Source organism: Pseudomonas sp. FYR_7 (assembly GCF_043106155.1).
Lineage (GTDB): Bacteria > Pseudomonadota > Gammaproteobacteria > Pseudomonadales > Pseudomonadaceae > Aquipseudomonas > Aquipseudomonas parafulva_B.
The window spans coordinates 1-53,036 of record NZ_JBICMI010000021.1; the positions used below are offsets into that span (position 1 = coordinate 1).

The window sequence follows — 53,036 nt, forward strand, 5'->3', positions numbered from 1 at the left end:
CACCCACCATTGAGATCACCAATAATCGTGCGCGTATGCTTTGTTCTCCCCAGAGTGTTGTAATAAACTCTAAGCAAGCACTGCGCTGGAGCGCTGCGATCATGACGTCGTATTCTTTTGAACATGCAATGCGCAGGTCCATGGCCAGTGAGATAAAGCCTATAATGAAAGGGGAAGTGAGCAGAAACAACTTCAGTTTTATGTCAAGGTGGTCAATCATTCTGCAAAGCCTCGAAGATTACCTCTCCTACGTATTCGCCGAATTCCATTCCTTCTAGGCTTCCAGCCAATGCTCCAGCCCCTGTAACCACTATCCCACAGGCCCATGCCTTTGGGCCGGCCCACCAGCAAATCCCGGGGGCTAACCTGCTAGCTAGGTTCGCTCCCCCCCACCCACCACTCAAACCACCCGAAAAATTACCAGCCTCAGTAAAACGCATTCTTCTACACGCTTTCGTATTCCCCACCCGGCACGCATCGGCAATATTAATCGCTGATCCAATACCCCCGAGCGCAATACCCACTGCCCCTCCAGCCTTCAAATACTTGGCCATCCTTGTCAGCTTGTCCAAGTGAGTGGAATACCCCGGTATGTCCGTGGGCCCGCCTGCTTTGCTCCAGTGGTGCACCAGGCTTTTGGAAGAGATACCCAAGTCTCGGCGCAGTGTTGAGTAATCCCCAAGATTAAGCCGCTTATTGAGAAGGGTGGCCTTCAAACCGGCACTCAACTGATTGAACAGCTGCTGGCGCTGGGCGAAGAATTCCGGGTGGCGAAGGTGCCCGTGCTTGGCAAATTGCGCTTTGTGCAGGTCTTCGATTTTGCGCAAAAGGCTGGTGATCTCATCCAGTGACTTACCCGCCACTGTCTCGGCTACGCCCATGGCCAGACTGGTATCACCAAACAGCGCGGCTATCTCGGCCTGATGCTGCATCATGAAGCCGGCTTCCTCCTCTGTGAGGCCGGCCAATGCAGCGCGCGCCTGCTCCGCTGCACTCATAACCGACATCTCCTGCCGGGTACACATCGGGTACCTCGATTCTTCACCCACGACGAATATCTCGCCCGGTTTGAATCCGTTCCGGAAGGTTGGATTAAGCCGTTCCAATGCTGACCGAGACAGGTGCGCGTGGGGCGAACCGAGTTCTACCAGCACCTCTTCATACGACATGCTGCGCGGCACGATGTAGAAACCAGGTTCATTGCTGTGCTGAGCCGCTGAAGGCGCCGCGTCCCGGAACCGCTCCGGACTGATCGCCCTATTGCGTGCTTGAGGATGTCGCAGCGCGTCACTGACCGGTTCAGATGCAGGTGCCCTGAACGTTGCAGGTACTGCAGATCCGCCTGCAATTAAGCGGTTGCTGCCTGTAGGGCACCCACACTCCACCAATGCGCCGTCAAGGACCGTAGGTATGCCGTCCTGCTTCCAACGGGGCTCGCCCTCCACCAGCGTGCCAGGTTGCCCGCAGCGGGGGCAGGGCGTGGTCTTGTCGCCTTCCAGCAGCCAGTTGCGGCCATGGACGCGACCTCTGGATTGCCCGGCAATGCAAATGGCGCCGGTGGTGGTTTCATCGCTGTCCAGGCCTTGGTACCGACCCAGGATGCTGATGCGCATACTCATGGCTTGCCTGCTGTTCATGAAAGAACCCGCAACCTAGCAGGCGGTATCCACTTATGTGCGCTTGATTCAGCTTCTAGGAAGACTCCCACGGACTATTGGGAACCGGATTACAAGTTCTTGACGGCCTCACCTGTTCGGGCGTCGCACGAACACGCCGCTGGCAGCCCCGATAATGTAGGTCTCAAAAGCGCCGCTCATCACGCACCCCTGCCTTTAGTCAGGAATGCCCCTTTGTCCACCGACCAGACAGTGCTTCACTGGGTATCTCACGCCTGCCCGGATTCAGGAGCGCCTCCATGAACCTGCACCAGTACGCTGAAACCCACGAGGTTACCAACCAGCCGCCACCGCTGGACGGGGCCAACCTGTACCGCCTGGACCTGCCGCTACAGGAGTGGTCCAGGCGCTTTGGCGCCGACTGGGCGCAGTCGCGGATCGATGCGTACGGCGCGCTGGCCGGTGGGCCGTTGATGCAGGCAGGCTTTCTGGCCAATGCGCACAAGCCGGTGTTCAGCAGCCATGATCGATACGGCCATCGCATCGATCTGGTCGAATTTCACCCCGCTTATCACCAATTGATGCATACCGCCGTCGAGCATGGGCTGCCGTCGCTGCCCTGGGCCGAGCCGCGCCCGGGCGCCCATGTGGCCCGCGCGGCGATGACCTACCTGCACAGCCAGGCCGAGGCCGGGACGGGCTGCCCATTGACCATGACCTTCGCTGCGGTGCCGGCCCTGCGCCTGCAACCGGAGATCGCCCACTACTGGCTGCCCAAGGCGCTGTCGCGTGAATATGACCCGCGCAACATCGGCGACCGGCACAAGGCCGGCGTCACGTTGGGCATGGCCATGACAGAGAAGCAGGGCGGCACGGACGTGCGCGCCAATACCACCCGTGCTTACCCCGTGGGCGCGCCGGGGCCCGGCCAGGCCTACGAGCTGGTGGGTCACAAGTGGTTCTGCTCGGCGCCCATGTGCGATGCCTTCCTGGTCCTGGCCCAGACCGAGCGCGGCCTGAGCTGCTTCCTGCTGCCCCGCCACCGCCCGGACGATACCCGCAACCAGTTCTACATCCAGCGCCTGAAGGACAAGTTGGGCAATGTCTCCAACGCTTCCAGCGAAGTGGAGTTTCGCGGTGCGCTGGCCTGGATGATCGGTGAGGAGGGCCGAGGCGTGCCGACCATCATCGAAATGGTGGCCATGACCCGTTTCGACTGCATGGTCGGCTCCAGTGCCCTGATGCGTCAGGCGCTGACCCAGGCCCTGCACCACTGTGCGCATCGGCAGGTGGCGGGCCGCCTGTTGTCCGAGCAGCCGCTGATGCAGAACGTGCTCGCCGACCTGGCGCTGGAAAGCGAAGCGGCATTGGCCCTGAGCCTGCGCATGGGCCACGCCCTCGAACAGCTCGACGACCCCCAGCAGGCGCATTTCGCGCGCTTGGTCACGGCGGTGGGCAAGTACTGGATCTGCAAGCGTGCCCCGGCCATGATCAACGAAGCGGCCGAGTGCCTGGGCGGGGCAGGGTATGTGGAGGACAGCATCCTGCCGCGGCTTTACCGCGAGGCGCCCGTTAACTCGACCTGGGAGGGTTCGGGCAATGTGCAGTGCCTGGATGTGCTGCGCGCCTTGTCCAAGGAGCCGGGTGTGCTGGAGGCGTTGTTCGCCGAACTGGGGGACGGGCACGGCGACAAGCGCCTGGCCACCTGCATCATCAACCTGAAGGATACGTTTCTCGACACGGGCGATATCCAGTACCGGGCGCGACAACTGACCGAGGCCATCGCCTTGGCCTTGCAGGCCAAGTTGCTGCTGGAGGCTGGTCATTCTGCGGTCAGCGATGCGTTCATCGCCAGTCGCCTCACAGGGACGGGGCGCACTTATGGCACGTTGCCGCGCGGTGTGGACGTACAGGCCATGATGGCGCGGGCCATGGCCAGCTGACAGGCCGGCCCTGTACGCCCCAGCTGCGCCTCCCTGCATCATCAAGGGGATGAATTTACCCAAGAAGGCAGGCAAGATGGTTCGCATGCATGTCCAGACAGGAAGCACAGTGTGAGCCACGCGTTTGAAGTCGTTGATACTCCCGAACAGGCCGTCGATCGTCTGGCGGCCTTGCATGAGCAGGCCACCGGTGCCCTGAGCCAGGCCCTCAAGCGTTACCTCAAGGACCGCACCGAGCCCGACGCCCAGGAGCGTGACCTGTTCCGCTACCCGGCGCTGCGCCTGACCTACCACAGCAATGGCGAGGTCGCTGCCACCACGCGGGCCTATGCCAAGGTCCAGGTGGCTGGCACCTACAGCGTCACCATCACCCAGCCGGCTGCTTTTCGCGGCTACCTGCTGGAGCAACTGCGCCCGCTGATGCACGACTACACCGTCACGGTTGAAGTGGGGGTCAGCGAGCAGCCCATCCCGTATCCGTACGTGGTGGACCAGGGCGACGAGCTGGCCGGCAGCGGCATCACCGCCGCGCAGCTGGCGCGGGTGTTCCCCAGCACCGACCTGTCCTCGGCCACCGACAACATCGCCGATGGGCTCTACGACTGGGACAGCACCGATACCTTGCCCCTGGCCCTGTTCGATGCCGCGCGCGTGGACTTCTCGCTGCGGCGCCTGGTGCACTACACCGGCAGCGACTGGCGCCATGTGCAGCCCTGGATCCTGCTGACCAACTACCACCGTTACGTGGACCAGTTCATCAGCCATGGCCTTGAGCAGTTGCGCGATGATCCGCGTTTCGTGCGCATGGTGCTGCCGGGCAACGTCGTGATCGAAAAGAGCATGGACCACGGCGAGGCCCAGGCGCTGGTCGCCGGTGTGGTCTGGCACCGCTACCAGATGCCGGCCTACCACCTGATTGCAGGGGACGGCGACGGCATCACGCTGGTCAACATCGGCGTCGGCCCGTCCAACGCCAAGAACATCACCGATCACCTTGCAGTGCTGCGCCCGCATTGCTGGCTGATGATCGGGCACTGCGGCGGGCTGCGCCAGTCGCAGACCATTGGCGACTACGTGCTGGCCCACGCCTACATGCGCCGCGACGGCATCCTCGACCGCGTGGTGCCGCCGAACATTCCAATCCCGGCGCTGGCGGAGGTGCAACTGGCCCTGCAGGAAGCCGCCGCCCAGGTGACCGGCGAGCGGGGCGAGCAGCTCAAGAAGCGCCTGCGCACCGGTACCGTGCTGACCTACGACGACCGCAACTGGGAGCTGCGCTGGGCTCAGGAACGGCCCTTGATCAACTTGTCCCGCGCCGTTGCCGTGGACATGGAAAGCGGCACCATCGCAGCCCAGGGCTATCGCCTGCGGGTGCCGTACGGCACCTTGCTGTGCGTGTCCGACAAACCGCTGCACAGCGAGATCAAGCTGCCGGGCTCGGCCAACGCGTTCTACAACCGCGCGGTCAGCCAGCACCTGAAGATCGGTATTGCGGCGCTGGATCTGTTGCGTACCGAGCTCAATTCGCTGCACTCGCGTAAACTGCGCAGCTTCGACGAGCCGCCGTTCCGCTGAGGATCCATGTCACTGCCACCCCGTTCCAAGCCGCGCCGCCCCCAGGGGCGGCCTGCGCCTGGCGCTCATCGCCAGCCCAAGGCGCCACCCGCCGAGCCGCGGTTGATCCTGTTCAACAAACCCTTTGACGTGCTGACGCAGTTCAGCGACGGCGAGGGGCGGGCCACGCTCAAGGATTTCATCGACATCCCGGGCGTCTACCCCGCCGGCCGGCTGGACCGGGACAGTGAAGGCCTGCTGCTGTTGACCAATGACGGCGCCCTGCAGGCGCGTATTGCCGACCCCAAACACAAACTACCCAAGACCTACTGGGTGCAGGTCGAGGGCGAGCCCACCGAGGAGCAGCTGCGCCAGCTGCGCGAAGGCGTGCAGCTCAATGACGGGCCAACGCTGCCCGCCGAGGCCCGCAGCCTGGAAGAGCCCACGCTGTGGCCGCGCAACCCGCCGGTACGCTTTCGTAAAAGCGTCCCGACCCGTTGGCTTGAATTGGTGATTCGCGAGGGCCGCAATCGCCAGGTACGGCGCATGACCGCCGCTGTGGGCCTGCCCACCTTGCGCCTGGTGCGCGTGCGCATTGGCGATTGGGCACTCGATGGGCTGGAGCAGGGCTGCTGGCGCGAGGTGGCGCCGACCCTGCGGCGCTAGGCGTCATGGCCGGCGCGGACGTGAAGACCGCGCCGGCTACACCCCCTCGATGAACCCCACCACCACGCTCTTGATGATGAACGCCAGCACACCCAGGCCGAGCACGAAGAACAGGATCAGGGTGCCGAACCGCCCCGCCTGGGACTTTTTCGCCAGGTCCCAGACGATGAAGCCCATGAAGCCGATCAAGGCGGTCACCAGGATGATCATCATCCACTCTTCGAATACGGCAGGATCCATTGCAGTGCTCCAGGCGGGTTGAGGGGGCAAGTATACGCGTGAGGTGGCAACCGATCAGCGAAGGTGGGTCAATGGAAGCTCGGTGCTGGCCAATACCTGGTTGAGCACGAAGCTTGAACGCACGCTGGTGACGCCCTCGATGCGCGTGAGGCTACCGAGCAGCAGCTTCTGGTAATGGTCCATGTCGGGCACGACGACCTTGAGCTGGTAGTCGGCGTCCATCCCGGTGACCAGGCTGCACTCCAGCACCTGGGGCAGATTGCGAATGGTGGCCTCGAAGGTTTCGAAGCGCTCGGGGGTGTGCCGGTCCATACCGATGAGCACGTAGGCGGTCAGGCTCAAACCCAGCTTCTTGCGATCGAGCAAGGCCACCTGGCGGGAAATGTAGCCATCGTCTTCGAGTTGCTTGACGCGGCGCGAGCAGGGTGAGGGTGAAAGGCCGATGCGTTCGGCCAGCTCCTGGTTGGAGATGCGCGCGTCACGCTGCAATTCAGCCAGAATGCTCAGGTCGTATCGGTCCAGCTTGCTCATGAATCATGCCTTTTCTGTTCGGATTGCGGCGAATTATCAATCCAGGGTTAAAAATTGCGCAAGTGCTATTTATCTGAGCAATCTTCGCAATCCCGTGCCGGTGCGCGCCCGGTATCTTTATCACCAGAATCACTGCCCGGACATCAGTCCACGGCGATGCGCCCCAGACGGGCGCTCGCGGCCAAGCCATCCAACAGGATGGGCCAGGCCCCCGGGCTACGCACCTTCCAGAAGACGGTGTGAGGTGAGCCGGGGCCACAAGCGCCGAGCACGGACGACAATTGCTGAAGGGAGGCCCACATGGCCTCCCTTTTTTCATGGCTGAAATTTAATGGGCGGCGCGGTGGGGCGCGGTAGACTGGCGCAGTCAGCCGTTTTCCCGTCGAGAGGACTACCATGAAGTCGCACATCTGGCAGTGGGCAGGTGTTGGTTTGCTGGGCATGGGCATCAGCGTGGCAGCCCTGGCGGCCGGGCCCAACGACGGCCCCGGTGCGTTGCCTCCCGCCGCCACAGGGCCAGGTGTCGAGGCAGGGCCTGCGCCTGGGCGTGCGCTCAATTCACGGGACGAAGTCGGGCAGACGCAGCCCCCACGGCCAGGGTTCTACCAGGATATTCCCCGCCGCCCCGGTGATGGCCCGCGGTGGCAGGGCCGCCCTGGTGGCCACGGTGAAGGCTGGGGCCCCGGCCCGCACTACCGGCCTGGCCAGACCGTGGACCGGTTCCCTGACCGCTTCTGGAAGGTGCCCTACCAAGGGCAGGACTATTTCTACTCGGGCGGGTACTGGTATCGCCCCTGGGAACGGGGTTACCAGGTCGTGGTGCCGCCCCCAGGTGCGCGAGTCAGCTACCTGCCGCCCTATGCGCACAAGTTCCGCGTGGACGGTGCGATGATGTACCTGGTCGCCGACACCTACTATCGGTACCTGGAAAACAGTCGCGAGTACGTGGTGGTCAATCCCCCAGAACCTGCGCCAGCAGCGGCGCCGGGGTATGACGTGGTGGCTTATCCGCGTTATGGGCAAGGGCAGGAACAGCAGGATCAGGATCGCTACCAGTGCCACCGCTGGGCGGTCAGCCAGTCGGGGTTCGATCCTGCCATGGCTGCCTATGCGCCGGCGCCTGCGGTTGCAAGTACCTACCAACGGGCGCTTGGCGCGTGCTTGTCCGGGCGGGGCTACAGCATCAACTGAAGGGCTACACCGGGTCGGCGTGCACCATTACATCGGCTTTGGGGTACTGATCGCGGATCACCTCCGAGGCCTGCACGCACAGGCCATGGGCGTGATGCAGCGGCAGTTGCCCAGGCAGCTCGATGTGCAACTGCACGAACCACTGGTTGCCCGATACCCGGGTGCGCAGGTCGTGCACGCCCAGCACGCCATCGATAGCCAGCACGCGGTTGGCCATGTCCTCACCGACATTCACGGGCAGCTCCTTGTCCATGAGAATCGCCGTGCTTTCGCGTGCGATCTGCAGGGCGCTCCACAGGATGTACAACGCGATGCCCAACCCGAACAGCGCATCGAGTTGCGGCCAGCCGAAGCGCGCCAGCAGCAATGCCAGCAAGATGCTGCCGTTGAGCAACAGGTCGGAGCGGTAGTGCAGGGAATCGGCGCGTACCGCCGTGGAGCCTGTGGCGCGGATGACCTTGCGTTGCAGGGCCAGCAGCGCGACGGTCAGCACCAACGACAACAGCATTACCCCGATACCGATGGCGGTATCGCCCAACGGCTGCGGGTTGCGCAGACGCTCCAACGCCTGCAAGGCGATCAGCACGGCACTGCCGCCGATGAACAGCGCCTGGGCGATACCGGCCAGGGCTTCAGCCTTGCCGTGCCCGAAGCGGTGGTCGTCATCGGCCGGGCGCAGGGCGTAGTGCACGGCCAGCAGGTTGAGGAAGGACGCCACGGCGTCCAGTGCCGAATCGGTCAACCCGGCCAGCAGGCTCACCGAGCCGCTCAACCACCAGGCCAGCGCCTTGCTGACCACCAGGATGCTGGCCACCGCCAGGGAGGCGCGCGTGGCCAGGCGGAGCAACCGTTTGTGTTCGGCCGAGGTAGTCATGTCAGGCGGTTGTCCTTGGCATCAGGCGGCAGGCACCAGCCCTAGGCTGGCCAGTTGTTCAGCACTGCCGCGGTGCTGGATCAGGCGTGGGTCGTCCAGCGGCAGGCGTTGCCCCAGTTCGCTCTCCAGAATGGCCTGCAGCTTGAGGTTGTCCACGGTGCCATCGGCATTGACGGCGTCTTTCAGCTTGGCAGGGTCCACCTGCGCGGTTTGCCCTGGCGGGTAGTAGATGGCGCCGGTGGCGAAGTCGATACCGAAGGCGATCAGCCCGGGGATGACGTAGAACAACAGGCCAACGGCGTCCAGCACGGCGATCGCCGGGTCGACCTTGCCGTCGATCTGGCCGCGACGGTCTGGATAGAAGATAGAGCCGCAAGCCGTCAGTTGCGTCAGCAAGGTGCCCACGAGGGCAGCACCGATCAGGCGGGAAGCAATGCGCATGTAAATCTCCAGGCGTGGCGTTCGGCAGGCCAGGCAAGGCGCCTGAACCCGCGCAGTTAAGACCATGATAGGACAACGTCGGTTCGCCGTTATACTCGCCTGCTTGTTCGAGGGCCACCATGATTTCATTACCTATAGACCTTGTACTGGCAGATCTGCGACAGGCCCTGGCCCGTCGCAATGAAGTGATCCTCGAAGCGCCCCCAGGTGCTGGCAAGACCACTCGGGTGCCCCTGGCGTTGTTGCATGAACCCTGGCTGGCCGGGCAAAAGATCCTGATGCTCGAACCTCGCCGACTGGCTGCACGGGCGGCGGCGGAGCGTTTGGCCAGTGAGCTGGGTGAGCAGGTGGGTGAGACGGTCGGCTACCGCATTCGCCTTGAAAGCAAGGCAGGGCCGCGTACGCAGATCGAAGTGGTCACCGAAGGCATCCTGGCTCGCCGGCTTCAGGATGACCCGGCGCTGGAGGGTGTGGGGGTGGTCATCTTCGATGAGTACCACCTGCGCAACCTCGATTCTGACCTGGCGCTGGCGCTGTGCCTGAGCGCCCGTGAGCTGCTGCGCGATGAACCCCCGCTCAAGCTGCTGCTGATGTCTGCAACACTGGAGGGTGCTCGGCTCTCGAAGGTGCTGAACGATGCACCTGTGGTCACCAGTGAAGGGCGGATGTATCCAGTCTCGACGGTATGGGGCAGCCCCTATCAGCCGGGCGAGCGAATCGATGCGCGCATCACGGACACGTGCCTGGCTGCCATCGATGAACAACCTGGCAGCCTTCTGGTTTTCCTGCCGGGGCAGGCAGAGATTCGGCGGGTGGCAGAGGACCTCAAGGCGCTGCTCGGCAGCCGTCCAGAGGTGATCGTGTGCCCACTGTACGGTGACCTCGACCTGCAGGCGCAGCGTGCGGCGATAGACCCCGCACCCAAGGGGTCGCGCAAGATCGTATTGGCCACGAACATCGCCGAGACCAGCCTGACCATCGAAGGGGTGAGGGTGGTGGTGGACAGCGGCCTTGAACGAGTGCCCAGGTTCGACCCCCGCAGCGGCATGACCCGACTCGACACACAGCGCATTTCCAAAGCCAGCGCTACCCAGCGTGCGGGGCGGGCTGGGCGCCTGGAGCCCGGCATCTGCTATCGGCTGTGGTCGCAGTCCCAACACGAACAGATGGCCGGCTACAGCACCCCTGAAATCCTGCAGGCAGACTTGGCAGCCTTGGCGCTCCAGTTGGCCCGATGGGGCATGAAGCCGCAAGAGATGACCTGGCTCGACCAGCCGCCAGCAGCACCCTTTGCTCAAGCCAGAGACTTGCTCAAGCGCCTGGGCGCACTCGACGATGCTGGGCAGCTCACCCCACACGGTGCGGCCATGAGCGCGCTGCCAGCCCACCCCCGGATCGCCCACATGCTCATCAAGGGCAATGCGATGGGCCTGGATGACCTGGCATGCAACATCGCGGCACTGCTGGGCGAAAAGGACATTCTGCGTGGGGCCGGTGCTGACCTTCACACCCGGCTGAGTGCCCTGTCAGGGGAGCAACATTCACGTCGCAGTGGCGGTTCTCTCCAGCGGGTGAAGCAGTCGGCTCGGCAGTACCGATCCCTACTGCGTGGGAAGGCCTCCAGCCCTGTCAGCGAGCCCGATCACCCACGGTGGGTAGGGTGCCTTCTGGCGTTTGCCTACCCTGACCGAATCGGCCAGCAGAGGCGTGCAAGTGCATCCGAATACCGTCTTTCCAACGGTCGTGCCGCGGTGTTCTCAGAGCCCGATGCGCTAACCAAGCATGAGTGGCTGGTGGTCGCCGACCTGGGTAGCCGGCAAGGGCAGCGCGAGGAGCGGATCTACCTGGCGAGTGACCTCGAGCCTGCTCTGTTCGATGACGAGCTGGCTGACCTTGTGAAGTCTGTCGATGAGGTTGACTGGGACGAAAGGGAAGGGGTGCTGAAGGCTGAGCGGCAGTTGAAGGTGGGGCAGCTGATCTTGTCGACGAAAGTGCTGCCGAGTCTTGATGAGCACACCCGTTCGCTTGCCCTGGTCAACCTGGTGAGGCGCAAGGGCATCGAGCTTCTGCCCTGGAACCCTGAACTGCGGCAGTGGCAGGCCCGGGTGGGCCTGTTGCGCCAGCTGGATATCGAGGGTCGGCAGGCACACAGCAAGTGGCCTGACCTGAGCGATGCCAACCTGCTGGACACGCTGGACCAGTGGCTCACGCCCTACCTGGGTAAAGTCACAAGGCTCAGCCACTTCAGCCAGCTGGACCTGCCCTCGATCATCAGAAACCTTCTGCCCTGGCCACTTCCACAGGAGCTGGACACCCAGGCACCCCAGGCGATCCAGGTGCCGTCCGGCTCGAATATCCGTATCGACTATTCACAGTATCCGCCCATCTTGGCCGTGCGGCTTCAGGAGCTGTTTGGCCTGGCAGAAACCCCTCGTATTGCTCAGGGCAGGCAGCCGCTGGTGCTGCACTTGCTGTCGCCGGCTCGCAGGCCTGTGCAGGTCACCCAGGATCTGGCGAACTTCTGGCGCAGCACTTACGTGGAGGTGAAGAAGGATCTGAAGGGGCGATACCCGAAGCACTACTGGCCTGAAGACCCATTGGTGGCCGAAGCCACGGCTCGTGCCAAGCCAAGAGGGACGTAGGGGCGTGGGCGATTCAACCACGCTCCCAGCCTTTTACGTTCACCTCTTTTGCAAGTCTGGCTTTGCGTCGGAATTAACCGGCCATATTTGAAGTGCGTAGGCTTTGCCCTCTGCGTTAGAGAGACGACTTCTAGCAGACAGCCTTTTGAGGTTAACTGCCCCACTCAAGCACGCCGAGGCCATCTCCCTATGTCAATTATTGACAACCTGATTGCGTTCACTTTCGCAGCAACACTGTTAACCCTGACCCCCGGCCTCGACACAACTCTGATATTGAGAACGGCTACTGTAGAAGGAAAGCAGCAGGCCTTTCGCGCCGCGCTAGGCATCAACACAGGTTGCTTGCTGTGGGGCGCCGCTGTGGCGTTTGGGCTAGGCGCACTGATTGCTGTATCAGCGTTGGCGTTCAACGTTTTGAAATACTGTGGCGCCGCCTATCTAGCCTGGCTTGGGCTGAATATGCTTCTACGTCCGCGTCAATCATTGTCGCCTGTCGAGGCGGCAGTAAAGCCAAGCCATAACTGGTTCTTGAAGGGAATGACGGGAAATATCCTGAATCCCAAGATTGGTATTTTCTACGTATCCTTCTTGCCCCAATTCATCCCCCAAGGTCAGCCATTGGTTGCTTGGACGTTCGGTTTGGTCAGCATTCACGTGGCCATTGGGCTGCTATGGTCGATTATTCTGATCGCCGCCACCCAGCCATTGGCCGGGCTACTGCGTCGTGAGAAGGTCGTTGCCTGGATGGATCGTGCAACAGGTATGATCTTCGTTCTTTTTGCGGCGCGTCTCGCCTTTAGCAAACGTTGATGCCCTTGAGTAAGGCGCGGTCTATTGCCCGCAGGCTTACCATAAGACCCTAGTCATCCAATCCCAACATACCCAAGCCCGCGGGGCATACCTCCAAGCCCCGCCAGCCACACTGCCCGCCCATCCTCAAGCTTCCTCGAAATGCATCTCTGGCGGCTGTTGGCGCAACCCACGAGTGATGACCAGCAGGTACAGACACCCCATGGCCAGCCAGGCCAAACCAAGGTAGATGGCCATGTGGTCCAGGCTTGCCATCAGCCACAGGTCCGCCACCAGCCCAATCAAGGGGAAGGCCAGGTACACCGTTGCAGCCTTGAGCCCGCGCTCGCCCTGGGCGATCCAGTAGTGAAAGATCACCGACAGGTTGACCAGGCTGAAGGCCAGGAAAGCGCCGAAGTTGATGAACGAGGTGGAGGTCGTCACGTCCATGCGTAAGGCCAGCAGCGCGACCATGCCACACAGGACGATGCTGATGACCGGTGTGCCGAACCGTGCACTCAGTCGCCCGAACCAACGCTTGGGCAATACGCCGTCGCGGCCCATGGCGAACAGCAGGCGCGAGGCGCTGGCTTGTGCCGAAAGCCCTGAGGTGAATTGCCCCACGATCAGGCCGATCAGGAAGAAACTGACGAAAATGTCCCCACCAATGGCCTTCGCGATTTCGTAGGCAGCCGAGTCCGGGTTGCTGAAGGTCGCACCAGGGTGGGCGAGTTGGACGAAGTAGCTGGCCACGATGAAGATGAAGCCGCCCAGCAGGGTGATCAGCAGGATGGCGCGAGGGATGGTCTTGCGCGGTTCATGGGTTTCTTCGGTCAAGGTGCTGACCGCATCGAAGCCCAGGAACGAATAACAGGCGATTGCGGCGCCACTCATGATCAAAGGCAGTTGGAAACCGTCCTGATGAAAGGGTGCCAGCGACCACAACGGCTGGTTCAGCTCGCCGGTGGCGTAGTGCACGGCCAGGCCCACGAAGGCTGCTAGTACCAGGAACTGCAGCAGCATCAGTACGCCATTGACGGTCTTGGCCAGTTGCAGGCCGATGATGTTGATGGCCGTGGTGACGGCAATGAAGGCCAGCACCCACACTGGCTGCGGCACCGCCGGGAAGGCCGAATGCAGGTAGGCCGCGCCGATCAGCCAGATCGCCATGGGCAGGAACAGGTAGTCCAGCAGCACCGCCCAACCGGCCAGAAAACCCAGCTTGGGGCTGATGGACTTGCGCACGTAGGTGTAGGCCGAGCCGGCGACGGGGAAGGCCTTGGCCATCTTGCCGTAGCTCAGGGCGGTGAACAGCATGCCGATGGAGGCGGCCAGGTAAGCCGAGGGCACAGCGCCCTGGGTGGTGTCGGCAAGGATGCCGAAGGTGCCCAGCACAATGATGGGGGTCATGTAGGCGATGCCGAACAGCGTCACCGCACCCAGCGACAGGGTACGTTTCAAGTGGGCCATGGTGTTACTCCGGATTGTGTTTTTTATGGAGTTCAGTGTCAGGGCCCGGCCAGGGCCCTGGGCGCCAGCCGTGGCGCAAGGGTTCAGCCGGTGGTCAGGATCAGTTCTCGCAAGCCGCCTGGGTGCTCGACCTGCTGGCCTGGCAGCTCGAAACGGCGCTCGGCCAGGTAGCTGTAGTCCTGGCGCGCTTGCCCGATCAGCGCCATGTCGAGGTCCAACTGCAGCCGGCAGGCGCTGCGCCCTGCCTCGCACAATAGTTGGCCGTAAGGGTCGACCACCGCGCTGCCGCCTGCAAACACCAGGTTGCCATCGCCCTGACCGACGCGATTGACCATCACCGCATAGGCCTGGTTTTCCATGGCGCGAGCGCTGATAGCGGTGCGGTGCGTGGGGCCATACGGGTCCATGTTGCCGTTGGTCACCAGGATCAGCTCGGCCCCCAGCTGGCCCAGGGCGCGGGCGCTTTCGGGGAATTCGATGTCGAAGCAGATCAACAGCCCTACGCGCACCCCTTTGTACAGCGCCGTGGCGTAGCGATCGCCCGCCGTGAAGATGCCCTTGTCGGAGGCCCACAGGTGGGTCTTGCGGTACTTCAGCGCGACACCGTCCGGGGTGATCAGCACGGTGGTGTTGTAGAAGTGCCCGTCTTCGCCCGCTTCGGCAAGGCCGACCACGGCTGCCACGCCCTTGTCGGTCACCGCTTGGGCGACGGCGGCAAGCGTCGGGCCGGTCAGGGGCTCGGCGATGGCCGCGATGTTGTCCTGGGTTGGAAAGCCCATCAGCTGGGTTTCCGGGAACACGATCAGGTCCACATCCGCTGCGGCGCGGTGGATCGCCTCGAGGGTGCGTTCCAGGTTGTAGGCGGTGTCGCCGTCGCGACCGTCCAGCTGGACGAGTTCTACTTTCATTGCAACTCCTGACTGCGCAGCCAAACGGCTGCCAGGTGATCGACGCGGCGTGAAACCAGCGCACTGCACCGGCTGAGATAACGTGCCTGCCACTTGCTGTGGCGGACGGTGATTGCCCGAGTATGCCGCTGCCATCGGCGGCGGGGTAATTACGCCCTTGAGGTAACCCATAGGGGTTAGCCCTGTACACATTCCTTCGGTACTGGCCAGCGCTGCGCCGAAAACAGCGCCGCAATGCCCATGCACTCCAGTACACTTTGCCTGCTCAGTTGTATTCACCCTGACCTGCATCTCACCTTTTGGTACAGAGCCCGGACATGAACCTCACACTTCAGGACATTGCCTGGCATCGGTCGGTCGGCCAGGTGATCGATGCGCTGGACCACCCCGGTTTCTGGCTGCGCCTGGTGCGGTTGCTGGAGCAATACGTGGCGTTCGACAGTTGGGTCGCGTTTCTTTTCAGCGAGCATCGCCCGCTGGTGTATGCCGAATCCCCCGGCAGTGATGGCGGGCTGGACCCGTTATTTCAGGATTACCTCAAGGGCCTTTACCTGCTGGACCCGTTCTACATCTCCAGCCGGGAGACGCCGGCAAGCGGCCTGGTGCAGCTGGCCGACGTGGCCCCTGAATGCTTCGAGCGCACCGACTATTACCAGCGTTATTTCCGCCTCAACGTGGTGGCCGACGAGGTGCAGTACAACGTGGCCCTGGATGCCGGGCGCACGCTGTGCCTGTCGCTGGGTAGCCGCTCACGCTTTGCGGGCGAGCAGATTGCGCTGCTGCACCTTCTGCAACCCTGGGTGCTGGCCACCATGCGCCAGCGCTTTCGGTTCGAGCACGATGTCGACGAAGTCACCCCGGCGCCTGCGTGGCAGAACCACCTGGCCGAGGGCTTCGGCCACCTGGAAACGCCGCTCACCGCCCGCGAACTGGAGGTGGGCCGCATGCTGCTCAGCGGCTGTTCCAGCAAGGAGATTGGCCGCAAACTCGCCATCTCCTCGGAAACCGTGCGGGTCCATCGCAAGCACATCTACCGCAAGCTGGGCATCAAGTCCCAGTCAGAGCTGTTCGCCTTGTTTCTCAAGGCCCAGCGCTAGCAGCCGGTAGCTGGGTTCACGTGCGCTGCTCAACCTCGAGCAGCATGAACAGCCGGTACATGACCACCGTGCCGAACAATTGCAGGAAGCCTGCCAGGCTGTCCACGAGCAGTTGCACGCCAGGAGATGGGTCGGGGATGGCCATCAGGATCAGGCCTTCGATCAGCCAGATCGACGCCAGCACGGCCAGCAGGCACACCAGAATGCGCATGAAATGGCCAGTGGTCATGCGGGCGCTTTCGCGCATCGCCTGCACCACGGGCAAGCCGCGCAGCACCAGCAGGTATTCACCGAACACCAGGTTGACCATGATCCACACCCCTGGGAACACGAACAAGGCCATGCCGGCCATGATCAGCAACGAGCTGATCAGCACCAGCAGCGTCAGCGCCGGCCAGAGCTGCACCGCACGGGCAAACAGGTCGCGCTTGGCGATGGCCTGGCCATTGCTGCGGGTATCGAGGTACAGGATCAGTGCTGCGCTGTACAGCGGGTAGCACAGCACGTAGATCAGCATGCCGTAGGCCGGCGAGGCCTGCTCGCCCAGCTGGCGATACAGCACCTGGGTCAGCACGGCTTCGAGCACCACCAGCGGCAGGCACAGTTGGGCAATACCGGCCAGGTGGCGGGTGAAGAAGTGGAGGGAGTCGCGCAAAACGCTCAGCGGATTCATGGGCTCAACATCGCATGGCAGTTGAAACAGGGGGTCTAACTCTAGCCCAAAGCGACCCTTGATCCGTTACTTGCTGAAAAAAGTTTCACCCCGCCGGTGATTGAATCAGCCGCGTCGACGCCCCATCTTTGAGCCTGTCCGTAGTCCCGCTACCCACGAGGTCGCCCCATGAATACCGAAGAACAATCCCTGATCGATGGCCTGTTCAGCCGCATCAAGCAGGCCGAAGACCCAAGCCAGCCACGTGATGCGCAGGCCCAGGCCTGCATCGAGGCGCATGTGCGCCAGCAGCCGGCGGCCCCTTACTACATGGCCCAGGCGATCCTGGTGCAGGAAGCGGCCATCAAGCGCCTGGACGAACAAAACAAACAGCTCGAAGCGGAACTCAAGCAGGCACGCGCCCAGGCCGAAGCTGCGCAGGCCGGCGCCTCGCAGAACACAGGCGGCGGCGGTTTTCTGTCCAGCCTCTTCGGCGCTGGCGGGCGTAGCTCGGCGCCGACACCTGCTTCTCAGCCCCAGCGTTCGGTCGCACCGTCCGCACCCGCCAGTGGCGGCTGGCGCGAACCCGCGGCACCTGGCTTCTCGCAGCCGCCGGCCCAGCAGTCGGGCTTTGGCGCAGCGCCCGCGCGCGGCGGCGCCAGCAGCTTCCTGGGCGGCGCCATGCAGACGGCTGCCGGTGTAGCCGGTGGTGTCTTGCTGGCCCAGGGCATCAGCAGCCTGTTCAACCACAATTCCCAGCCCGAAGAGGTGGTCGAAGTGATCAAGGAAGCGCCTGCGCAGGCCAGTGACAGTGGCGGCTGGAACGACCAGAGCGAGCAGCAGCACGTGGCCGACAACAGCGGCTGGGGCAGCGACCAGGGCGGTTACAGTGACGCCGATTACGGCGGTGATGACGGGGGATTATTCTCCGACGACGATTCCTACGTCTGACGGCTCTGGCATACTGCTGGCCTTCGCGGGGCGCTGAACCCGCCCCCGATCCGGCCAGACGAGGTGCCAAGGTGAAAAAGATCGCGCTGTTCGCCGACGTGCAGAACCTCTATTACACCGTGCGCCAAGCCCACGGTTGCCATTTCAACTACACCGCCTTGTGGAACCAGGTCAGCCGCGAAGGCGAGATCGTCGAGGCGGTGGCCTATGCCATCGATCGGGGCGACAGCAAGCAGCAGCAGTTTCAGCAGATACTGCGCAACCTGGGTTTCGATGTGCGCCTCAAGCCCTTCATCCAGCGCAGCGATGGCTCGGCCAAGGGCGATTGGGATGTCGGCATCACCCTGGATGTGATCGATGCGGCCAGCCGCGTGGACCAGGTGGTATTGGCATCGGGTGATGGGGATTTCGACCTGCTGCTAGACCGCGTGATCCAGCGCCACGGCACCGAAGCGGTGGTCTATGGCGTGCCTGGGCTGACGGCGATGTCGCTGATCCGCGCCGCCACCCGCTATGTGCCCATCGAGGGCCCGTTGTTGCTCAAACACTAAGGTTTTTATGGAACGTATCGCTGTCATCGACTTTGAAACCACCGGCATTTCCCCAGGCACCGGTTGCCGCGCCACCGAGGTGGCCGTGGTGATGCTCGAGCGCGGGCAAATCGTCGAGCGCTATCAGAGCCTGATGAACGCGGGGGTGTCGGTGCCTGCTTTCGTGTCGGGCTTGACCGGCATCACCACCGCCATGGTGCGCAAGGCACCCCCGGTGGAGCAGGTGATGAACGAGGTGGCCGAGTTCGTGGGGGCAACGCCGCTGCTGGCCCACAACGCCGCTTTCGACCAGAGGTTCTGGGACTTCGAGCTGGGCCGCATCGGCCGCAGCCGCAGCCAGCCCTTCGCCTGCTCGCTGTTGCTGTCCCGGCGCCTGCTGCCGGCAGCCCCCAACCACAAGCTGGGCACACTGACCCACTGGGCCGGGCTGCCCAACACTGGCACGGCCCACCGGGCCATGGCCGACGCGGAAATGGCCGCCAACCTGGTCCAGCACCTGGCCGGCGTACTGCGCCAGGACCATGGGGTGCAGCAGCCTTCCCACGAATTGTTCTGCCGTCTGCAGAAGACCCCCGCCGCCAAAGTCCGCGACGCACTGGCAACCTACCGCTGACGCTGGCAGCGCCTGTCATCGCACGCCCGCGGCTGCAAGTGTGCTGCTTATCCAGCGCCCCACTGTAGGGTTGCCGCTGCGCTTCACGCCGTTAGACTGCGTCACCCGCAAAAGGATTTTCGACTCGACCATGTCCAGCACCCGCCGCTTCCCGCTTCTGCTAATCGGGGCCTTCGTGGCCCTGTATTTCGTATGGGGTTCAACCTACCTGTTTATCCGCATCGGTGTGGAAAGCTGGCCGCCCATGCTCATGGCCGGGGTGCGCTTTCTGATTGCCGGGGGGCTGTTGTACGGCTTCATGCGCTGGCGAGGGGCGCCATCGCCGTCCTGGCCGCAGTGGCGGGCAGCGGGGCTGGTGGGCTTTTTGCTGCTCAGCTGTGGCAACGGGGGCGTGACCATCGCCGAACATGCGGGCGTGGCGTCCGGCGTGGCAGCGCTGGCGGTGGCGACCGTGCCCTTGTTCACCCTGGTGTTTGGGCTGATGTTCGGTTACCGCAACTCGGCGCTCGAATGGGCGGGCATCGTCTTGGGCCTGACTGGCATCGGTCTGCTCAACCTGGGCTCCAACCTGCAGGCGAGCCCGCTTGGCGCGGCGCTGCTGATCTTCGCCGCCGCCTCGTGGGCGTTCGGGTCGGTGTGGAGCAAGCGCCTGCCCATGCCACCGGGCCCCATGGCCAGCGCTGCACAGATGCTGGTCGGCGGCACGGCATTGCTGCTGGGCAGCCTGCTGTCGGGCGAACGCATGACGCAGATGCCCACCGTTGCCGGCTGGGGCGCGCTGGCCTACCTCGTGTTCTTCGGCTCGATCCTGGCGTTCAGCGCCTACATGTACCTGCTCAAGCACGTTCGCCCGGCGGCCGCCACCAGCTATGCCTACGTCAACCCGGCCGTGGCGGTGCTGTTGGGCATCGTGTTCGCCGGCGAGCAGATCGGTGCCGAGGAGTGCGTTGCCATGGCCGTGATCATCGGCGCGGTGGTCCTGATCGGCCTGCCGCAGTGGCGCAAGGCGCGACCCGTCGCGTAGCCGCTCGACCGGGAAACCTGCAAGTGCACAGGGGGGATGCGGTAGACTTGCCGGCTTCGCTGAACCCCTGATGGTATTGCCATGAATTTCGCCAAACTCGGCCTGATCGAACCCTTGCTGCGCACCCTTGAGCAGCGCGATTACACCACCCCGACCCCGGTACAGGCCCAGGCCATCCCCGCCGTGCTGGCCGGCCGCGACCTGATGGCCGCCGCCCAGACCGGCACCGGCAAGACCGCAGGTTTTGCCCTGCCCGTGTTGCAACGCCTGGCGCTCGAAGGCGAGAAGGTCGCGGCCAACTCGATTCGTGCCCTGGTCCTGGTGCCCACCCGTGAACTGGCCGAGCAGGTACATACCAACGTGCGCGAATACGCCGAGCACCTGCCGCTGAGTACCTATGCAGTGTATGGCGGGGTGAGCATCAACCCGCAGATGATGCGCCTGCGCCGCGGTGTGGACCTGCTGGTGGCGACCCCGGGCCGGCTGCTGGACCTGTATCGCCAGAACGCGATCAAGTTCAACCAGGTGCAGATTCTGGTGCTCGATGAAGCCGACCGCATGCTCGACCTGGGGTTTGCCGAGGAGCTGCAATCGGTCTATGCCGCGCTGCCCCGCAAACGCCAGACGCTGTTGTTCTCGGCGACGTTCTCGGACCAGATCCGCATGCTCGCAGGGCTCGCGCTCAACGACCCGCTCAGCATCGAAGTCAGCCCGCGCAATGCCACGGCCGCGAGCGTCAAGCAATGGCTGGTGACGGTGGACAAGAAGCGCAAGGTCGACCTGTTCTGCCACCTGTTGCGCAAGCAGCGCTGGAAACAGGTGCTGGTCTTCGCCAAGACCCGCAACGGTGTCGATCAGCTGGTCGAGCGTTTGCTGGCCGAAGGGGTCAAGGCCGACGGCATCCATGGCGACCGCCCGCAAGCGACCCGGCAACGGGCGCTGGACAGCTTCAAGGCACGCGAAGTGCAGGTGCTGGTGGCCACCGACGTGGCTGCGCGCGGGCTGGATATTGACGACCTGCCGCTGGTGGTCAACCTGGACCTGCCGATCGTGGCCGAAGACTACGTGCACCGTATCGGTCGCACCGGCCGTGCGGGCAACACGGGCGAGGCGATTTCGCTGGTGTGCGCCGACGAGGTGCAATTGTTGGCGGCCATCGAGGTACTGACCCGCCAGACGCTGGCGCGTCATGAAGAGCCTGATTTCATTCCTGATCACCGGGTACCGCTGACCGATGCCAGTGGTCAAGTGATGAAAAAGCCCAAGAAACCGAAGAAGCCCAAGGAAAACAGTGCCAAGCGCGGGCTGGGGCGGTGGATGGACAGTGACGAGGCAGGTACCGCGCCACCTGCGGTGAAGGCGGTGCGCAAGGTGCCTAGCTTCAATGGGGGGCCGCGCAAGCGCAAGCCTTGAGCGAGTTTGGACAGGTCTAGGGCAGGGCCCTGGTTGTTTGCGGGTGTCGTGCAGGGTTGCACAGCCGGCCCGGCGATTTGTCATACGGGGCTGAAACTCTGGGGCCACGCAGCGGCCCCCAACGGGCTTGAATACAGAACAGAAGACCTTCAGACCACAACGCAACCCCTCACCCCACCCAACCCCGCGATCAGCCCGGCGTCTTCCCCCGCCGCCCCACCCAAGCCGCCGCCGCCCGCCCGGCGCGCAGCCCGCTGGCGAAGCAGGCAGTCAGCAGGTACCCGCCTGTTGGCGCTTCCCAGTCCAGCATTTCGCCTGCACAGAACACCCCTGGCATGTGCTTTATCATCAGCCCCTCATCCAGGCTTTCGAAGCGGACCCCGCCGGCACTGCTGATCGCTTCGTCCAGGGGGCGAGTGCGCACCAGCGTGATCGGCAGGGCCTTGATCGCCCGAGCAAGGGAGGACGGGTCGGCGAAGGTTGCCGGGTCGGTCAGTTCACGCAGCAGCGCTGCCTTGACTCCGTCCAGGCCCAATTGCCCTTGCAAGTGCTTGGCCATGGACCGCGAGCCCCTCGGCCGTGCCAGCGCCTGGGCAATTTTGTCCACAGGCTTGTCCGGTAGCAGGTCCAGTACCAGCACACCGCTGCCACGCTGCTCGATGGCCGTGCGCACCTGCGCCGACCAGGCGTAGACCAGGCTGCCTTCCACACCCTGGGCGGTCAGGATGAATTCGCCTTTGCGCGGTGTGCTGCCGGGTACGCTCAACGCAATGTTCTTGACCGGCGCCCCTGCGAACTTGTCGGTGAGCACTGCGCTCCAGCCCGCCACCTCGAACCCGCAATTGCTCGGTCGTAGGGGTGAGATATCCACAGCCCGGTCAGCCAGGGTTGCTTGCCAGCGCCCATCAGACCCCAACCGCGCCCAACTGCCGCCACCCAGCGCCAGTACTACCACCGCAGGCCGGACCAGCCGCTCGCCCTGTGGATAAGCAATCCGCAGCGCGCCGTCCTCGCTCCAGCCCAGCCAGCGATGACGGTTGTGGATAACCACGCCGCTTTCACGCAGGCGCTTGAGCCACGCGCGTAAAAGCGGGGCGGCTTTCATGTCGGTGGGGAACACGCGGCCCGAGCTGCCTACGAACGTGGCAATGCCCAGCGCGTGAATCCACTGGCGCAAGGCGTTGGCATCAAAATCGCGCAGCAGCCCGTCAACCTCGCCCTGGCGCTCGGCATACCGCCCCGCAAAGGCAGGGTAGGGCTCGGAATGGGTGATGTTCATGCCACCCACGCCCGCCAGCAGAAACTTGCGACCTACTGAAGGCATGGCGTCGAACACTTCCACCGCAAGCCCGGCCTGTGCCAGGGCTTCAGCCGCCATCAGGCCGGCAGGGCCGCCCCCGATGACAGCGGCGACAGGAAGGGCGGGGTGACTTACTTCGGACATGATCGGCTGCAGGCTGTGGAAAAGACGCGCATTCTAACGCAGCACGCCTCCCACAAGCACTGATCAAAAAATGATCAAGATCGCGCAAACAGCGCCATCAAAGGGCTACAGCCTGTTTCGCTCAGGTTATCCACAAGCGGTTCCACAGTCATTGTGCACAACGCAAGACTTTGGCTGCCGTGTGATGAAGCACACCGTGACGCTTGGCCAGTGCTTTGCGGTCCTTACTGTAGCCGCCCCCGATCACACCCATGACCGGAATATCGCGCCCCAGGCACTGGCCGAGCACGCGCTCGTCACGTGCGGCCAGCCCTGCATCGGTGATTTGCAGATAACCCAGGGCATCGTCCTTGTGAACATCGACTCCGGCGTCGTACAGCACCAGGTCAGGCTGATAGAGCGGCAGCAGGTAATTGAGCGCCTCATCCACCACTTGCAGGTAAGCGTCGTCCCCCATGCCGCGTGGCAGAGGAATGTCCCAATCGCTTTGTGCCTTGCGGGCCGGGAAGTTCTGCTCGCAATGCAGGGAGACGGTAATGGCGTCGGGTGTGTCCTCAAGCATGCGCGCAGTCCCGTCCCCTTGATGGACATCGCAATCGAAAATCAGCACCCGATGCACGCGACCGGCTTCGAGCAGGTACCGGCTGATCACGGCCAGGTCATTGAAGATGCAGAAGCCGGCCGGGTGGTCGTAGTGGGCATGGTGCGTGCCCCCGGCCAGGTGGCAGGCCACCCCGTGTTGCAGGGCCATCTCGGCCGTCAACAACGACCCCCCGACCGCGCGCACGGTGCGCCGCGCCAGCGCTTCGCTCCACGGCAGGCCCAGGCGGCGCTGGTCCTCGCGCGACAGCTCGCCGTGCATGTAGCGCTCGATGTAATGGCGATCGTGGGCCAGCGCGAGAATGTCATTGGGGCAGATGTCGGGCCGCAGCAACGCCTGGTCAGTGGTCAACCCGCTGTCGATCAGGTGATCGTGCAGCAGACGAAACTTGTCCATCGGAAAACGATGGTCCGGCGGAAACTCAGGGCTGTAGTCTTCGTGGTAGATCAGCGGCAGCGACATGGGTTATCCACAGCAGGGAACAGCCTCGATCTTGCCATGAGTGGCCTACGGCTGTGGAAAACTTTGCTGTCGCTAACTAGAAGCCGGTGGCGGCCCATGCAGTGGGCACTTTCAACGTGCGGCACTGGCCAGCACGCGCTGCCATGCAGGCTCGTTCAAGCGCCCCAGAATGCGTGCCTTGCCGCTGTCGTCCACGGAAACGAACAGGGCGCTGGCATAACCGCTGTCCCGTTCGCCGCCGGCAACGTTCTGCTGACGAGCGAACTGATCGACGCAGCCGCTATGGGTTACCAGCACCAAGTTGTGTTCGGTGCGTTTGGCGGCCAGCGCCTGGGCCGGGAAGCTGCCGTCGCACTGCCCGATCCATTCCCGCGTGGCGACCGGCTGCCCCAGAATGAAATGCGCCGTCTGCTGGGTGCGCACCTTCGGGCTGCTTAACAGGTCGGCATCGGCCAGCCCAAGGTGCTTGAGACCTTCGCCCACGCGCCCGGCAGCCTGGCTACCGGCCACCGTGATGCCCGCTGGGTCGTCCAGGCAAGGGCCTGGTGCGCTGTCGCAGCGCTCGGCATGGCGGATCATGACGATCACCGCACCGTTGGCCCAGGCCTGGAGCAGGCCGCTTTTGCTGAGTTGTTGCTGGCTACCAAGGTCCACGATGGAGGTTCTCGTCATAAACCAGGAGGTCGATGCCGCCACGGCCAGGCTCAGGCTCAAGGCGACGGTCACGGCGCGGCGGGGCAGCCATCGCTTGCGCGGTGAATGCAAGGCGTAGGGCGGCAGGGTGTTGCTCGACAGCATGGGTGGCTCCGACAAGAAAACCGCGCGCTGGGCGCGGCAGGGATGGCGGCATTTTGCTAACCGACGTGTTGCCAGCCGGTGAAGCGCATGTGAAAAATGCATTCGGCTACCCGTCACCCGGTGCCCTGCCGTGGCTGCGCCTACGCTGTACACTGCATCACGCCAAAACGGAGCGAACCCCATGACCCCCATTCTGGAACTGGAAAGCGCGCGGCTGATCCTGCGCCAATGGCAGGACGAGGATCTGCGCGAGTTCGCTGCCCTGTGCGCCGACCCCCAGGTCATGCGGTATTTCCCCGCGCCGCTCACACGTCTGGAAGCGGCTGCCTTGATCGGCCGCATCCGCGGGCATTTTCATGAGTACGGGTTTGGCCTGTGGGCGCTTGAGCGCAAGGACAGTGGCGCGTTCATCGGCATGACGGGCCTGCTCAACGTCAATTTCGACGCGCCCTTCGCCCCGGCGGTCGAGATCGGCTGGCGCCTGGCACGCCGGCACTGGGGCCTGGGGTTTGCCAGCGAGGCGGCCTGGACGTGCTTGCGCTGTGCGTTCGCCCAGTTGCAGGTCGAAGAGGTGGTGTCCTTCACCAGTACCCTCAACCTGCCCTCGCAGAAGGTCATGCAAGCTATCGGCATGGAGCAGGACCTGGCAGGCAGCTTCGACCACCCGCGTGTCGCCCTCGGCCATCCACTGCGCCCGCATGTGCTGTACCGGATCGATCGCTCGCGGTGGGAGCAGACCTTGCGGGCCGAGTGAACCGCCAGGGGGGCCAGCGGTGTCAAACCCTGTATCATTTGCGCTATTGGACGGTGGGGCTCATGCAGGGGCCGCGCCGGTTGAATCGAGCGCCGGCCCACGGCGCCTTGTGAGCACGCCTTGCGTCTACGGAGAACCCCGATGAGTCATGTGTTGGACGACCTGGTCGACCTGTTGAGCCTCGAAGCCATTGAAGAAAACCTGTTCCGCGGCCGCAGCCAGGACCTGGGTTTTCGCCAGCTGTATGGCGGCCAGGTGCTGGGCCAGTCCTTGTCGGCCGCCAGCCAGACGGTAGAGGATGCCCGCCATGTGCACTCGCTGCACGGCTACTTCCTGCGCCCGGGCGATGCCAGCCTGCCGGTGGTGTATTCGGTGGACCGCGTGCGCGACGGTGGCAGTTTCAGTACCCGCCGCGTCACGGCGATTCAGAAGGGTAAGACGATCTTCACCTGCAGCGCGTCGTTCCAATACGACGAAGAAGGGTTCACCCACCAGGCGCAGATGCCCGATGTAGTCGGCCCTGAAAACCTGCCCACCGAAGTGGAACTGGCCAGCGCCATGGCCGATCAGCTGCCTGAGCGCATCCGCGACAAGGTGCTGTGCGCCAAGCCCATCGAGATTCGCCCGGTGACCGAACGTGATCCGTTCAACCCCAAGCCCGGCGACCCGGTGAAATACGCCTGGTTCCGCGCCGATGGCAACCTGCCGGCCGTCCCTGCGCTGCACAAGTACATCCTGGCCTACGCCTCTGATTTCGGGCTGTTGACCACCTCGATGCTGCCCCATGGCAAGTCGGTCTGGCAGCGCGACATGCAGATCGCAAGCCTGGACCACTCCTTGTGGTTCCACGGCAACCTGCGCGCCGATCAATGGCTGCTGTATGCCACCGACAGCCCTTGGGCAGGCAATGCCCGTGGCTTCTGCCGGGGCAGTATCTTCAACCAGGCCGGCCAGCTGGTGGCCTCGTCCAGCCAGGAAGGCCTGATTCGTCATCGCAAGGACTGGGTATGAACCTCGGCCAGGTGCGCCACTGGGTGTTCGACATGGACGGCACCCTGACCGTGGCCGCGCACGATTTTGCCGCTATCCGCGTGAAGCTGGGCATCCCGCCCAAGGACGACATCCTGGCGCACCTGGCGGCCTTGCCCGCCGACGAAGCCGCCGCCAAGCATGCCTGGCTGCTGGAGCACGAGCGTCATCTGGCGTTTGCCTCCAGAGCCGCCCAAGGGGCGGTGGAGTTGGTCCGTGAGCTGGCCAGCCGTGGTTGCCAGCTGGGCATCCTTACCCGCAATGCCCGCGAGCTGGCGCACATCACGCTCGAGGCCATTGGCCTTGCCGACTGTTTTCCGGTGGCGCACATTCTTGGGCGTGATGAAGCGCACCCCAAGCCCAGCCCCGATGGGCTGCTCAAGATCGCCGGTGCCTGGGGCGTCGCGCCGCAGGCGATGGTGATGGTCGGCGACCACCGCTTCGACCTGGACTGCGGGCGAGCCGCCGGTGCGGGCACGGTACTCGTGAACCAGCCGCACGACGCCTGGCCGGGCCTTGCCGATCGACATGCGCCCGACTGCCATGCTTTGAAGCGTATGCTGGGCTGAACCGACGCTCGCCGGCCACTTTCCTTTTTACAGATGGAGCACTCGACCATGAGCAGCAAGGCGATTTACGTTCAACCCGGCGGCGGCTACGACAAGGTCGAGGTCGGCACCTGTGAAGCCACTGCCCCAGGCGTGGGTGAAATCACCGTGCGCTTGCATGCCAGCTCCCTCAATTACCATGACTTTGCCGTGGTCAGCGGCATGTGGGGCCCGGCCGAACGGCGCATCCCGATGGCCGACGGTGCTGGCGAGGTGGTAGCCGTGGGCAGCGGTGTCAGCGACTTTAAGGTCGGTGACAGCGTGGTCAGCACCTTCTTCCCTGACTGGCTGGATGGGCAGGCTAATGTCGAGGGCTTTGCCCGGGTGCCGGGCGATGGCCTGGACGGTTATGCCCGTGGCCATGTGACCGCGCTGGCCACGGCGTTCACCCGCGCGCCCAAGGGCTTCAGCCACGCCGAGGCGGCGACCTTGACCACTGCCGGGCTGACGGCCTGGCGCGCGCTGATGAGCGACGATCACCTCAAGCCCGGTGATACGGTGCTGGTGCAGGGCACCGGCGGGGTTTCGATCTTCGCCCTGCAGTTCGCCAAGCTGGCCGGCGCGTCGGTGATCGCCACTTCTTCCAGCGATGCCAAGCTCGAGCGGCTCAAAGCCTTGGGCGCCGACCACGTGATCAACTACACGCGCACGCCGGCCTGGGGCGAAAAGGTGCGTGAGCTGACCGACAACCGTGGGGTGGACCATGTGATCGAAGTGGGCGGGCCTGCCACTTTGGAGCAGTCGATGATTGCGGCGCGCATCGGGGGCCATGTGTCGCTGATCGGTATTCTGACCGGTGTAGCGGGGCAACTGCCGCTGGTGCAGGCACTGGTGCGGCAGATCCGCTTGCAGGGTGTCCTGGTGGGCAGCCGTGCCCAGCAACAGGCCATGGTCCGGGCCATCGAGGCCAACGGCCTGCGCCCGGTGGTGGACAAGCACTTCGAACTCGAACAGATCGTCGAGGCGTTTCGCTATCAGGAAAGCAACCGCCATTTCGGCAAGATCTGCCTGACCTGGTAACGCCTTGGGGTAACGGGATGTAATGGCTGGCGAGCAGGCCAATACATTCGCGCACATCGGGCGCACAGGTGGCTGGCTAGAATGCCCGGCTCCGTTGCGACTGATTCTCTCTTCAAGAGGACGCCCCGATGTGCCTGTTCCCCCGTTTGCGGCAGCGCCTGCTGCCGGCCTTGTTGCTGTTGGCGTCCTGCCTCGGCTTTACCCATACCGCCCACGCCCTGCAAGTCACCGATGTGCTGGGGCGTACCGTCGAGCTTGACCACGCCCCGCAGAGGGTCGTGCTGGGCGAGGGGCGTTTGTTCTTCGCCCTGGCGCTGCTCGACCGGGACAACCCGTTCCAGCGCGTGGTGGGCTGGCAGAACGACATGCGCTTGCTGGACCCGCACACCTACGAGGTCTACGCCCAGCACTACCCGCAGATCGCCAAGCTGCCCTTGATCGGGCAGGCCTCCGAGCAGAGCGTGAGCGCCGAGCAGATCCTGTCGCTCAAGCCGGACCTGGCCATTTTCAGCATCGCCGGTGAAGGCCCGACCCAGCACAGCCCGGTGGCCGACTTGCTGGCCAAGGCCGGCGTGCCGGTGTTGTTCATCGATTTTCGCGTGCACCCCATGCGCAACACCCACGTCAGCATGCAGGCGCTTGGCACGCTGCTGGGCCGTGAACAGCAGGCGCAGCAGTACCTTGACCTGTACGACCGTCACCTGGAGCGGGTGAAAGCGGGCGTGGCCGGCATCAAGGACAGCGAGCGGCCCAAGGTGTTTCTGGAACTGCTGGCCGGGGTATGGCAAGCGCCCGGCCATACCACTGGCAAAAGCGGTTTGGGCAGTGTGGTCCAGGCGGTGGGTGGCCATAACATTGGCGCTGACGTGGTGCCCGGTGCGCTGGGCGATGTCAGCGTCGAGTACGTGCTGCAATCCGACCCCGACGTCTATATCGCCACCGGCAACCGCGCCCCTGGGGTGCTGCTGGGTGCCGGGGTGTCCGAAGAAACGGCCCGGGACAGTTTGGCGAAGATCACGGCCCGCCCGGAATTCGCCCCCTTGCGCCCCATCCAGGCCGGCCAGGCCCATGGCTTGTGGCATGACTTCTACAACTCGCCGTTCAACATCCTGGCAATTGAAGCGATGGCGCGCTGGGTGCATCCAGAGCGGTTCAAGGCCATTGACCCGCAAGCGACCATGGCCGAGATCAACCGCATGCTCAAGGTAGGGCTGGACGGTCAGTACTGGGTCGACGCCCAGTGACCGCACAGGCGCTGCCAGGCGTGCAGCAGGCCGCCTGGCATTACCGTCGGCTGCTGTGGCGGCGTACCGGGCTGGTGGCCGGGCTGGCCGTGCTGTTGCTGGTTTCGGTCTTGAGCGACCTGGCCAGCGGTGCATCGGGCATGAGCTTGGGGCGACTGGTGCAAGGCCTGTTCGACCCGACCACCCTCAGCGCCACGGAGCGGGTGATTATCTGGAACGTTCGCCTGCCGTACGCGCTGATGGCCGTGCTGGTGGGCACGGCACTGTCGCTGGCAGGGGCCGAGATGCAGGCGATCCTCGACAACCCGCTGGCCAGCCCCTTCACCTTGGGAGTGTCCTCGTCAGCGGCACTGGGGGCTTCGCTTGCCATCGCCTACCCGCTCAGCGTCGCCTGGATGACGGCGGGTGTGCAGGTGACGGTGATGGCCTTCGTCTTCGCCTGCCTGTCGGTGGTGCTGTTGCAGGCCATGTCGCGGCTTCGCGGGGCGGGCGTGGAGAGCCTGGTGCTGTTCGGCATCGCCCTAGTGTTCAGCTGCAATGCCCTGGTGTCGCTGTTGCAACTGCTGGCCACCGAGGACGTGCTGCAGCAACTGGTGTTCTGGACCATGGGCAGCCTGGCCCGGGCCGATTGGAACAAGCTCGGCATGCTGGCGCTGGTCGTGGCGCTGGTGTTGCCGTTTTCGCTGCGCGCAGCACCTGCGATGACGCTGCTGCGCATGGGCGAGGACCGGGCGCGCAGCTTCGGCGTGGACACCCGGCGGCTGCGCTTTGCCTCGCTGCTGCGCATCAGCCTGTTGTCGGCAACCGCCGTGGCATTCGTCGGCACCATCGGCTTCGTCGGCCTGGTCGGGCCGCACATTGCGCGCCTGCTGGTCGGTGAAGACCAGCGGTTCCTGCTGCCGGCCAGCGCCCTGGTGGGCGCCCTGATGCTGTCGCTGTCCTCCATTGCCAGCAAGCTGATCATGCCAGGCGTGATTGTGCCGGTCGGCATCGTCACCGCCCTGGTGGGGGTGCCGATTTTCGTGACGCTGGTGTTCCGGCGGGGGAGAAAGCTGTGAGCCTGGTGATCGACAAGGTTTCGGTCGCCTACGGTGCGCGGCAGATCCTGCACGAGGTCAGCCTGCCGGCCTTGCCCGAAGGCAGCCTGGTGGCGCTGGTGGGGCCCAATGGAGCAGGCAAGTCCACGCTGCTCAGGGCCCTGGCAGGGCTCGAGCGCATGCGCGGCGGCCTGCGCCTGGATGGCCAGGACGTGACCCGGCTGGCCTTTGCCGACCGTTCGCGACGGCTGGCCTACATGCCCCAGCAGTTGCCCCCCGGCATTGCCCTCAGTGTGCTGGAAAGCATCATGGCGGCACTTCGCGTAGGCAGTGCGGACGATCTGCTGGGCCAGGCCTTTGCGGCCCTGCGCCAGCTGGGTATCGAGCATCTGGCCCAGTGCTCGCTGGACAGCTTGTCCGGCGGGCAGCGGCAATTGGTGGCGCTGGCCCAGTTGCTGGCGCGCAACCCGCAAGTGCTGCTGCTCGACGAGCCCACCAGCGCGCTGGACCTGCATTATCAATTGCGGGTCATGGACGCCGTGCGTGAGCGGGTGCAGGTGCATCGCCTGTTGGCGGTGGCGGTGCTGCACGACATCAACCTGGCCGCCAGCCATGCCGACTGGCTGGTGGTGCTGCGCGAGGGCAGGGTGGTGGCCAGTGGTACGCCGCAGGATGTATTGGTGCCTGACCTGCTAGCGCAGGTGTATGGCGTCCAGGCGCGGGTCGAGCGCTGCTCCCAGGGGCGGCTGCAGGTGCTGGTCGACCACGCACTGGCCTGATGCCCGCGCTGCCTGCTGGACAGGCAGCGGGTGCAACACACTCGAATGAAAAACCCAAGCGCCATTGGCGTGCATGGCGCGTTCGGATATGCCAATCGCGACATTTGTCGCTTGCACAAAAGCGCTGTCGTGATCGAACAGTTCCGGGGCGTTCTCGTGTAATTTCCCTCCCCCCTGCGGGGCTTAAATGAAGCCCGACCCCCACCGGCACGTTGCCTTGTGATGCGCTGCAAAGATCAACAACAGAGCGCAAGCAACCTGTCGACCTGAACCCTTCAAGGAGCTATTTTCGCCTACGCCTGCCCGTCCATCCTTGTGTCAGCAAAAAGAGAACAACATCCATGAACACCGTGGGATCTGATGGCAACCTTGCACAAGGTTTCAAGCCACGTCATGTAACGATGCTGTCCATCGCCGGCATCATCGGCGCCGGACTTTTCGTCGGCTCGGGCCACGCCATTGCGGCAGCCGGCCCGGCTACCATAATCTCCTATTTCGTGGCCGGGACCTTGGTCGTCCTGGTCATGCGCATGCTCGGCGAAATGGCCGTCGCGCACCCCGATACCGGTTCCTTCTCCACCTACGCCGACCAGGCCATCGGTCGCTGGGCCGGCTACACCATCGGCTGGTTGTACTGGTGGTTCTGGGTGCTGGTCATCCCCATCGAAGCCCTCGCGGCAGGGCATGTGCTCAATGCCTGGTTCCCGCAGATAGACAGCTGGATATTCGCCCTGGCGTCGGTGTTGCTGCTGGCAGGTACCAACCTGTTCAGCGTGGCCAAGTACGGTGAGTTCGAGTTCTGGTTCGCCATCCTCAAGGTGACCGCGATCCTTGCCTTCATCAGCCTCGGGTTCGCGGCGCTGATGGGGTGGCTGCCCAACCGCGAAGTCAGCGGCCTGAGTGGGTTGATGGCCGACCACGGTGGTTTCGCGCCCAAGGGCTGGGCCGCGGTGGTGGGGGCGTTCATCACTGTGATGTTCAGCTTCATCGGCACTGAGGCGGTGACCATCGCAGCGTCCGAGTCCAGCGACCCGTCGCGCAACATCGCCAAGGCCACCCGCTCGGTGATCTGGCGCATCAGCACCTTCTACATCCTCTCCATCTTCGTGATCATTTCCGTGGTGCCGTGGAATGACCCGCAGCTGGCTGTGGTGGGCTCGTACCAGCGTGCACTGGAAATCATGAACATCCCCAACGCGGCCTTGCTGGTCGACCTGGTGGTGCTGGTGGCGGTCACCAGCTGCATGAACTCCTCGATCTACATCGCCTCGCGCATGATGTACTCGCTGGCCAAGCGCGGCGATGCGCCGGCAATGCTCAAGCACACGTCCAAAGTCGGCGTACCACGTGCTGCGGTGTTCGGCAGCACCCTGATCGGTGCGTTCATCGCCGTGCTCAACTACTTTGCACCCAAGGGCGTGTTCGAGTTCCTGCTGGCAAGCTCAGGCGCCATCGCGCTGCTGGTGTACATGGTCATCGCCATCTCCCAGCTGCGCATGCGCCGCCGTCTTGAGCGGGAGAATACCGAGCTCAAGTTCCGCATGTGGCTGTTCCCCTGGTTGACCTGGGCGGTGATCATCTTCATTGCCCTGGCCTTGGCGGTGATGATGTACACGCCCGAGCACCGGGCGGAGGTGAGCGCCACGCTGGGGCTTGCGATCATGATTTCCTTCCTGGGCATTGTGACGACACGCGGTCATGCGCAGCCGATGGGGGCGCGGTCGTTGGGTTGAGATGAGCTTTGCTGGAACCTTCGGGCTGCGAAGCGGCTCTAGGGTTTCAGCTTCGCAACTCATGGTGCTGGGGCCGCTTTGCGGCCCATCGCGGCACGAGGGCCGCTCCCACAAATACCGTGCAACCTTTCGCTACGCAGCAACCGGCTCGCGCCAGCCCGAAGGCAGACACCCATCCAAGTAGGAGCGGTCCTTGTGCCGCGATGGGCTGCAAAGCAGCCCCGGCAATATGCGCCGCGCCGCCAATATCCTCGGCCGAGCGTGTGCACTCACCGAGCGTATACCTGGCCAGTGGAGCCTTCTTGCTGACAGTGGGTCGTAGCGCACCCCCCCCCCCGCGCATTCAATGGCCCGGCCAAGCTGGCCGAGCACATACACGCTGGCATACCCCTCCACCGAATGATGGAAATTCCCCAGGTCATCCTTGCCAATGCCGCCTACCTGCCCTTGATCCAACCTGCCAAATTTCTTTGCGCAATGGGCTACCATCCGATGGCCTAATGCAATTAAATGCGCCACCCGGACAACTATTCCGGCCAGTAACTGTCACTCAAAAAAACCCCGGTCATAGTGTGAAAGTGCCCGCTTTCACCACAGGAGCTCAGATACATGGCAGCACTGCAGAGCAGTACGTTGGACGCGGTCGAAAACAACCAGGAACAGCTGTTGACCCAATGGATAGCAGGCCTGGAAGGCAACGGTGCCACGCGCAATGTCAAGGAGCAGGTGCTGGCCCAGGAAACCCGCGAGTTTCTGCAACTGCTGGTGCAAGGCTTCAAGGGCCAAGGTGGCGCTAACCTGGCAGCCGCCGATTGGGAGGCCGTGCGCCGGTTCCTCGAAAAGCTGTCGTTATCGCGCGCGCAGATGGGCCATGACTCCCACCAGACCGTGTACTTCATCTACGCCCTGAAGCGTCCGCTGTTCGCTTTGCTGCAATCGCACTACGGCGACGACCCGGCCACGCTTGCCGAGGAACTCTGGCGCGTGTCCGAGCTGCTCGACAGCATGGGCATGCACACCATGCGCACGTACCAGGCGAGCCGTGAAAACGTCATCCGCCGCCAGCAGGAAGAACTGCTGGAGCTGTCCACGCCCGTGGTCAAGCTGTGGGACGGTGTGCTGGCATTGCCACTGATCGGCACCCTGGACTCCCAGCGCAGCCAGACTGTCATGGAGTCGCTGCTGCAGCGCATCGTCGACACTGGTTCGGAAATCGCCATCATCGACATTACGGGCGTGCCCACCGTGGACACCCTGGTGGCGCAGCACCTGCTCAAGACCGTGACGGCCATTCGCCTGATGGGCGCCGATTGCATCATCAGCGGCATTCGTCCGCAGATCGCCCAGACCATCGTGCACCTGGGCCTGGACCTTGGCACCCTGACCACCAAGGCCAACCTGGCCGACGCCCTGAAGCTGGCCCTGACCCGTGTGGGCAGCGACCTCGGCCAGCGAGCCTGAGCCATGGAGCGTATCCCGATCCTGCAGATGGGGGAATTTCTGCTGGTGACCATCCAGGTGGACATGCATGACCAACTGGCCCTCACCCTGCAGGAAGACCTGACCGACCGCATCAGCAGCACCTCCGCCCGTGGCGTACTCATCGACATCTCGGCGCTGGACATGGTCGACTCGTTCATCGGACGGATGATCGCCAGCATCTCGGGCCTGTCGCGCATCATGGACGCCGAAACCATGGTGGTCGGCATGCAGCCGGCCGTGGCCATCACCCTGGTGGAGCTGGGGTTGACGTTGCCTGGCGTGAGTACGGCCTTGAATGTGGAGCGCGGTATGCACGTGCTGCGTCAGCGTGTGGCCCGCAAATGAACGTGCGCGACAGCGGTAGCCTGCCGGTGCGCATCGAGCAGGATGTGGTGCTTGCCCGCCAACTGGCCCGCAAGCTGGCGGGCGAGTGCGGTATGCGCCTGGTTGACCTGACCAAGCTGGTCACCGCCGTCAGCGAGCTGGCCCGCAACACCGTGGTCTATGGCCGTGGCGGCGATATGGACTGGCAGGTGCTGGAGGACTTCGGCCGGGTGGGCCTGCGCCTGCATTTTCGTGACGAAGGCCCTGGCATTCCCGATATCGGCCTGGCGTTGACCGACGGCTGGACCTCGGGCGGTGGCATGGGCCTGGGCTTGACCGGGGCACGGCGCCTGGTGGATGAGTTCGAGTTGGACACCGCGCCTGGCCAGGGTACTCGCGTGACGATCACTCGATGGGCGTGAGCATCGCCGCGAGCCAGACCTGCGTCGTACTGTTGGCTGATGCCAGTGACGTTGGCCACGCTCGACGGATCGCGCAAAAGCTCGCACAGGCCCACGGGCATGACGAGACGGACGCCGGACGTGTCGCGCTGGTGGTGACCGAGCTGTGCACCAATGTGCTCAAGCATGCCGGGCACGGCGAGCTTCATCTGCGCGCGCTGCCGCGCGGTGACGGCAGGTTTGGTATCGAAGTGCTCACCCTCGATCGCGCCCAAGGGTTCGATGCCCAAGCCTGCCTGGCCGACGGCTATTCGTCGGCGGGCACCCAAGGTATCGGCATGGGCGCCATCGCCCGCCAGGCTCAAGTCTTCGACGTTTATGCCGATACCCGGGGAGCTGTGGTCCTGGCGCGGTTGTATGCCCAGGGTGACCCAGGCACTGACCTGCGCTTCGGCGTCAGCCAGCATGCCCTTAATGGCGACCCGGCCTGCGGCGACACCTGGCACCTGGCTTTCGACGGGCGGCACGTGAGCGCCCTGGTGATCGACGGGCTGGGGCACGGCAGCGAAGCCGAAGCGGCAGCCCAGGCGGGTGCGGCCGTGTTTGCACAGGCACCGTTCGCCAAGGCGCAGCAGCAACTTTTGGCCATGCACCAGGCGATGACGGGCACGCGCGGTGGCGCCGTAGCCCTAGCGCACTACGATGGCTGCAATGCACGGCTGAGCTTCACCGGCATTGGCAACATCGGCGCGAGCCTGGTCAATGGCAGCCAATCGCGAGGCCTGGCGTCGATGCCCGGCATTGTTGGCGGGCAATTCAGAAAAACCCAAGTGTTCGACTACGCTGATCTGAACGGAAATGTGTTGATCATGTACAGCGATGGCCTGCAGTCCCGGTGGAACCTCAAGGATTACCCTGGCCTGGTGCACCGCCATCCGGCCGTGATCGCTGCCGTGCTGCATCGCGACTTTTGCCGCGGCCGTGACGATGTCACCGTGCTTGTCATCGACCTGGAGTTGCCCAATGTCTGATGCTGCCATGATTGCCCGCCTGCAAGCCGAGAACGACGCCTTGCGCGCCGAGCTGGATGAAACCAACCAGGGCGTGCTGGCGCTGTATGCCGAGCTCGATACCCAGGCCGAGCACCTGCGCCAGGCCTCGGACCTCAAGAGCCGCTTCCTGTCCTACATGAGCCATGAATTTCGCACGCCGCTGGGCTCGATCTTGAGCATCACCGGCCTGCTGACCGACGAGCTCGACGGGCCGTTGTCGGCCGAACAGCACCGTCAGGTCACGTTCATCAGCACCGCTACCCGCGAGCTGTCCGACATGGTCGACGACCTGCTGGACCTTGCCAAGATCGAAGCCGGCCGCATCACCATTTCGCCGGCCTGGTTCGACATGTTCGACCTGTTCGCCGCCCTGCGAGGCATGTTCAGGCCCATTGTCGATGCCTCGGCCGTGGACCTCATCTTCGAAGAGCATGCCGGCCTGCCGCGGCTGTACACCGATGACAAGAAGCTGGCGCAGATCCTGCGCAACTTCATTTCCAATGCCCTGAAGTTCACCTCCCAGGGCGAAGTGCGTATTTCCGCCTGCCTGGAAGGCGATGACAGTATCCGTTTTGCCGTGAGCGATACGGGTATCGGCATCGCACCGGAACTGCTGGGCACCCTGTTCGAAGACTTTGCCCAGGTGGACTCGCCGCTGCAAAAGCGCCTGCGCGGTACGGGCCTGGGCCTGTCGCTGTGCAAACGCTTTGCCGAGCTGTTGGGTGGTCATGTGGGCGTTGAGAGCGAGCCGGGCGTCGGCTCCTGCTTCTTCGTGGTGATCCCCCTTGCCCTCGCTCCGGAGAGCGCTGAATGAATGCCGATGTGCGCTTGCTGATCGTCGATGACAACGTTGCCACCCGCTATGCCATGCGCAGGCGGTTGGCGGTGCACGGGTACCAGGTACTGGAGGCCGGCACGGGCGGCGAGGGCCTGGCGCTGATCCGCGACAGCCAGATCGACGCCTTGATCCTGGACGTGAACCTGCCGGACATGAGCGGCTTCGACATTGTCCGGCTGCTGCGTCAGGACCCACGCACGGCCCTGCTGCCGGTGATTCATGTGTCGGCCGCTTCGATCCAGAGTGGCGACATCATTACCGGGCTGAACGCCGGTGCCGACGCCTACCTGATTCACCCCGTCGACCCGGACGTGCTGCTGGCCACCCTGCGCACCTTGCTGCGCGTGCGCGACACCGAGCGCGCACTGCGCCAGAGCGAGGCAAGCTTTCGCGAGATATTCACCAGCGTGTCGGCGCCGATTGCCGTGATGGACGCCCAGCTGAAGGTGCACGAATGCAACCAGGCATTCAGCTACCTGATCCAGGACAACCGCCACCCCGAGCAGCTGCACGAATGCTTTGCCGATGGGCAGGAAGCGGCACTGGCCAGCCTGCGCGAGCACCTGATGGCCGGCGAGCGCTGGCAGGGCACCTTGAGCATGCAGGTGCATGGCCATGTACGCGAGACCGAGTGGCAGCTTTCGCCGTATCAGGCGCCAGGTTTGTGCCTGGTGTTCGTCGAGGACATCACCGAGCACCGTCACCGCGAACGCTCGCACCTAGCCCGGCTGGACGACGCCACCAGCCAGCTGGCCCACGAAGTGGCCGTGCGCGAACGCACCGAGGCGCAGCTGGTGCAACTGCAAAAAATGGAGGCACTGGGCAGCTTGACCGGCGGCATCGCCCACGACTTCAACAACCTGCTGACTGGCATCATCACCAGCCTCGAACTGATCTGCAAACGAGTGGCCGAGCACCGCATCGACAAAGTGCCGCGCTATGCCGAAGCTGCGCTCAGCTCGGCCAATAGCGCGGCATCGCTGACCCATCGGTTGCTGGCCTTCGCTCGCCAGCAACCCCTGGATACCCGGCCGGTGGACGTCAACCGCCACGTGCGCTCGCTCGAAGAACTGCTGACCCGCACCATTGGCGAGCGCATCACACTGACCCTGAACCTCTCCACGCAACCGGTCATTGCCCTGGTCGACCCGGTGCAACTGGAAAGCGCGGTGCTCAACCTGGTGATCAACGCCCGCGACGCACTGCCCAAGGGCGGGCGGATCTGGCTGGACACGGCCGCCATCTGGTCCCAGGAAAACCCCAACCTGGCCGACGGCCCTTATGTGATGGTCAGCGTGCGCGACAACGGCACCGGCATCGAACCTGAGTTGCTGGACAAGGTATTCGACCCGTTCTTCACCACCAAACCCGTCGGCCAGGGCACCGGCCTTGGGCTGTCGACCATCTACGGCTTCGCCCGCCAGTCCAGCGGCCACGTGATGCTCAGCAGCGTGATGGGGCAGGGCACTGAAGTGGCGCTGATGCTGCCGGCCAGCGCACAGGCAGCCGTGCCCGTGGTGCGCGAGCGTGGGCTCGACCTGCAAGGAAACGGCGAGCATGTGCTGATCGTCGAGGACATGGCGTCGGTGCGGCTGTCGGTGGCCGAAGCGCTGGCCGATGCCGGCTACCACTGCACACTGGCCTCGACCACCGACCAGGCGCTGGAATACCTGCGCGACGACCCGAGCCTGGACCTGATGCTGTCCGACGTTGGTCTACCCACGCTCAGCGGCCGGGAGCTGGCTGACCTTGCCCGTGGTTACAGGCCCGACCTGCCCGTGCTGTTCATGACCGGGTATGCCGATGCCGCGCTGGACCGGCAGGCGTTTCTCGGCGATGGCATGGACATGCTGATCAAGCCCTTCCGCATGGGTGAGCTGCTGCGCAAAGTGAAGCAGGCTATCCGTAAGGCGTAGGAAGCAACCTACAATCGAAGTTAATTAATCTGAAAATAAATGAGGTGTTTTCTCATTCTCGTTCGGCAGGTAGGGAAGGCCGGAATACAGGCCGCCCGCCGACACGCTACGGAGCGAGAGAATGAGTTCTACCCCGGTTTCACCGCGCCACCCCCTGAACCGAGCCCTGCGTGGCGCCCTGTTCGGGCTGGTGGTCGGCAGCCATGTTCTGCCAGCCCTGGCCCAGCCTGCGGCCACTGACAGCAGCAGCCCGCTCAAGCAGTGGAACATCCCGGCAGGCCCGCTGGCGCCAGCGCTCGATCGTTTTGCCAGGGAAGCCGGCATCAGCCTGTCGTACGACGCGCAAAGCGTGGCCAACCGGACAACGCCGGGCGTCCAGGGCTCGCTGGGTACCACCGCGGCCTTGTCTGCGCTGTTGCAGGGCAGTGACCTGCAATCGGAACAGCAAGGCCCCAACGCCTACTTGCTGCTGCCCCAGCCCAAGCCCACCGGCCCCCTGGAGCTGGGCGCCACCGAGGACTACCGCCTGGCCCCGGTGATCGTCAATGCCAAGGTCAAGGCCAGCGCCGACGACGACATCAACTCGGTTGTGGCCAAGGAGCTGTGGGTAGGGGGCAAGGTCGCCACCAGCATCCTCAATACCCCAGCTTCGGTGTCGGTGGTGACCCGCAAAGAGATGGAACAGCGCAGCGTCAGCACCACCGAAGAGGCGCTGCAGTACACCCCTGGGGTGATCAGCGACTTCTATGGGTCGGACGACCGTAACGACTACTTCCAGATCCGCGGCTTCCAGGCCACCACCTACCGCGACGGCCTGACGCTCAGCTCCATGCGTGGCGTGCGCGAAGACCCGTACGCCTACGAGCGTATCGAGATCATTCGCGGCGCCAACTCCACCCTGTTCGGCCCCGCCGACCCGGGTGGCTCGGTCAACTTCGTGACCAAGCAGCCGCGGTTCGAACGTTTCGGCCAGGGCTATGTGACCTACGGTTCGTACGACCATGCCGAGACCGGCATCGACGTGGGCGATGTGCTCAACGAAGGCGGTACAGTGGCAGGGCGCTTCACGGCCAAGCTGCAGGACAGCGACCGTGAGTACGACCACTCCCGCGACGACAGCCGCCTGGTGATGGGCGGGCTGACCTGGGCACCGAGCGACTTCACCTCGGCCACCGTGGTGCTGGACTACCTGAAGACCAACAGCTCGCCCAACAGCGGTGGCTACCCGCTGGACAAGGAATACGACCGCAGCAAGTTCTTCGGCGAGCCTGGCTACAACTTCCACGATGTGGAGCGCACCAGCTTGTCCGGCAACCTCACCCACGACTTCGACAACGGCTTCGTATTGCGCGGCAACCTGCGCTACAGCGAACTGACCGACGATTTCGGCTACGCCTACTTGAGCGACAGCCCTTCGCGCGTTGGCACGACCATCCCGCGCTATGTGTTCGGCACCGACAGCGACGCCGACCAGCTCAACGGCAACCTGATGCTGCAATACGATGCGCAGTTCGAGCACATCGACAGCAGCACCCTGGTGGGGGTGGAGTACCTCGACTCCTCGACCAAGCAGCGCTCGGTCTACAGCCTGGCCACCCCGATCGACATCGCCAACCCGGTGTTCACCGGCGTGCCGCGTGGCATCGAGCCCTACAGCCGCAAGAAGCAGGACGTGACCACCAAGGCCGTGTTCATGCAGCAGAACCTGTCGTTCTACGACCGCGTCATCGCCACCGCTGGCGTGCGCAACGACTCCATGGACTTGTCCAGCACCGAGTACGTGGGCGGGGCGGCCAAGCAGAGCGACGACTTGTCGGAGACCTCATATCGCGCTGCGCTCACCTACATCGTCAACGACGAAGTGTCGACGTACGTGAGCATGGTGGAATCGGTGTCCCCACCCCAGGTGGGCGTGACTCCGCAAACCGGCAAGCAGTACGAAGTGGGGGTGAAGTACTCGCCCATCGGCATGGACGCGATGTTCTCCGCTGCGGTGTATGACCTGACCCAGGAAAACGTCACCATTGCTGTGGTACTGCCCAGCGGCATCATCGAGCAGCAAACCGTCGGTGAGTCTCACGCACGCGGCCTGGACCTGGAGGCCAAAGCCCAGGTGACGGCTGATATCAGCGTGATTGGCGCTTATTCGTACATGGACACCGACGTGAAGCGCGGGTCGCTGTATGACGGCTCTTCGCTCAAGGGCAACGCCTTCGCCACCGCGCCCAAGCATTCGGCTTCGCTGTGGACGTACTACGATATTCCGGCGACCGCCGTGAGTGTCGGGCTCGGTGCCCGGTACGTGGGGGCTTACTACATGGATGCGGCCAACACCAAGAAGAGCGATGGGACCACGTTGTTCGACGCGGCCTTCAAGTACCAGATCGCCAAGGGCACTGACCTTGCGGTGAACGTGAGCAACCTGTTCGATGAACAGCACGTGGTGGGCTCGGGGACGGCCGATTATTACAACCCTGGGCGTGAGGTGACGGCGCGAGTGAGTTATAGCTGGTAAGCGATTATTGGGGGATTGCGGTGGCTTTGGGGGCTGCAATGGATAGCCTGTGCGCGTTAGGCGTTATGGGCAGCGCGGTAGGCCTTGGGATCTGATGCCCGGCTGCAATCCTAGGGCCGCTGTGCGGCCCATCGCGGCACAAGGCCGCTCCCACACTGCGCTATCTTGAGCTGCGCGCTGAACCTGCAGAGTAACCAGCTTGTGCCGCCTCTGAAGGCTTGAATGATCCCCTGTTGGAGCGGCCTTGCCGGGGCGCCGGACCGGCCGCGATGGGCCGCGCAGTGGCCCCAGGATTGCAGCCAGCATCACAAATCACCGGGGCCGCTTTGCGGCCCATCGCGGCACAAGGCCGCTCCAACAGGGGCGACACTGTGCGGGATGGTTTGCCTAGTTGGCAGGCATCAGCGTCTTGATCAATGCGCGCACCGTTCCCGGCAGGGCCTCCAGTTCCCGGACAAGGATGCTGCGTTCGCGCTCGGCCCAGGGTTCGTCCAGGGCGATGGTCACCAGGTTCATGGTGTGGCTGTGACGCGATGCGGATGACTCGGGAATGATGCCGATGCCCACGCCGGCCTCGACCATGCGGCAGATGGCTTCGAAGCCCGATAGCTGGATACGCAGGGCCAGGGTTTCCCCCATGCGCTCGACCTGGTCGCGCAGAAAGGTCAGCAGGGTGCTGCCGTCGTGCAGCCCGATGTGCTGGTAGGCCAGGGTCTGTTTCAACGTCACCTGGCGGCGGCTGGCCAGTTCGTGGCCGGCGGGCACGATCAGCACCAGCCGGTCGGTGCTGAAGTGCATCACCTGCAGGCCGCTGGCCTCCACAGGGCCGGCGATGATGCCCATGTCGGTGCTGCCATCGAGCACGCCTCGCACGATGTCGCGGGACAGGCGTTCCTGCAGGTCGACCGTGACCCCCGGCCGTTGCGCCAGAAAGCCTGCCAGTACCTCGGGCAGGAACTCGGTCACCGCCGTGGTGTTGGCAAAGATGCGGATATGCCCCGCCGAATCGCCGCCGAACTGGGTGAATTCCGCCTTCAGGTAATCGACCTGGCGCATCACCAGGCGTGCGTGGGTCAGCAGCGTGTGCCCGGCCGGGGTCAGCTCGACGCCGCGGCTGTCGCGGTACAGCAGGCGGGTGTCGAGCTGCGCTTCGAGTGCCTTGATGCGCGCACTGGCGGCGGCCGGGGACAGGTGCGCACGGCGGGCGCCTTGGGTCAGGCTAGGGGATTCGCCGATGTGGATGAACAGGCGCAAATCAGCCAGATCGAAGTGCATGGGCAAGTCCTGGAGTCGGGAAGGCGTTCGGTATTTATGAACGCCGGGTTATGGAAATGCAAATTCACAGAATGCACGACAGGGTCGCATGATCGTCCCTGTCGCCTGCGCAGCGTCGATGACGCGCCCGCAAGTGGCCTGCCATAACAACAATTCCAGAGGCCCACCCATGCCCACTCCGCCCTTTGATTACAGCCCGTGGCTCGGCCGCACCGAGCAAGCCTGGGATGTGCTCAGCCGCAACCTGGTGCAGCGCATCGCGGCGACGTTCGGCGAGACCGCCCCGGCCCACGGCGAGGCATTGCCGCCGCTGTGGACCTGGTGCTTCTTTCAAGACCCTGTGCCCGAAGCGCAACTGGGCACCGACGGGCACCCGGCACGCGGGGGCTTTTTGCCGCCGGCCGATGGGCGCAACCGCATGTGGGCCGGTGGCCGGGTCGAGTTCATCGCCCCGCTGGTGGTCGGCGGCGAGGCGCAGCGTACCTCGACCATCCTGCACATCGAGGAGAAACACGGCCGCAGCGGCGCCTTGCTGTTCGTGACCGTGCGCCATGATTACACCCAGCACGACCAGCTGTGCATCCGTGAAGAGCAGGACATCGTCTACCGCGAGCCGACCCCGCCCAAGGCGAGCACGGGCGAGCCTTGTGAAACCGGCACCTGGGGCGAAACCGTCACGCCCACCGCGACCCTGCTGTTTCGCTATTCGGCGGTCACCTTCAACGGCCACCGCATCCATTACGACTACCCCTATGTCACCGCCACCGAAGGCTACCCGGACCTGGTGGTGCACGGCCCGCTGATCGCCACGCTCAACCTGCGGGCTTTTCTGCGCGCCAACCCCGGTGCCCGCCTGCGCCGCTACAGCTACCGCAGCCTGCGCCCGCTGACCCTGCCCACGCCCTTCGAACTCAGCGGCTGCCTCGACGGCCCAGGCCAGGCGCGCCTGTGGGCTGGCAATGCCGCCGGCGTGGCGCAAAGCGCCGACGTCACCTTCGACTGACCCCTTTTCAGCACCGTAGAGAAGCCTGCCATGCACAGCTACGACAGCGATGACCTCAACGCCATCCGCGAAGGCGTGCGCGCCTTGTGCGCCGAATTTCCGGCCGAATACTGGCGCACCCTGGACGAGCAGAAGGCCTTCCCGGAAGCCTTCGTCAAGGCCATGACCGACGCCGGCTGGCTGTCGGCGATGATCCCCGAGGCCTATGGCGGTTCAGGGCTGGGCCTGGCCGAGGCGTCGGTGATACTCGAGGAAGTGAACCACTGCGGTGGCAACTCCGGCACCATCCACGGGCAGATGTACAACATGTTCACCTTGCTGCGCCACGGCAGCGAGGAGCAGAAAAGTCATTACCTGCCCAAGCTGGCCAGCGGCGAGCTGCGCCTGCAATCGATGGGCGTGACCGAGCCGACCACCGGCACCGACACCACCCAGCTCAAGACCACGGCCGTGCGTGAGGGCGACGATTACGTGATCAACGGGCAGAAAGTGTGGATTTCGCGCATCCAGCATTCGGACCTGATGATCCTGCTGGCACGTACCACGCCGCTGGCGCAGGTCACGCGCAAGTCCGAAGGCATGTCCATCTTCCTGGTGGACCTGCGCACGGCCATTGGCAACGGCCTGACCGTGCAGCCGATCGCCAACATGGTCAACCACGAAACCAACGAGCTGTTCTTCGACAACCTGCGCATTCCGGCCAGCAGCCTGATCGGCGAGGAGGGCAAGGGGTTTCGCTACATCCTCGACGGCTTGAACGCCGAGCGTACGCTGATCGCTGCCGAGTGCATCGGTGACGGGCGCTGGTTCGTCGAAAAGGCCAGCCAGTACGCCCGCGACCGCGTGGTGTTCGGCCGCCCGATCGGCCAGAACCAGGGTGTGCAATTTCCCATCGCCGAAGCCCACATCGAGCTGGAGGCGGCCGACCTGATGCGCTGGCGGGCCTGCGCCGAGTACGACAGCGGCGCCAACGCCGGTGCGGCCGCGAACATGGCCAAGTACCTGGCGGCCAAGGCCTCGTGGGAGGCGGCCAACGCCTGCCTGCAAACCCACGGCGGCTTCGGCTTCGCCAACGAGTACGACGTGGAGCGCAAATTCCGCGAGACCCGCCTGTACCAGGTGGCGCCGATTTCCACCAACCTGATCCTGTCGTACGTGGCCGAGCACCTGCTCGAGCTGCCGCGCAGCTTCTGAAGGAGGCCATGCCCATGCGTGATACCCAAGCACTGGCCACCTTCCTGGCCGACCTGCGCTACCAGGACATCCCGCCCGCCGTGCTGGCGCGTACCGAAGACCTGTTCCTCGACTGGCTCGGCTCGGCCCTGGCCAGCCAGGGCGCGCACCCGGTGCCGCTGTTCGAGCGTTACGCCGAGCGCATGGGGCCCCCTGCCGGTAAAGCCCGATTGATGAGCACCGGCCGTGGCACCTCGCCGTATTTCGCCGCGCTGGTCAATGGCGCAGCGTCCCACCTGGTGGAGCAGGACGATTTGCACAACAGCTCGGTGCTGCACCCGGCCACGGTGGTGTTCTCCGCTGCCCTGGCCGCCGCGCAGGACCTGGACAAGTCAGGGCCGGACCTGCTGCTGGCCGCCGTGGCCGGCTATGAGGCCGGCATTCGCATCGGCGAATTCATGGGCCGCTCGCACTACCGCATCTTCCACACCACCGCCACCGTCGGCACCCTGGCGGCCGCCGTGGCGGTGGGCAAGCTGATGGACTTCGACCAGGCCCAGTTCATCCATGTGCTGGGCAGTGCCGGCACGCAGGCAGCCGGGCTGTGGGAGTTCTTGCGCGATGCGGCCGATTCGAAACAGCTGCACACCGCCAAGGCCGCTGCCGACGGGCTGCTGGCGGCCTACCTGACCGCCGATGGCCTGAGCGGGGCGCGCAATATTCTGGAAGGCGACCAGGGCCTGGCTGCCGGCATGTCCAGCGACGCCGACCCGGCGCGCCTGTCGGACCGCCTGGGCAGCCGCTGGGCATTGGCCGAAACCTCGTTCAAGTTCCACGCCTCGTGCCGCCACACCCACCCGGCGGCCGATGCCTTGCTCGAACTGATGCAGCGCGAAGGGCTGCGCCACGGCGACATCGCCGACGTGATCGCCCACGTGCACCAAGGCGCTATCGATGTGCTGGGCCGGGTGAAAGTACCCACCAGCGTGCACCAGGCCAAGTTCTCCATGGGCACGGTGCTCGGCCTGATTGCCGTGCATGGCAGCGCGCAGTTGCTGACATTCCGGGACCTGGCCCTGAGCGACCCGGACGTGGCCGCGTTCCGCGACAAGGTGCGCATGCAGCTGGACCCGGAAGTGGATGCGGCCTACCCGGCGCGCTGGCTGGGCCGGGTGGAGGTGCGCTGCACGGACGGGCGCCACTTCACCGCCGCCATCGACGAACCCAAGGGCGACCCCGGCAACACCTTGTCCCGCGCGGAACTGGAGGACAAGTTCCAGCGCCTGCTGGCCTACGCCGGGCAGCGCAGTGCGGCCGACGGCCGTGCCTTGATTCAACGTGTCTGGCAGCTGCGCGATACCCGCTCGCTGGCCGACCTGCCATAACTTGCGCACAGGACCTTGCCATGAGTGCATCTGCCCCCCGCCCCCTGGACGGCATCACTGTCGTCAGCCTGGAACACGCCATTGCCGCGCCGTTCTGCACCCGCCAACTGGCCGACCTGGGCGCCCGCGTGATCAAGGTCGAACGCCCCGGCAGCGGTGATTTCGCCCGTGGCTACGACCAGCGCGTCGATGGCCTGGCGTCCCATTTCGTGTGGACCAACCGCTCGAAGGAAAGCCTGACCCTGGACCTGAAACAACCCCAGGCCGACGCCATTCTCGAAGCACTGTTGGCCAAGGCCGACGTGCTGGTACAGAACCTCGCACCCGGCGCCGCCGCGCGCATGGGCCTGGGATTCGACGCACTGCACGCGCGCTTTCCACGGCTGATCGTGTGCGATATTTCCGGCTACGGCGAAGGTGGCCCGTACGAGAAGAAGAAAGCCTACGACCTGCTGATTCAGAGCGAGGGCGGCTTCTTGTCGGTCACTGGCAGCCCAGGGGAGGAGGGGATGGCCAAGGCCGGGTGTTCGGTGGCCGACATCGCCGCTGGCATGTACGCCTACACCGGCGTGCTCTCGGCCCTGTTGCTGCGCGACCGCACGGGGGTGGGCAGTCGCATCGACGTGTCCATGCTCGAAAGCCTGGTGGAATGGATGGGCTACCCCATGTACTACGCCTACAACGGCGCACCGCCGCCACCGCGGGCCGGTGCCTCCCACTCGACCATCTACCCCTACGGCCCTTTCCCCACGGGCGACGGCGGCACGGTCATGCTGGGCCTGCAGAACGAGCGTGAATGGCAGGTGTTCTGCGAGAAGGTCTTGCTCGACCCGGCGTTGGCCACCGACGAGCGCTTCTGCGCCAACTACCGGCGCTCGGAGAACCGCGATGCGCTGCGCCAGATCATCGTCGAGGGCTTTGCCGCGCTGAGCCTGGAAGACGTGGTGTCACGCCTGGAAAGCGCGCAGATCGCCAACGCCCGGGTCAACGACATGCAAGGGGTGTGGCAGCACCCTCAGTTGCAGGCCCGTGACCGTTGGCGCGAGGTGGACAGCCCGGCGGGCAAGCTGCCGTCGCTGCTGCCGCCGGGGCGCAACGCGGCCTTCAGCCCGCGCATGGACCCGGTGCCTGCACTGGGCCAACACACTGCCGCGATCCTGGCCGAGCTGGGGTATGGCGACGATCAGCAGGCGCAATTGAACAGCGCAGGCGTGGTTTAGTAGAGGAGCAGAAGCATGCCATACCCCATCGTTCGCTCCGCCCTGTTCGTGCCCGGTAGCCGCCCGGAGCGCTTTGCCAAGGCCCTGGCTGCCGGCGCCGATGCCGTGATCGTGGACTTCGAAGACGCGGTCGAAGAGCCGCTCAAGGCCCAGGCCCGCGAGCACCTGGCGCGCTTTCTGGCCGAACACTTGGATGCCCGGGTGTGGGTGAGGGTCAATGCCCCCAGCCACGCAAACCACGCCGAGGACCTGCAGTTTTGCGCGCAGCATCTGGGCGTGACCACGGTGCTGCTGCCCAAGGTCGAGAGCGCCGCTCAAGTGGCGGTCGCCGCCCGCACGGGCAAGGCCGTGGTGCCGATCATCGAGTCCGCCAAGGGGCTGTTGGCCCTTGAGCGTATCGCGGGCGCCGAGGGTGTCGAACGCCTTTCGTTCGGCAGCCTGGACCTGGCGCTGGACCTTTGCCTTAACACCGACAGCCCGGCAGGCCAACGCTTCATCGACCAGGCCCGCATGGCCGTGCAGTTGCAATCCCGAGGGGCCGACCTGGCGCCACCGCTGGACGGCGTGTTTCCAGCGATCCGCGACCCGCAGGGGCAGCGCGAGGCCATGCGCCATGCCTACGACATGGGCTACGGCGGGGCGCTGTGCATTCACCCAAGCCAGGTACCGGTGATTCATGAGGCCTTGCAACCCAGTGAGCATGAACTGGCCTGGGCGCACCGGGTGATCGAGGGCAGCGCAGCTGCAGGCGGGGCAGGGGCTTTCCAGCTGGATGGGCAGATGGTCGATGCGCCGGTGGTGTTGCGTGCGCAGCGTCTGCTGGCATTGGCCCATGCTGGCTAGTGGCTATAGTTACGGCCGTCTCGCGATGGCCTGCGTTCGGGTTTGCCGAACGCAGGCTTACACAAAAGCAGATTCCCCAAACACCTATACTGGGCCACCGTACCCTTGGCTACGCTTCCCTGCTGACCTTACCAACAACAATAACAGGTGAAACCCATGTTGAAGCTGACCCAGGCGCTGTTCTGCGCCGCCGCCGTCTCCCTGACCTCGTTCGCCTACGCCGCGGACCCGGTCATCATCAAGTTTGCCCACGTGGTGGCCGACAGCACGCCCAAAGGCCAGGGCGCGCTCATGTTCCAGAAACTCGTGGAGGCCGATGACAAGCTCAAGGGCAAGGTCAAGGTCGAGGTCTACCCCAATTCGTCGCTGTTCGGCGACGGCAAGGAAATGGAAGCGCTGCTGCTGGGCGACGTGCAGATGCTGGCGCCCTCGCTGGCCAAGTTCGAGCACTACAACAAGCAGGTGCAAATCTTCGACCTGCCGTTTCTGTTCGACAACCTGGCGGCGGTCGACCGCTTCCAGCAAGGCCCTAAAGGCAAGGCACTGCTCACCTCCATGGAGGACAAGGGCATTCGCGGCCTGGCCTACTGGCACAACGGCCTGAAGCAACTGTCGGCCAACAAGAAGATCTTGCTGCCCAAGGACGCCCGCGGCCTGAAGTTCCGGGTGCAGGCCTCCAGCGTGCTGGAAGAACAGTTCAAGGCCGTGCGCGCCAACCCGCGCAAGATGAGCTTTGCCGAGGTGTACCAAGGCTTGCAGACCGGTACCGTCAACGGCACCGAGAACACCTGGTCGAACTACGAAAGCCAGAAGGTCAACGAAGTGCAGCCGTTCTTCACCGAGACCGACCATGGCCTGATCGACTACATGGTGATCACCAACGCCAAGTTCTGGAACGGCCTGCCTGAAGACGTGCGCACCGAACTGCAGGGCATCATGGACAAGGTCACCGTCGAGGTGAACAAGCAGGCCGAGGCGCTGAACCAGGCTTCGCGGCAGAAGATCATCGACGCCAAGACCAGCGAGGTCGATGCGCTCACCCCCGAGCAGCGTGATGAATGGCGCAAAGCCATGCGTCCGGTCTGGGACAAGTTCGAAGGCCAGATCGGCGCTGACCTGATCAAGGCCGCCCAGGACGCCAACACCGCTTCCTGATCCGTTCTGCTTGCAGCCGCCCCTGCGTGGGCGGCTCAGCCTCATTGTGCGCGGAGAATGCCCATGCAAACGTTACGGCGCGTCTGGGAGCGCTTCGAGGAAGGCATGATCGCCTTTCTCCTGGCGGCCATGACCCTCATCACCTTCATCTACGTGGCGCTGAACAACCTCTACACGATGTTCTACAGCTTGAGCGACCGCTGGACCTTTGCCAGCGAGCCGCTGCTGAACATCGGCGATCACCTGATGGGCTACGCCCAGGAAATGACCTGGAGCATCGCCCTGACCAAGGCCTTGTTCGGCTGGCTGATCTTCTTCGGCATCGCCTATGGCGTGCGCACCGCCGGGCACCTTGGGGTCGATGTGCTGGTCAGGCGCACCCGCAAACCGGTGCAGCGCGTGCTGGCCATGCTCGCCTGCGCCTGCTGCCTGGCCTATGCCGGGCTGTTTCTGGTCGCCAGCATCAAGTGGGTAAGCGCCGTGCTGGCTGCCGGCATCGGCGCCGAAGACCTGGACCGCTACGGCATCAAGATCGGCCACATCGCGATGATCGTGCCCTTTGGCTTCGCGCTGATCATCGTGCGTTATCTGGAGATCCTCTACCGCATCTACACCCATCGCCAGACCAACCTGGGCCTGGCCGACGAAGCGGCCGAGGCGAGCAAGCTGGCCAACCCCGGTGAGGAGTCGCCGCGATGACCGTTATCTGCCTGTTCCTGCTGCTGTTCATCTTCATGTTCCTGGGCGTGCCCATCGCCATTTCCCTGGGCCTGTCGGGGGCGGTGTCGATCCTGCTGTTCAGCCAGGATTCGCTCAGCTCGCTGGCGATCAAGCTGTTCGAGACCTCCGACAGCTACACCTTTTTGGCCATTCCGTTCTTCCTGCTGTCCGGCGCCTTCATGACCACCGGCGGCGTGGCGCAGCGGCTGATCGACTTCGCCAACGCCTGCGTGGGGCACATTCGCGGTGGCCTGGCCATTGCCGCCGTGCTGGCGTGCATGCTGTTCGCCGCGCTGTCCGGCTCCTCGCCGGCCACGGTGGCGGCGGTGGGCTCGATTGCCGTGGCGGGTATGGTGCGCTCGGGCTACCCGAAGGAATTCGGCGCCGGGATCATCTGCAACGCCGGTACCCTGGGCATCCTGATCCCGCCGTCGATCGTGATGGTGGTGTATTCGGCCGCAACCGAGACCTCCGTGGGCAAGCTGTTCATGGCCGGCGTGATCCCTGGGATTTTGCTGGGCGTGTTCCTGATGATCGCCATCTACATCGTGGCGCGGGTCAAGAAACTGCCTGCCCAGCCACGTGCCAGCTTTCGCGAGTGGCTGACGGCTGCGCGGCGGGCCTTCTGGGGCCTGTTGCTGCTGGTGATCATTCTGGGCGGCATCTACAGCGGCCTGTTCACCCCCACCGAAGCAGCAGCGGTGGCGGCGGTGTACTCGGCGTTCATCGCCCTGTTCGTGTACAAGGACATGACCTGGCGCGAGTGCCCCAAGGTGCTGCTGGAGTCTGGGCGGCTGACCATCATGCTGCTGTTCATCATCGCCAACGCCATGCTGTTCGCCCATGTGCTGACCACCGAGCAGATCCCGCAGCAGATCACCCAGTGGGTGCTCTCCGAAGGCCTGACGCCCCTCGGCTTCCTGATCATGGTCAACGTGGTGCTGCTGATTGCCGGCAGCTTCATGGAGCCGTCGGCGATCATCCTGATTCTGGCGCCGATCTTCTTCCCCATCGCCATGGAACTGGGCATCGACCCGATCCACCTGGGCATCGTGATGGTGGTGAACATGGAGATCGGACTGGTTCACCCGCCGGTGGGGCTGAACCTGTTCGTGACCAGTGCCGTGACAGGCCTGACACTGGGCCAGACCATCCGCGCAGCGCTGCCGTGGCTGTCGATTCTGTTGCTGTTCCTGATTCTGGTCACCTACGTGCCGTATATCTCCCTGGCGCTGCCGGAGTTTCTCGGCATGCCCTGACCGGCGGCTCGATCAACCCGCCAGTGCACCGACGCCACCGCCTACCCGGCGGTGGTTTCACTTTCGGCCAGGGGGGCAGGGGTGTAGGTTGACCCTCCAAGGGTGCCACCAGCCCGCCAGCCCTCCACAAGCCCCGAGCGGACCCACCATGACAACAACCAGATCACTGCTTTGCCTTGCCATCGCTTGCGCCTGGCTCACGAGCCCCGCAGCCCACGCCGCCAACACCGCCGACAACCCATGCAAGACCACCGCCGAGTGCGCCGAGCAGGCCCGCAAGATCGGCGCCTTCGTGGAAAAGACCCCCGACGGCCAGCGCCACGGCGAGACCCAGTTCGACTACCTCAACCGCATCAACAAAGCCTCGCTGGTGATGCTCAAGGAAGCCGGCATCGTCACCGCTGAACAGGCCGCGACCATTGCAGGCGGCGTACGCCACGCCATCGACCAGGCCACCCAGCCAGACGGCAAGCGCCCCAGCGATGTGCTGCAACTGGAGCAGATCATCACCGACAAGGTCGGCCCCGAGGCCTCGCTGATTCACTCGGGCCGCAGCCGCCAGGACATGTACGCCACCTACCGCCTGGCCTCGCTGCGCAACCACGTGCTGGCCTATGGCGACGCCCTGGACGCCACCCGCCAGCGCCTGCTCACGCTGGCTGCCCAGCACGTCGACACCCTGGTGCCGGCCTACACCAACGGCGTACAAGCCATGCCCATCAGCTATGCCCATTACCTGCTGGCCTACGAGGCCTCGTTCGAGCGCGACGCCCAGCGCCTGCACGAGCTGTACGCCCGCCTGAACCTCAGCCCCATGGGCACCGCCGTGCTGGCCAACTCCGGCTACCCCATCAACCGCGAGCGCCTGGCCCAGCTGCTGGGCTTTGACGGCGTGCGCGAGAACTCGCTGGACGCCAGCCAGGTCTCGACCTACGACATCCCGCTGGAGGCCGCCGGCCTGGTCTCGTCCTCGGCCATCCGCATTGGCGCCTTCATCGGCGACATACACACCCAGTACCACCAGACCCGCCCCTGGCTGCTGCTCGACGAAGGCGCCACCTACACCAGCAGCGCCATGCCGCAAAAGCGCAACCCCGGCCTCTTGATGCGCACCCGCGAAGCCGCCTCCGACGTGGTCGGCCTGGCCAACGCCACCACCTTGCGCGCCCACAATGTCACCACCGGCATGACCGACTACAAGGCCGCCTTCGACGACCTGGGCCTGTTCCGCTCCACCGGCGACATGTTCAAGCGCCTGGACCAGGTGCTCGACGCCCTGAAGATCAACGCTGCACGCGCCGAAGAAGAACTGGACGCCGACTGGACCACTTCCATGGAACTGGCCGACACCCTGGAGCGTAAGCACCACGTCCCCTTCCGCATCGGCCACAGCTTCGCCTCGCTGATCGTCGAAAAAGCCCGCGCCGACGGCACCTTGCCCAAGGACTTCGCCTACGCCGATGCGCAGGCGTTGTTCACCCATGCGGCGGACAAATACAAATGGAAGGACAACACCCTGCCCCTGAGCGAAGCAGATTTCCGCGCCAGCCTATCCCCCCGCGCGATGGTGCAAAGCCGCAAGGGCACCGGTGGGCCACAGCCTGAAGAAGTGCGGCGCATGTTGGCTGAGGCGCAGGCGCGGTTGAAGGAGGATCAGGCGTGGATGCAGCAGCGGCGGCAGAAGCTGGGGGATGCGGATGTGGGGTTGGATAAGGCGTTTGATGGGTTGATGGGGCGTGATCTGGCGGGAGCACGCGATCCGTGTGGGAGCGGCCTGGCGCCGCGATGGGCCGCATAGCG

The 53,036-nt window shown here is 64.4% G+C and carries 49 protein-coding genes; 36 read left to right on the forward strand and 13 right to left on the reverse strand.

Annotation, left to right across the window (positions count from 1 at the left end; all coding sequences use genetic code 11):
• Window positions 1-220, reverse strand: a 220-nt coding sequence (locus tag ACF8R3_RS05265) for a hypothetical protein (RefSeq protein ID WP_392515100.1), incomplete at its 3' end; no start/stop codon positions are given.
• Window positions 213-1,619 (reverse strand): PAAR domain-containing protein, encoded by a 1,407-nt coding sequence (locus ACF8R3_RS05270; protein WP_392515101.1) that lies wholly within the window; start codon window positions 1,617-1,619, stop codon window positions 213-215. The genes ACF8R3_RS05270 and ACF8R3_RS05265, both read right to left, overlap by 8 nt.
• A 296-nt stretch (window positions 1,620-1,915) precedes the next feature.
• On the opposite strand from ACF8R3_RS05270, the gene ACF8R3_RS05275 reads away from it, so the two are divergent.
• From ACF8R3_RS05275 to ACF8R3_RS05285, 3 genes are all read left to right on the forward strand, one after another.
• Window positions 1,916-3,559 (forward strand): acyl-CoA dehydrogenase family protein, encoded by a 1,644-nt coding sequence (locus tag ACF8R3_RS05275; RefSeq protein WP_197844430.1) that lies wholly within the window; start codon window positions 1,916-1,918, stop codon window positions 3,557-3,559.
• A 111-nt stretch (window positions 3,560-3,670) separates the two neighbouring features.
• A complete protein-coding gene (amn, locus tag ACF8R3_RS05280; protein ID WP_023534634.1) occupies window positions 3,671-5,134 on the forward strand; it encodes an AMP nucleosidase in 1,464 nt (487 codons plus the stop codon).
• A gap of 6 nt (window positions 5,135-5,140) precedes the next feature.
• The gene (locus ACF8R3_RS05285) at window positions 5,141-5,779 is read left to right on the forward strand and encodes a pseudouridine synthase (protein WP_078477943.1); all 639 of its coding nucleotides are present in this window, start codon (window positions 5,141-5,143) and stop codon (window positions 5,777-5,779) included.
• 36 nt (window positions 5,780-5,815) lie between these two features.
• Here ACF8R3_RS05285 and ACF8R3_RS05290 read toward each other — a convergent pair whose 3' ends face one another.
• Together ACF8R3_RS05290 and ACF8R3_RS05295 are read right to left on the reverse strand one after the other, a co-directional pair.
• On the reverse strand, window positions 5,816-6,019 hold the full coding sequence (locus tag ACF8R3_RS05290; RefSeq protein WP_023534618.1) for a DUF2788 domain-containing protein: 204 nt from the start codon (window positions 6,017-6,019) through the stop codon (window positions 5,816-5,818).
• 54 nt (window positions 6,020-6,073) lie between these two features.
• Entirely contained in the window at window positions 6,074-6,550 is a 477-nt protein-coding gene (locus ACF8R3_RS05295; protein WP_023534579.1) for an Lrp/AsnC family transcriptional regulator, read from the reverse strand.
• Window positions 6,551-6,946: 396 nt separating this feature from the next.
• Here ACF8R3_RS05295 and ACF8R3_RS05300 point away from each other — a divergent pair, with 396 nt between their 5' ends.
• Window positions 6,947-7,741 carry a DUF6515 family protein gene (locus ACF8R3_RS05300; RefSeq protein ID WP_392475449.1) on the forward strand — a complete coding sequence of 265 codons (795 nt, stop codon included), beginning with the start codon at window positions 6,947-6,949 and terminating at the stop codon, window positions 7,739-7,741.
• Window positions 7,742-7,745: 4 nt separating this feature from the next.
• On the opposite strand, the gene ACF8R3_RS05305 is transcribed toward ACF8R3_RS05300, so the two are convergent.
• The gene (locus ACF8R3_RS05305) at window positions 7,746-8,615 is read right to left on the reverse strand and encodes a cation diffusion facilitator family transporter (RefSeq protein ID WP_392515104.1); all 870 of its coding nucleotides are present in this window, start codon (window positions 8,613-8,615) and stop codon (window positions 7,746-7,748) included.
• A 21-nt stretch (window positions 8,616-8,636) separates the two neighbouring features.
• Window positions 8,637-9,056 carry a hypothetical protein gene (locus ACF8R3_RS05310; RefSeq protein ID WP_058638971.1) on the reverse strand — a complete coding sequence of 140 codons (420 nt, stop codon included), beginning with the start codon at window positions 9,054-9,056 and terminating at the stop codon, window positions 8,637-8,639.
• A 119-nt stretch (window positions 9,057-9,175) separates the two neighbouring features.
• Between ACF8R3_RS05310 and hrpB the strand changes: the two genes are divergently transcribed.
• Window positions 9,176-11,698 (forward strand): ATP-dependent helicase HrpB, encoded by a 2,523-nt coding sequence (gene hrpB, locus ACF8R3_RS05315; RefSeq protein ID WP_392515106.1) that lies wholly within the window; start codon window positions 9,176-9,178, stop codon window positions 11,696-11,698.
• A 189-nt stretch (window positions 11,699-11,887) separates the two neighbouring features.
• Entirely contained in the window at window positions 11,888-12,508 is a 621-nt protein-coding gene (locus ACF8R3_RS05320) for a LysE family translocator (RefSeq protein ID WP_058638973.1), read from the forward strand.
• A gap of 126 nt (window positions 12,509-12,634) precedes the next feature.
• Here the strand turns inward: ACF8R3_RS05320 and ACF8R3_RS05325 are convergent, their stop codons facing one another.
• Entirely contained in the window at window positions 12,635-13,957 is a 1,323-nt protein-coding gene (locus ACF8R3_RS05325) for an APC family permease (RefSeq protein WP_392515108.1), read from the reverse strand.
• An 83-nt stretch (window positions 13,958-14,040) separates the two neighbouring features.
• Entirely contained in the window at window positions 14,041-14,865 is an 825-nt protein-coding gene (locus ACF8R3_RS05330) for a carbon-nitrogen hydrolase family protein (RefSeq protein ID WP_058638975.1), read from the reverse strand.
• A 317-nt stretch (window positions 14,866-15,182) separates the two neighbouring features.
• On the opposite strand from ACF8R3_RS05330, the gene ACF8R3_RS05335 reads away from it, so the two are divergent.
• On the forward strand, window positions 15,183-15,962 hold the full coding sequence (locus ACF8R3_RS05335; protein ID WP_325942600.1) for a helix-turn-helix transcriptional regulator: 780 nt from the start codon (window positions 15,183-15,185) through the stop codon (window positions 15,960-15,962).
• A gap of 16 nt (window positions 15,963-15,978) precedes the next feature.
• Here the strand turns inward: ACF8R3_RS05335 and ACF8R3_RS05340 are convergent, their stop codons facing one another.
• Entirely contained in the window at window positions 15,979-16,635 is a 657-nt protein-coding gene (locus ACF8R3_RS05340; protein WP_326384341.1) for a hypothetical protein, read from the reverse strand.
• Window positions 16,636-16,803: 168 nt separating this feature from the next.
• On the opposite strand from ACF8R3_RS05340, the gene ACF8R3_RS05345 reads away from it, so the two are divergent.
• The 5 genes from ACF8R3_RS05345 (at window position 16,804) to ACF8R3_RS05365 (ending at window position 21,166) form a co-directional block, all read left to right on the forward strand.
• Complete coding sequence (locus tag ACF8R3_RS05345) at window positions 16,804-17,565, forward strand: DUF2076 domain-containing protein (protein ID WP_326384342.1); 762 nt, start codon at window positions 16,804-16,806, stop codon at window positions 17,563-17,565.
• A 71-nt stretch (window positions 17,566-17,636) separates the two neighbouring features.
• Complete coding sequence (locus ACF8R3_RS05350) at window positions 17,637-18,116, forward strand: NYN domain-containing protein (protein ID WP_196185773.1); 480 nt, start codon at window positions 17,637-17,639, stop codon at window positions 18,114-18,116.
• Window positions 18,117-18,123: 7 nt separating this feature from the next.
• Window positions 18,124-18,729, forward strand: coding sequence for a PolC-type DNA polymerase III (locus ACF8R3_RS05355; RefSeq protein ID WP_392515111.1), 606 nt, complete (start codon window positions 18,124-18,126; stop codon window positions 18,727-18,729).
• 130 nt (window positions 18,730-18,859) lie between these two features.
• Window positions 18,860-19,753 carry a drug/metabolite exporter YedA gene (gene yedA / locus ACF8R3_RS05360; RefSeq protein WP_078479384.1) on the forward strand — a complete coding sequence of 298 codons (894 nt, stop codon included), beginning with the start codon at window positions 18,860-18,862 and terminating at the stop codon, window positions 19,751-19,753.
• Window positions 19,754-19,834: 81 nt separating this feature from the next.
• Window positions 19,835-21,166, forward strand: a complete 1,332-nt coding sequence (locus tag ACF8R3_RS05365) for a DEAD/DEAH box helicase (RefSeq protein WP_144967808.1) — start codon at window positions 19,835-19,837, stop codon at window positions 21,164-21,166.
• 190 nt (window positions 21,167-21,356) lie between these two features.
• Here the strand turns inward: ACF8R3_RS05365 and ACF8R3_RS05370 are convergent, their stop codons facing one another.
• From ACF8R3_RS05370 to ACF8R3_RS05380, 3 genes are all read right to left on the reverse strand, one after another.
• Window positions 21,357-22,610 (reverse strand): TIGR03862 family flavoprotein, encoded by a 1,254-nt coding sequence (locus ACF8R3_RS05370; RefSeq protein ID WP_196185771.1) that lies wholly within the window; start codon window positions 22,608-22,610, stop codon window positions 21,357-21,359.
• Between the two features lie 148 nt (window positions 22,611-22,758).
• The gene (locus tag ACF8R3_RS05375) at window positions 22,759-23,673 is read right to left on the reverse strand and encodes a histone deacetylase (protein ID WP_058638431.1); all 915 of its coding nucleotides are present in this window, start codon (window positions 23,671-23,673) and stop codon (window positions 22,759-22,761) included.
• 111 nt (window positions 23,674-23,784) lie between these two features.
• Entirely contained in the window at window positions 23,785-24,471 is a 687-nt protein-coding gene (locus ACF8R3_RS05380; RefSeq protein WP_326384346.1) for a histidine phosphatase family protein, read from the reverse strand.
• A gap of 181 nt (window positions 24,472-24,652) precedes the next feature.
• Here ACF8R3_RS05380 and ACF8R3_RS05385 point away from each other — a divergent pair, with 181 nt between their 5' ends.
• From ACF8R3_RS05385 to ACF8R3_RS05455, 15 genes are all read left to right on the forward strand, one after another.
• On the forward strand, window positions 24,653-25,225 hold the full coding sequence (locus tag ACF8R3_RS05385; RefSeq protein WP_167338682.1) for a GNAT family N-acetyltransferase: 573 nt from the start codon (window positions 24,653-24,655) through the stop codon (window positions 25,223-25,225).
• 141 nt (window positions 25,226-25,366) lie between these two features.
• Entirely contained in the window at window positions 25,367-26,236 is an 870-nt protein-coding gene (tesB, locus tag ACF8R3_RS05390) for an acyl-CoA thioesterase II (RefSeq protein WP_058638428.1), read from the forward strand.
• Window positions 26,233-26,823, forward strand: coding sequence for an HAD family hydrolase (locus tag ACF8R3_RS05395; protein WP_392515114.1), 591 nt, complete (start codon window positions 26,233-26,235; stop codon window positions 26,821-26,823). Before tesB ends, ACF8R3_RS05395 begins: the two co-directional genes overlap by 4 nt.
• Before the next feature lie 48 nt (window positions 26,824-26,871).
• Window positions 26,872-27,882: an NAD(P)-dependent alcohol dehydrogenase gene (locus tag ACF8R3_RS05400; protein ID WP_196136108.1), complete on the forward strand. Its 1,011-nt coding sequence runs from the start codon at window positions 26,872-26,874 to the stop codon at window positions 27,880-27,882.
• 128 nt (window positions 27,883-28,010) lie between these two features.
• A complete protein-coding gene (locus ACF8R3_RS05405) occupies window positions 28,011-29,126 on the forward strand; it encodes an ABC transporter substrate-binding protein (RefSeq protein ID WP_196127123.1) in 1,116 nt (371 codons plus the stop codon).
• Complete coding sequence (locus ACF8R3_RS05410) at window positions 29,123-30,184, forward strand: iron ABC transporter permease (protein ID WP_058638424.1); 1,062 nt, start codon at window positions 29,123-29,125, stop codon at window positions 30,182-30,184. Before ACF8R3_RS05405 ends, ACF8R3_RS05410 begins: the two co-directional genes overlap by 4 nt.
• Window positions 30,181-30,942 carry an ABC transporter ATP-binding protein gene (locus ACF8R3_RS05415; protein WP_058638423.1) on the forward strand — a complete coding sequence of 254 codons (762 nt, stop codon included), beginning with the start codon at window positions 30,181-30,183 and terminating at the stop codon, window positions 30,940-30,942. The genes ACF8R3_RS05410 and ACF8R3_RS05415 overlap by 4 nt, the downstream gene beginning before the upstream one ends.
• A 341-nt stretch (window positions 30,943-31,283) precedes the next feature.
• Window positions 31,284-32,675: a GABA permease gene (gabP, locus tag ACF8R3_RS05420; protein WP_058638422.1), complete on the forward strand. Its 1,392-nt coding sequence runs from the start codon at window positions 31,284-31,286 to the stop codon at window positions 32,673-32,675.
• 609 nt (window positions 32,676-33,284) lie between these two features.
• A complete protein-coding gene (locus ACF8R3_RS05425) occupies window positions 33,285-34,136 on the forward strand; it encodes an STAS domain-containing protein (protein ID WP_058638420.1) in 852 nt (283 codons plus the stop codon).
• Window positions 34,137-34,139: 3 nt separating this feature from the next.
• Window positions 34,140-34,502: an STAS domain-containing protein gene (locus ACF8R3_RS05430; RefSeq protein WP_058638419.1), complete on the forward strand. Its 363-nt coding sequence runs from the start codon at window positions 34,140-34,142 to the stop codon at window positions 34,500-34,502.
• Window positions 34,499-34,903 carry an anti-sigma regulatory factor gene (locus ACF8R3_RS05435; RefSeq protein WP_058603627.1) on the forward strand — a complete coding sequence of 135 codons (405 nt, stop codon included), beginning with the start codon at window positions 34,499-34,501 and terminating at the stop codon, window positions 34,901-34,903. Before ACF8R3_RS05430 ends, ACF8R3_RS05435 begins: the two co-directional genes overlap by 4 nt.
• Window positions 34,894-35,913 (forward strand): ATP-binding protein, encoded by a 1,020-nt coding sequence (locus ACF8R3_RS05440; protein WP_392515118.1) that lies wholly within the window; start codon window positions 34,894-34,896, stop codon window positions 35,911-35,913. Before ACF8R3_RS05435 ends, ACF8R3_RS05440 begins: the two co-directional genes overlap by 10 nt.
• Window positions 35,906-36,748 carry a sensor histidine kinase KdpD gene (locus ACF8R3_RS05445; protein WP_078477957.1) on the forward strand — a complete coding sequence of 281 codons (843 nt, stop codon included), beginning with the start codon at window positions 35,906-35,908 and terminating at the stop codon, window positions 36,746-36,748. The genes ACF8R3_RS05440 and ACF8R3_RS05445 overlap by 8 nt, the downstream gene beginning before the upstream one ends.
• On the forward strand, window positions 36,745-38,688 hold the full coding sequence (locus ACF8R3_RS05450) for a response regulator (RefSeq protein WP_392515120.1): 1,944 nt from the start codon (window positions 36,745-36,747) through the stop codon (window positions 38,686-38,688). Before ACF8R3_RS05445 ends, ACF8R3_RS05450 begins: the two co-directional genes overlap by 4 nt.
• A 121-nt stretch (window positions 38,689-38,809) precedes the next feature.
• Window positions 38,810-41,203, forward strand: coding sequence for a TonB-dependent siderophore receptor (locus ACF8R3_RS05455; RefSeq protein ID WP_392515122.1), 2,394 nt, complete (start codon window positions 38,810-38,812; stop codon window positions 41,201-41,203).
• A gap of 387 nt (window positions 41,204-41,590) precedes the next feature.
• On the opposite strand, the gene ACF8R3_RS05460 is transcribed toward ACF8R3_RS05455, so the two are convergent.
• On the reverse strand, window positions 41,591-42,478 hold the full coding sequence (locus tag ACF8R3_RS05460) for a LysR substrate-binding domain-containing protein (protein WP_167338692.1): 888 nt from the start codon (window positions 42,476-42,478) through the stop codon (window positions 41,591-41,593).
• Window positions 42,479-42,647: 169 nt separating this feature from the next.
• Between ACF8R3_RS05460 and ACF8R3_RS05465 the strand changes: the two genes are divergently transcribed.
• From ACF8R3_RS05465 to ACF8R3_RS05505, 9 genes are all read left to right on the forward strand, one after another.
• Window positions 42,648-43,481, forward strand: coding sequence for a MaoC family dehydratase N-terminal domain-containing protein (locus ACF8R3_RS05465; RefSeq protein WP_144967773.1), 834 nt, complete (start codon window positions 42,648-42,650; stop codon window positions 43,479-43,481).
• A 30-nt stretch (window positions 43,482-43,511) separates the two neighbouring features.
• Window positions 43,512-44,675 carry an acyl-CoA dehydrogenase family protein gene (locus tag ACF8R3_RS05470; protein ID WP_058605881.1) on the forward strand — a complete coding sequence of 388 codons (1,164 nt, stop codon included), beginning with the start codon at window positions 43,512-43,514 and terminating at the stop codon, window positions 44,673-44,675.
• A gap of 14 nt (window positions 44,676-44,689) precedes the next feature.
• The gene (locus ACF8R3_RS05475) at window positions 44,690-46,039 is read left to right on the forward strand and encodes an MmgE/PrpD family protein (protein ID WP_100850770.1); all 1,350 of its coding nucleotides are present in this window, start codon (window positions 44,690-44,692) and stop codon (window positions 46,037-46,039) included.
• 20 nt (window positions 46,040-46,059) lie between these two features.
• Entirely contained in the window at window positions 46,060-47,259 is a 1,200-nt protein-coding gene (locus ACF8R3_RS05480) for a CaiB/BaiF CoA-transferase family protein (RefSeq protein WP_058638412.1), read from the forward strand.
• Window positions 47,260-47,274: 15 nt separating this feature from the next.
• On the forward strand, window positions 47,275-48,102 hold the full coding sequence (locus tag ACF8R3_RS05485) for a CoA ester lyase (RefSeq protein WP_167338696.1): 828 nt from the start codon (window positions 47,275-47,277) through the stop codon (window positions 48,100-48,102).
• 156 nt (window positions 48,103-48,258) lie between these two features.
• Entirely contained in the window at window positions 48,259-49,257 is a 999-nt protein-coding gene (locus ACF8R3_RS05490) for a TRAP transporter substrate-binding protein (protein WP_058638410.1), read from the forward strand.
• A gap of 63 nt (window positions 49,258-49,320) precedes the next feature.
• Complete coding sequence (locus ACF8R3_RS05495) at window positions 49,321-49,956, forward strand: TRAP transporter small permease (RefSeq protein WP_078477963.1); 636 nt, start codon at window positions 49,321-49,323, stop codon at window positions 49,954-49,956.
• The gene (gene dctM / locus ACF8R3_RS05500; protein ID WP_325942587.1) at window positions 49,953-51,236 is read left to right on the forward strand and encodes a C4-dicarboxylate TRAP transporter large permease protein DctM; all 1,284 of its coding nucleotides are present in this window, start codon (window positions 49,953-49,955) and stop codon (window positions 51,234-51,236) included. The genes ACF8R3_RS05495 and dctM overlap by 4 nt, the downstream gene beginning before the upstream one ends.
• Window positions 51,237-51,384: 148 nt before the next feature.
• Complete coding sequence (locus ACF8R3_RS05505) at window positions 51,385-53,034, forward strand: argininosuccinate lyase (RefSeq protein ID WP_392515126.1); 1,650 nt, start codon at window positions 51,385-51,387, stop codon at window positions 53,032-53,034.
• Window positions 53,035-53,036: the final 2 nt, after the last annotated feature.

Excerpts from the sequence above, each read along its gene's own strand:
- gabP (WP_058638422.1), top strand. The coding sequence starts at position 31,284 with ATGAACACCGTGGGATCTGATGGCAACCTTGCACAAGGTTTCAAGCCA.
- yedA (WP_078479384.1), top strand. The coding sequence starts at position 18,860 with ATGTCCAGCACCCGCCGCTTCCCGCTTCTGCTAATCGGGGCCTTCGTG.
- ACF8R3_RS05430 (WP_058638419.1), top strand. The coding sequence starts at position 34,140 with ATGGAGCGTATCCCGATCCTGCAGATGGGGGAATTTCTGCTGGTGACC.
- ACF8R3_RS05425 (WP_058638420.1), top strand. The coding sequence starts at position 33,285 with ATGGCAGCACTGCAGAGCAGTACGTTGGACGCGGTCGAAAACAACCAG.
- ACF8R3_RS05475 (WP_100850770.1), top strand. The coding sequence starts at position 44,690 with ATGCGTGATACCCAAGCACTGGCCACCTTCCTGGCCGACCTGCGCTAC.
- ACF8R3_RS05275 (WP_197844430.1), top strand. The coding sequence starts at position 1,916 with ATGAACCTGCACCAGTACGCTGAAACCCACGAGGTTACCAACCAGCCG.
- tesB (WP_058638428.1), top strand. The coding sequence starts at position 25,367 with ATGAGTCATGTGTTGGACGACCTGGTCGACCTGTTGAGCCTCGAAGCC.
- ACF8R3_RS05295 (WP_023534579.1), bottom strand. The coding sequence starts at position 6,550 with ATGAGCAAGCTGGACCGATACGACCTGAGCATTCTGGCTGAATTGCAG.
- ACF8R3_RS05455 (WP_392515122.1), top strand. The coding sequence starts at position 38,810 with ATGAGTTCTACCCCGGTTTCACCGCGCCACCCCCTGAACCGAGCCCTG.
- ACF8R3_RS05370 (WP_196185771.1), bottom strand. The coding sequence starts at position 22,610 with ATGTCCGAAGTAAGTCACCCCGCCCTTCCTGTCGCCGCTGTCATCGGG.
- ACF8R3_RS05385 (WP_167338682.1), top strand. The coding sequence starts at position 24,653 with ATGACCCCCATTCTGGAACTGGAAAGCGCGCGGCTGATCCTGCGCCAA.
- ACF8R3_RS05495 (WP_078477963.1), top strand. The coding sequence starts at position 49,321 with ATGCAAACGTTACGGCGCGTCTGGGAGCGCTTCGAGGAAGGCATGATC.
- ACF8R3_RS05440 (WP_392515118.1), top strand. The coding sequence starts at position 34,894 with ATGGGCGTGAGCATCGCCGCGAGCCAGACCTGCGTCGTACTGTTGGCT.
- ACF8R3_RS05345 (WP_326384342.1), top strand. The coding sequence starts at position 16,804 with ATGAATACCGAAGAACAATCCCTGATCGATGGCCTGTTCAGCCGCATC.
- ACF8R3_RS05380 (WP_326384346.1), bottom strand. The coding sequence starts at position 24,471 with ATGCTGTCGAGCAACACCCTGCCGCCCTACGCCTTGCATTCACCGCGC.
- dctM (WP_325942587.1), top strand. The coding sequence starts at position 49,953 with ATGACCGTTATCTGCCTGTTCCTGCTGCTGTTCATCTTCATGTTCCTG.
- ACF8R3_RS05270 (WP_392515101.1), bottom strand. The coding sequence starts at position 1,619 with ATGAGTATGCGCATCAGCATCCTGGGTCGGTACCAAGGCCTGGACAGC.
- ACF8R3_RS05310 (WP_058638971.1), bottom strand. The coding sequence starts at position 9,056 with ATGCGCATTGCTTCCCGCCTGATCGGTGCTGCCCTCGTGGGCACCTTG.
- ACF8R3_RS05320 (WP_058638973.1), top strand. The coding sequence starts at position 11,888 with ATGTCAATTATTGACAACCTGATTGCGTTCACTTTCGCAGCAACACTG.
- ACF8R3_RS05285 (WP_078477943.1), top strand. The coding sequence starts at position 5,141 with ATGTCACTGCCACCCCGTTCCAAGCCGCGCCGCCCCCAGGGGCGGCCT.
- ACF8R3_RS05480 (WP_058638412.1), top strand. The coding sequence starts at position 46,060 with ATGAGTGCATCTGCCCCCCGCCCCCTGGACGGCATCACTGTCGTCAGC.
- ACF8R3_RS05335 (WP_325942600.1), top strand. The coding sequence starts at position 15,183 with ATGAACCTCACACTTCAGGACATTGCCTGGCATCGGTCGGTCGGCCAG.
- ACF8R3_RS05365 (WP_144967808.1), top strand. The coding sequence starts at position 19,835 with ATGAATTTCGCCAAACTCGGCCTGATCGAACCCTTGCTGCGCACCCTT.
- ACF8R3_RS05490 (WP_058638410.1), top strand. The coding sequence starts at position 48,259 with ATGTTGAAGCTGACCCAGGCGCTGTTCTGCGCCGCCGCCGTCTCCCTG.
- ACF8R3_RS05400 (WP_196136108.1), top strand. The coding sequence starts at position 26,872 with ATGAGCAGCAAGGCGATTTACGTTCAACCCGGCGGCGGCTACGACAAG.
- ACF8R3_RS05435 (WP_058603627.1), top strand. The coding sequence starts at position 34,499 with ATGAACGTGCGCGACAGCGGTAGCCTGCCGGTGCGCATCGAGCAGGAT.
- ACF8R3_RS05305 (WP_392515104.1), bottom strand. The coding sequence starts at position 8,615 with ATGACTACCTCGGCCGAACACAAACGGTTGCTCCGCCTGGCCACGCGC.
- ACF8R3_RS05445 (WP_078477957.1), top strand. The coding sequence starts at position 35,906 with ATGTCTGATGCTGCCATGATTGCCCGCCTGCAAGCCGAGAACGACGCC.
- ACF8R3_RS05290 (WP_023534618.1), bottom strand. The coding sequence starts at position 6,019 with ATGGATCCTGCCGTATTCGAAGAGTGGATGATGATCATCCTGGTGACC.
- ACF8R3_RS05465 (WP_144967773.1), top strand. The coding sequence starts at position 42,648 with ATGCCCACTCCGCCCTTTGATTACAGCCCGTGGCTCGGCCGCACCGAG.
- ACF8R3_RS05375 (WP_058638431.1), bottom strand. The coding sequence starts at position 23,673 with ATGTCGCTGCCGCTGATCTACCACGAAGACTACAGCCCTGAGTTTCCG.
- hrpB (WP_392515106.1), top strand. The coding sequence starts at position 9,176 with ATGATTTCATTACCTATAGACCTTGTACTGGCAGATCTGCGACAGGCC.
- ACF8R3_RS05450 (WP_392515120.1), top strand. The coding sequence starts at position 36,745 with ATGAATGCCGATGTGCGCTTGCTGATCGTCGATGACAACGTTGCCACC.
- ACF8R3_RS05505 (WP_392515126.1), top strand. The coding sequence starts at position 51,385 with ATGACAACAACCAGATCACTGCTTTGCCTTGCCATCGCTTGCGCCTGG.
- ACF8R3_RS05470 (WP_058605881.1), top strand. The coding sequence starts at position 43,512 with ATGCACAGCTACGACAGCGATGACCTCAACGCCATCCGCGAAGGCGTG.
- ACF8R3_RS05405 (WP_196127123.1), top strand. The coding sequence starts at position 28,011 with ATGTGCCTGTTCCCCCGTTTGCGGCAGCGCCTGCTGCCGGCCTTGTTG.
- ACF8R3_RS05460 (WP_167338692.1), bottom strand. The coding sequence starts at position 42,478 with ATGCACTTCGATCTGGCTGATTTGCGCCTGTTCATCCACATCGGCGAA.
- ACF8R3_RS05340 (WP_326384341.1), bottom strand. The coding sequence starts at position 16,635 with ATGAATCCGCTGAGCGTTTTGCGCGACTCCCTCCACTTCTTCACCCGC.
- ACF8R3_RS05325 (WP_392515108.1), bottom strand. The coding sequence starts at position 13,957 with ATGGCCCACTTGAAACGTACCCTGTCGCTGGGTGCGGTGACGCTGTTC.
- ACF8R3_RS05395 (WP_392515114.1), top strand. The coding sequence starts at position 26,233 with ATGAACCTCGGCCAGGTGCGCCACTGGGTGTTCGACATGGACGGCACC.
- ACF8R3_RS05300 (WP_392475449.1), top strand. The coding sequence starts at position 6,947 with ATGAAGTCGCACATCTGGCAGTGGGCAGGTGTTGGTTTGCTGGGCATG.
- ACF8R3_RS05485 (WP_167338696.1), top strand. The coding sequence starts at position 47,275 with ATGCCATACCCCATCGTTCGCTCCGCCCTGTTCGTGCCCGGTAGCCGC.
- ACF8R3_RS05355 (WP_392515111.1), top strand. The coding sequence starts at position 18,124 with ATGGAACGTATCGCTGTCATCGACTTTGAAACCACCGGCATTTCCCCA.
- ACF8R3_RS05330 (WP_058638975.1), bottom strand. The coding sequence starts at position 14,865 with ATGAAAGTAGAACTCGTCCAGCTGGACGGTCGCGACGGCGACACCGCC.